Source organism: Paraburkholderia sp. MPAMCS5, from assembly GCF_036016995.1.
Classification (GTDB): Bacteria; Pseudomonadota; Gammaproteobacteria; order Burkholderiales; family Burkholderiaceae; genus Paraburkholderia.
Genome location: NZ_JAYXBK010000008.1, coordinates 1 through 56,992, shown reverse-complemented (window position 1 = coordinate 56,992; position 56,992 = coordinate 1). Strand labels below are relative to the sequence as shown.

50 protein-coding genes and 1 pseudogene (1 of these 51 cut by a window edge) are annotated in these 56,992 nt (G+C 64.3%); 20 read left to right on the top strand and 31 right to left on the bottom strand.

The features are described 5' to 3' along the window. The 3 genes and pseudogenes from VOM14_RS19380 to VOM14_RS19370 all read left to right on the top strand — a co-directional run. On the top strand, window positions 1–1,205 hold the 3' portion of the coding sequence (locus VOM14_RS19380) for a THUMP domain-containing class I SAM-dependent RNA methyltransferase (protein ID WP_327630355.1). 85 nt of this gene lie to the left of the window's left edge; only the last 1,205 of its 1,290 coding nucleotides appear in the window; the start codon falls outside the window, past its left edge; the stop codon is at window positions 1,203–1,205. Between the two features lie 218 nt (window positions 1,206–1,423). After that, window positions 1,424–1,807 (top strand): VOC family protein, encoded by a 384-nt coding sequence (locus VOM14_RS19375; RefSeq protein ID WP_327630354.1) that lies wholly within the window; start codon window positions 1,424–1,426, stop codon window positions 1,805–1,807. Between the two features lie 82 nt (window positions 1,808–1,889). Beyond that, window positions 1,890–2,629 (top strand): annotated as a pseudogene (locus VOM14_RS19370) (helix-turn-helix transcriptional regulator). Between the two features lie 45 nt (window positions 2,630–2,674). Here VOM14_RS19370 and VOM14_RS19365 read toward each other — a convergent pair. Genes VOM14_RS19365 through VOM14_RS19355 form a run of 3 tightly spaced genes read right to left on the bottom strand, consistent with a single transcriptional unit; the run spans window position 2,675 to window position 5,626 of the window. After that, window positions 2,675–4,129, bottom strand: a complete 1,455-nt coding sequence (locus tag VOM14_RS19365; RefSeq protein WP_327630353.1) for an NAD(P)(+) transhydrogenase (Re/Si-specific) subunit beta — start codon at window positions 4,127–4,129, stop codon at window positions 2,675–2,677. Continuing rightward, window positions 4,129–4,458 (bottom strand): NAD(P) transhydrogenase subunit alpha, encoded by a 330-nt coding sequence (locus VOM14_RS19360; protein WP_006047931.1) that lies wholly within the window; start codon window positions 4,456–4,458, stop codon window positions 4,129–4,131. Before VOM14_RS19360 ends, VOM14_RS19365 begins: the two co-directional genes overlap by 1 nt. A gap of 25 nt (window positions 4,459–4,483) precedes the next feature. Next, complete coding sequence (locus VOM14_RS19355; protein WP_327630352.1) at window positions 4,484–5,626, bottom strand: Re/Si-specific NAD(P)(+) transhydrogenase subunit alpha; 1,143 nt, start codon at window positions 5,624–5,626, stop codon at window positions 4,484–4,486. A 252-nt stretch (window positions 5,627–5,878) separates the two neighbouring features. Between VOM14_RS19355 and VOM14_RS19350 the strand changes: the two genes are divergently transcribed. The 7 genes from VOM14_RS19350 (at window position 5,879) to VOM14_RS19320 (ending at window position 13,237) form a co-directional block, all read left to right on the top strand. After that, complete coding sequence (locus tag VOM14_RS19350) at window positions 5,879–6,358, top strand: NUDIX hydrolase (RefSeq protein ID WP_327630351.1); 480 nt, start codon at window positions 5,879–5,881, stop codon at window positions 6,356–6,358. Between the two features lie 56 nt (window positions 6,359–6,414). Further along, on the top strand, window positions 6,415–7,560 hold the full coding sequence (gene mnmA, locus VOM14_RS19345) for a tRNA 2-thiouridine(34) synthase MnmA (protein ID WP_327630350.1): 1,146 nt from the start codon (window positions 6,415–6,417) through the stop codon (window positions 7,558–7,560). A gap of 258 nt (window positions 7,561–7,818) precedes the next feature. Next, complete coding sequence (glyQ, locus tag VOM14_RS19340; RefSeq protein ID WP_327630531.1) at window positions 7,819–8,826, top strand: glycine--tRNA ligase subunit alpha; 1,008 nt, start codon at window positions 7,819–7,821, stop codon at window positions 8,824–8,826. 15 nt (window positions 8,827–8,841) lie between these two features. Continuing rightward, the gene (glyS, locus tag VOM14_RS19335) at window positions 8,842–10,941 is read left to right on the top strand and encodes a glycine--tRNA ligase subunit beta (protein WP_327630349.1); all 2,100 of its coding nucleotides are present in this window, start codon (window positions 8,842–8,844) and stop codon (window positions 10,939–10,941) included. Between the two features lie 10 nt (window positions 10,942–10,951). After that, entirely contained in the window at window positions 10,952–11,506 is a 555-nt protein-coding gene (gene gmhB, locus VOM14_RS19330) for a D-glycero-beta-D-manno-heptose 1,7-bisphosphate 7-phosphatase (RefSeq protein ID WP_327630348.1), read from the top strand. A 40-nt stretch (window positions 11,507–11,546) separates the two neighbouring features. Beyond that, window positions 11,547–12,305, top strand: coding sequence for a lysophospholipid acyltransferase family protein (locus VOM14_RS19325; RefSeq protein WP_327630347.1), 759 nt, complete (start codon window positions 11,547–11,549; stop codon window positions 12,303–12,305). Between the two features lie 44 nt (window positions 12,306–12,349). Then, window positions 12,350–13,237 (top strand): M48 family metallopeptidase, encoded by an 888-nt coding sequence (locus VOM14_RS19320; RefSeq protein ID WP_327630346.1) that lies wholly within the window; start codon window positions 12,350–12,352, stop codon window positions 13,235–13,237. A gap of 22 nt (window positions 13,238–13,259) precedes the next feature. Here VOM14_RS19320 and VOM14_RS19315 read toward each other — a convergent pair whose 3' ends face one another. The 3 genes from VOM14_RS19315 to VOM14_RS19305 form a co-directional block, all read right to left on the bottom strand. After that, a complete protein-coding gene (locus VOM14_RS19315; protein WP_327630345.1) occupies window positions 13,260–13,658 on the bottom strand; it encodes a DUF4440 domain-containing protein in 399 nt (132 codons plus the stop codon). A 31-nt stretch (window positions 13,659–13,689) separates the two neighbouring features. After that, entirely contained in the window at window positions 13,690–14,076 is a 387-nt protein-coding gene (gloA, locus tag VOM14_RS19310) for a lactoylglutathione lyase (RefSeq protein WP_327630344.1), read from the bottom strand. Window positions 14,077–14,165: 89 nt separating this feature from the next. Further along, window positions 14,166–15,281, bottom strand: coding sequence for a porin (locus VOM14_RS19305; RefSeq protein WP_327630343.1), 1,116 nt, complete (start codon window positions 15,279–15,281; stop codon window positions 14,166–14,168). Between the two features lie 264 nt (window positions 15,282–15,545). Between VOM14_RS19305 and VOM14_RS19300 the strand changes: the two genes are divergently transcribed. Continuing rightward, window positions 15,546–16,481, top strand: a complete 936-nt coding sequence (locus VOM14_RS19300) for a DMT family transporter (protein ID WP_327630342.1) — start codon at window positions 15,546–15,548, stop codon at window positions 16,479–16,481. Window positions 16,482–16,491: 10 nt separating this feature from the next. Here VOM14_RS19300 and rsmA read toward each other — a convergent pair whose 3' ends face one another. The 4 genes from rsmA to VOM14_RS19280 form a co-directional block, all read right to left on the bottom strand. After that, complete coding sequence (rsmA, locus tag VOM14_RS19295) at window positions 16,492–17,322, bottom strand: 16S rRNA (adenine(1518)-N(6)/adenine(1519)-N(6))-dimethyltransferase RsmA (protein ID WP_327630341.1); 831 nt, start codon at window positions 17,320–17,322, stop codon at window positions 16,492–16,494. Between the two features lie 58 nt (window positions 17,323–17,380). Beyond that, window positions 17,381–18,391, bottom strand: coding sequence for a 4-hydroxythreonine-4-phosphate dehydrogenase PdxA (pdxA, locus tag VOM14_RS19290; RefSeq protein ID WP_327630340.1), 1,011 nt, complete (start codon window positions 18,389–18,391; stop codon window positions 17,381–17,383). 5 nt (window positions 18,392–18,396) lie between these two features. Next, complete coding sequence (locus VOM14_RS19285) at window positions 18,397–19,758, bottom strand: peptidylprolyl isomerase (RefSeq protein ID WP_327630339.1); 1,362 nt, start codon at window positions 19,756–19,758, stop codon at window positions 18,397–18,399. 67 nt (window positions 19,759–19,825) lie between these two features. Then, window positions 19,826–22,192, bottom strand: coding sequence for an LPS-assembly protein LptD (locus VOM14_RS19280; protein ID WP_327630338.1), 2,367 nt, complete (start codon window positions 22,190–22,192; stop codon window positions 19,826–19,828). A gap of 219 nt (window positions 22,193–22,411) precedes the next feature. On the opposite strand from VOM14_RS19280, the gene VOM14_RS19275 reads away from it, so the two are divergent. Together VOM14_RS19275 and murU are read left to right on the top strand one after the other, a co-directional pair. Next, window positions 22,412–23,524 carry an aminoglycoside phosphotransferase family protein gene (locus VOM14_RS19275; RefSeq protein ID WP_327630337.1) on the top strand — a complete coding sequence of 371 codons (1,113 nt, stop codon included), beginning with the start codon at window positions 22,412–22,414 and terminating at the stop codon, window positions 23,522–23,524. 9 nt (window positions 23,525–23,533) lie between these two features. Further along, complete coding sequence (murU, locus tag VOM14_RS19270; protein ID WP_442955562.1) at window positions 23,534–24,241, top strand: N-acetylmuramate alpha-1-phosphate uridylyltransferase MurU; 708 nt, start codon at window positions 23,534–23,536, stop codon at window positions 24,239–24,241. A gap of 63 nt (window positions 24,242–24,304) precedes the next feature. Here the strand turns inward: murU and VOM14_RS19265 are convergent, their stop codons facing one another. After that, window positions 24,305–26,227 carry an ABCB family ABC transporter ATP-binding protein/permease gene (locus VOM14_RS19265; RefSeq protein WP_327630336.1) on the bottom strand — a complete coding sequence of 641 codons (1,923 nt, stop codon included), beginning with the start codon at window positions 26,225–26,227 and terminating at the stop codon, window positions 24,305–24,307. Window positions 26,228–26,500: 273 nt separating this feature from the next. On the opposite strand from VOM14_RS19265, the gene VOM14_RS19260 reads away from it, so the two are divergent. Next, window positions 26,501–26,896, top strand: coding sequence for an acyl-CoA thioesterase (locus VOM14_RS19260; RefSeq protein ID WP_327630335.1), 396 nt, complete (start codon window positions 26,501–26,503; stop codon window positions 26,894–26,896). A gap of 91 nt (window positions 26,897–26,987) precedes the next feature. Then, window positions 26,988–27,602 (top strand): glutathione S-transferase, encoded by a 615-nt coding sequence (locus tag VOM14_RS19255; protein ID WP_327630334.1) that lies wholly within the window; start codon window positions 26,988–26,990, stop codon window positions 27,600–27,602. Between the two features lie 36 nt (window positions 27,603–27,638). On the opposite strand, the gene VOM14_RS19250 is transcribed toward VOM14_RS19255, so the two are convergent. Then, on the bottom strand, window positions 27,639–30,749 hold the full coding sequence (locus VOM14_RS19250) for an EAL domain-containing protein (protein WP_327630333.1): 3,111 nt from the start codon (window positions 30,747–30,749) through the stop codon (window positions 27,639–27,641). Window positions 30,750–30,939: 190 nt separating this feature from the next. Further along, window positions 30,940–31,416 (bottom strand): nitrate reductase associated protein, encoded by a 477-nt coding sequence (locus VOM14_RS19245; RefSeq protein WP_327630332.1) that lies wholly within the window; start codon window positions 31,414–31,416, stop codon window positions 30,940–30,942. A 120-nt stretch (window positions 31,417–31,536) separates the two neighbouring features. Between VOM14_RS19245 and fdhD the strand changes: the two genes are divergently transcribed. Then, window positions 31,537–32,367, top strand: a complete 831-nt coding sequence (gene fdhD / locus VOM14_RS19240; protein WP_327630331.1) for a formate dehydrogenase accessory sulfurtransferase FdhD — start codon at window positions 31,537–31,539, stop codon at window positions 32,365–32,367. A 25-nt stretch (window positions 32,368–32,392) separates the two neighbouring features. On the opposite strand, the gene VOM14_RS19235 is transcribed toward fdhD, so the two are convergent. The 18 genes from VOM14_RS19235 to VOM14_RS19150 all read right to left on the bottom strand — a co-directional run bounded on the left by VOM14_RS19235 (window position 32,393) and on the right by VOM14_RS19150 (window position 54,914). Continuing rightward, window positions 32,393–33,163: an enoyl-CoA hydratase gene (locus VOM14_RS19235; protein ID WP_327630330.1), complete on the bottom strand. Its 771-nt coding sequence runs from the start codon at window positions 33,161–33,163 to the stop codon at window positions 32,393–32,395. Between the two features lie 124 nt (window positions 33,164–33,287). Beyond that, window positions 33,288–34,487 carry an acetyl-CoA C-acyltransferase gene (locus VOM14_RS19230; protein WP_327630329.1) on the bottom strand — a complete coding sequence of 400 codons (1,200 nt, stop codon included), beginning with the start codon at window positions 34,485–34,487 and terminating at the stop codon, window positions 33,288–33,290. A gap of 79 nt (window positions 34,488–34,566) precedes the next feature. Next, a complete protein-coding gene (locus VOM14_RS19225; protein ID WP_327630328.1) occupies window positions 34,567–37,002 on the bottom strand; it encodes a 3-hydroxyacyl-CoA dehydrogenase/enoyl-CoA hydratase family protein in 2,436 nt (811 codons plus the stop codon). Window positions 37,003–37,111: 109 nt separating this feature from the next. Next, a complete protein-coding gene (locus VOM14_RS19220; RefSeq protein ID WP_327630327.1) occupies window positions 37,112–38,899 on the bottom strand; it encodes an acyl-CoA dehydrogenase C-terminal domain-containing protein in 1,788 nt (595 codons plus the stop codon). A gap of 94 nt (window positions 38,900–38,993) precedes the next feature. Next, window positions 38,994–39,593: a TetR/AcrR family transcriptional regulator gene (locus VOM14_RS19215; protein WP_327630326.1), complete on the bottom strand. Its 600-nt coding sequence runs from the start codon at window positions 39,591–39,593 to the stop codon at window positions 38,994–38,996. A gap of 259 nt (window positions 39,594–39,852) precedes the next feature. After that, complete coding sequence (gene clsB, locus VOM14_RS19210; RefSeq protein ID WP_327630325.1) at window positions 39,853–41,112, bottom strand: cardiolipin synthase ClsB; 1,260 nt, start codon at window positions 41,110–41,112, stop codon at window positions 39,853–39,855. Then, window positions 41,109–41,594, bottom strand: a complete 486-nt coding sequence (nudB, locus tag VOM14_RS19205; RefSeq protein ID WP_327630324.1) for a dihydroneopterin triphosphate diphosphatase — start codon at window positions 41,592–41,594, stop codon at window positions 41,109–41,111. Before nudB ends, clsB begins: the two co-directional genes overlap by 4 nt. A gap of 193 nt (window positions 41,595–41,787) precedes the next feature. Beyond that, window positions 41,788–43,587, bottom strand: coding sequence for an aspartate--tRNA ligase (gene aspS, locus VOM14_RS19200; RefSeq protein WP_327630323.1), 1,800 nt, complete (start codon window positions 43,585–43,587; stop codon window positions 41,788–41,790). A gap of 75 nt (window positions 43,588–43,662) precedes the next feature. After that, on the bottom strand, window positions 43,663–44,316 hold the full coding sequence (locus VOM14_RS19195) for a DUF502 domain-containing protein (protein WP_327630322.1): 654 nt from the start codon (window positions 44,314–44,316) through the stop codon (window positions 43,663–43,665). Window positions 44,317–44,388: 72 nt separating this feature from the next. After that, window positions 44,389–44,781 (bottom strand): FmdB family zinc ribbon protein, encoded by a 393-nt coding sequence (locus VOM14_RS19190; protein WP_327630529.1) that lies wholly within the window; start codon window positions 44,779–44,781, stop codon window positions 44,389–44,391. Between the two features lie 205 nt (window positions 44,782–44,986). Further along, complete coding sequence (locus VOM14_RS19185; protein ID WP_327630321.1) at window positions 44,987–45,610, bottom strand: methyltransferase domain-containing protein; 624 nt, start codon at window positions 45,608–45,610, stop codon at window positions 44,987–44,989. A gap of 28 nt (window positions 45,611–45,638) precedes the next feature. Then, a complete protein-coding gene (ubiB, locus tag VOM14_RS19180; protein ID WP_327630320.1) occupies window positions 45,639–47,216 on the bottom strand; it encodes a ubiquinone biosynthesis regulatory protein kinase UbiB in 1,578 nt (525 codons plus the stop codon). A gap of 15 nt (window positions 47,217–47,231) precedes the next feature. Further along, a complete protein-coding gene (locus tag VOM14_RS19175; protein WP_327630319.1) occupies window positions 47,232–47,876 on the bottom strand; it encodes a ubiquinone biosynthesis accessory factor UbiJ in 645 nt (214 codons plus the stop codon). Between the two features lie 142 nt (window positions 47,877–48,018). Beyond that, window positions 48,019–49,017 carry a Tim44 domain-containing protein gene (locus tag VOM14_RS19170; protein ID WP_327630318.1) on the bottom strand — a complete coding sequence of 333 codons (999 nt, stop codon included), beginning with the start codon at window positions 49,015–49,017 and terminating at the stop codon, window positions 48,019–48,021. 38 nt (window positions 49,018–49,055) lie between these two features. Further along, entirely contained in the window at window positions 49,056–49,787 is a 732-nt protein-coding gene (gene ubiE, locus VOM14_RS19165) for a bifunctional demethylmenaquinone methyltransferase/2-methoxy-6-polyprenyl-1,4-benzoquinol methylase UbiE (RefSeq protein WP_327630528.1), read from the bottom strand. Window positions 49,788–49,855: 68 nt separating this feature from the next. Next, window positions 49,856–50,269 carry a DUF971 domain-containing protein gene (locus VOM14_RS19160; RefSeq protein ID WP_327630317.1) on the bottom strand — a complete coding sequence of 138 codons (414 nt, stop codon included), beginning with the start codon at window positions 50,267–50,269 and terminating at the stop codon, window positions 49,856–49,858. Between the two features lie 75 nt (window positions 50,270–50,344). Beyond that, window positions 50,345–50,773 (bottom strand): HIT family protein, encoded by a 429-nt coding sequence (locus VOM14_RS19155; RefSeq protein ID WP_327630316.1) that lies wholly within the window; start codon window positions 50,771–50,773, stop codon window positions 50,345–50,347. 34 nt (window positions 50,774–50,807) lie between these two features. Then, window positions 50,808–54,914: an FAD/FMN-binding oxidoreductase gene (locus VOM14_RS19150; RefSeq protein ID WP_327630315.1), complete on the bottom strand. Its 4,107-nt coding sequence runs from the start codon at window positions 54,912–54,914 to the stop codon at window positions 50,808–50,810. 409 nt (window positions 54,915–55,323) lie between these two features. On the opposite strand from VOM14_RS19150, the gene VOM14_RS19145 reads away from it, so the two are divergent. Genes VOM14_RS19145 through VOM14_RS19130 form a run of 4 tightly spaced genes read left to right on the top strand, consistent with a single transcriptional unit; the run spans window position 55,324 to window position 56,752 of the window. Then, on the top strand, window positions 55,324–55,857 hold the full coding sequence (locus VOM14_RS19145; protein WP_327630314.1) for a hypothetical protein: 534 nt from the start codon (window positions 55,324–55,326) through the stop codon (window positions 55,855–55,857). A gap of 46 nt (window positions 55,858–55,903) precedes the next feature. Continuing rightward, window positions 55,904–56,110 carry an MARCKS-like protein gene (locus tag VOM14_RS19140; RefSeq protein WP_327630313.1) on the top strand — a complete coding sequence of 69 codons (207 nt, stop codon included), beginning with the start codon at window positions 55,904–55,906 and terminating at the stop codon, window positions 56,108–56,110. Window positions 56,111–56,146: 36 nt separating this feature from the next. Continuing rightward, a complete protein-coding gene (locus VOM14_RS19135) occupies window positions 56,147–56,359 on the top strand; it encodes a hypothetical protein (RefSeq protein WP_327630312.1) in 213 nt (70 codons plus the stop codon). Between the two features lie 21 nt (window positions 56,360–56,380). Then, window positions 56,381–56,752, top strand: coding sequence for a hypothetical protein (locus VOM14_RS19130; protein ID WP_327630311.1), 372 nt, complete (start codon window positions 56,381–56,383; stop codon window positions 56,750–56,752). Window positions 56,753–56,992: the final 240 nt, after the last annotated feature.

The window sequence follows — 56,992 nt, the reverse complement described above, 5'->3', positions numbered from 1 at the left end:
TGAACGGCGCGCAGTTCGTCGCAGGCTCGCAAGTCCCCGGCGGCGTGCATTTCCGCGGCGGCTGGGCGGCCGGCATGGCCGCCAACCTGCATTCGCGCATCGCGAGCCGCGTGCTCCTGAAAATCGCGCATCGTCCGTATCGCAGCGAACAGGACATCTACGCGCTCGCCGTCGAACAGCGTTGGGAGCAGTGGTTCTCCGCCAACGAAACGCTGCGCGTCGACGTCACCGCCATCAAGTCACCGCTGCGCAGTCTCGAATTCACGACGCTGCGCGTGAAAGACGCGATCTGCGATCGTCTGCGCGAAGTCAGCGGCGCGCGGCCGAGCATCGATACCGGCATGCCCGACGTCCGCGTGTTCGCGTTCCTCACCGCGACCGACTGCACGCTTTATCTCGACACCTCGGGCGACCCGCTCTTCAAGCGCGGCTGGCGTCTGGACAAGGGCGCGGCGCCGCTGCGCGAGAACCTCGCGGCGGGCATTCTGCGCCTGACAGGCTGGAGTGCCGGCACGCCGCTGTACGACCCGATGTGCGGCAGCGGCACGTTCCTCGCCGAAGCCGCGCAAGTCGCGCTGAACATCGCGCCTGGCGCGGAGCGCCGCTTCGGCTTCGAAAAATTCAAGCAGTACGACAGCAAAGTCTGGCAAACGCTGAAAGCCGCCGCGCTCGACGCCAAACACGCTGCCCGCAACTCGCGCGCCGATCTGCACATCTTCGGCAGCGATATTTCCGGCGACATGCTCGACAAAGCACGCGCGAATTTCCAGCGCGCGGGCCTGCCCCTGATTCCGCTCAAACAGGTCGATGCGCGCGGCATGACGCCGCCGGTTGCGGAGCCGGGCATCCTCGTCGCGAACCCGCCGTATGGCGAGCGGATCGAAGTGCGCGGGCGCAACGCGCGCGGCGAAATCCGCGAGGGACGCAATCGCGATAACCGCGACGACGACAGCTTCCGCCGCGCCCAGGAAGAAACGCCCGACAGCGAATTTTTCCAGTCGCTCGGCGACGCGCTCAAGCAGCGCTTCACCGGCTGGCATGCGTTCATTCTGACGTCGGATCGCAAGCTGCCCGGCCAACTGCGTCTGCGCGAGTCCGCCAAGACGCCGCTTTTTAACGGCGCGCTCGAATGCCGGCTGTTCCGCTTCGATCTGATTGCGGGCAGCGTGCGTCAGCGGCCACAGGGCGATACGCCGGCCGCTTGAGCATGGGCGGCAGGCGCTCGGACGTCCTGGCGTCCAACCAAACAAGCGCATCCACCACACAACCGCGGACCCCGTTCCGCGGTTTTTTTCGTCTCCGCGTGCCCCACATCGCGGCAACCCTACTGACACCACGCTGTCAGCAGCACCCCCGCACACTCCTCCTCACGCCATCCGGCGCTTTGTTCGGCTTATCAGCCCGCCATCCATAGGAGAGTGTCATGTCCGCATCGTCGAAAGTTGTTGCATGGTTCGAAATCCCGTCCGTCGATTTCGATCGCGCCGTTCGTTTTTATGAAGCCGCGCTCGACGTCAAACTGAATCGCCAGGAAGTCGGCGGCCAGCCGATCGCTGTGTTCGGCTACGAAGAACCGGCCACCGGCGGCGCGATCGTCCACAACCCGTCGGCGACACCGAAGGGCGACGGCGTGCTCGTCTATCTGAACGCGACCCCGAGCGTCGATGCCGCCCTCGCGCGCATCGAGGAAGCGGGCGGCAGAACCGACGGACCGGTGATCAAACTGCCACAGGACATCGGCTACATTGCGTTCTTCACCGACACGGAAGGCAATCGCCTCGGCCTGCATTCGCGCACCAACGGCTAAGGCGCAAGACGCGGGGAGCGCGATGTGGCCGCAATCCGCGCACAGCAACGCGCACGCGCCCGAGCCCTGACCGCAGCCCGGCATGCGGCGCTATCATCGCGGGACTGTCCCGTTCATTTCCACAAGACGCCCACGATGACGCGCCGCGCCGACCGCCTGTTCCAGATCGCCGAACTGCTGCGCGGCCGGCGTCTGACCACCGCGCAACAACTCGCCGACTGGCTCAACATCTCGCTGCGCACCGTCTATCGCGATGTGCGCGATCTGCAACTGTCGGGGGTGCCGATCGAAGGCGAGGCCGGCATCGGTTATCGGCTCAGCCGCGCGGCCAGCCTGCCGCCGCTTACCTTCACCGCCGACGAACTCGCGGCGCTCGCCGCCGGCGCGCGCATGCTCGAATCGTGGGGCGGCGCCGGCTTTGCAAGCGGCGCGCGCGGCGCGCTCGCCAAGATCGCTTCGGCGATGCCGGCCGACAAGCGCGCGTCGCTCGAAAGGCTCGCGATCTTCGCGCCGTCGTTTCATATCCGCAGTGATTTTTCGACGCAACTCGACACGCTGCATCGCGCGATCGACTCGCGTCACGTGGTGAGCTTCGCCTACACCGACGCCAACGGCGCGGCGACCGAGCGCCGCGTCTGGCCGCTCGCGCTCGCGTATTGGGGCGCGCGCTGGACGCTCGGCGCGTGGTGCGAATTGCGCGGCGATTTCCGAAATTTGGGACTGGAAAGAATCCGGAATCTCACCGTGCGCGAGATGTATCCGGATCAGGAGGGCAAGCGGCTCGCGGACTTGCTCAGACATGTGAACGCGAAGCCGAAGTGAAGCATCGCGGCGGCGCGAGGCCGACCGCGATCCTCGGACGCGTGTCTACTCGACCGCCTTGACCATGTCCTCGATCACCTTCTTGGCGTCGCCGAACACCATCATCGTCTTGTCCATGTAGAAGAGGTCGTTGTCGAGGCCGGCGTAGCCCGCCGCCATCGAACGCTTGTTGACGATCACCGTGCGCGCCTTGTACGCCTCGATGATCGGCATGCCCGCAATCGGCGACTTCGGATCGTTCTTCGCGGCCGGATTCACCACGTCGTTCGCGCCGAGCACCAGCACCACGTCGATCTGACCGAATTCGCCGTTGATGTCGTCCATCTCAAACACCATGTCATACGGCACTTCGGCTTCGGCGAGCAGCACGTTCATGTGGCCCGGCATGCGGCCGGCCACCGGGTGAATCGCGTACTTCACCTCGATGCCCTTCTCGACGAGCTTGTCGGTCAGCTCCTTCAACGCATGCTGCGCGCGCGCCACGGCCAGACCGTAGCCCGGCACGATCACCACGGTTTCGGCGTTGCCGAGCATGAAGGACGCGTCGTCGGCCGAACCGGATTTCACCGGACGCTGCTCCGCCGCCCCGCCCGCCGCCGCCGCGCCCGGCTCGTTGCCGAAGCCGCCGAGAATCACGTTGAAGAACGAGCGGTTCATCGCCCGGCACATGATGTACGACAGAATCGCGCCCGACGAGCCGACCAGCGAACCCGCGATGATCAGCATCGGATTGTTCAGCGAGAAGCCGATGCCCGCCGCCGCCCAGCCCGAGTACGAGTTCAGCATGGACACGACCACCGGCATATCCGCGCCGCCGATCGGAATGATGATCAACACGCCGAGCACGAACGCGATCGCCGTCATGATGATGAACGGCAGCCACGATTGCGTGAAAAAGAAGATCACGCCGAAGCCGAGCATTGCGAGCGCGAGCATCAGGTTGATCAGATGCTGTCCGCCGTACACGACCGGCGCGCCCTGAAACAGGCGGAACTTGTACTTGCCCGACAGCTTGCCGAACGCGATCACCGAGCCGCTAAAGGTAATCGCGCCGACGAACGTGCCGATGAACAGCTCGACGCGATTGCCGTAAGGCAGAAAGCCCGGCACCGGATTCTCCGGATCGACAAGCCCGAATGCCGCCGGCTCCGACACCACCGCATACGCGATGCAGACGGCGGCCAGACCGATCAGCGAGTGCATGGCCGCGACCAGTTCCGGCATCTTGGTCATCTCGACGCGCGCGGCGACAAACGCGCCGATCGCGCCGCCCACGATCAACGCGGCGAACAGCAACCCGAGCCCGAGCGCGAGATTCGAGCCGAGCGCGTTCGCCTGTTTCGCGATCAGCGCGATGGTCGTGAGAATGGCGATCGCCATCCCGACCATGCCGAAGGTATTGCCGATGCGCGCCGTCTTCGGATTCGACAGCCCCTTGAGCGCCTGAATGAAGCAGACCGACGCGACCAGATAAAGCAGCGTGACGACGTTCAGGCTCATTACGCGTTCTCCTTGCTTTTGTCGGCGATGAGCTTTTTCGGCTCTTTCTTGCGGAACATTTCAAGCATTCGCCGCGTGACGAGAAAGCCGCCGAACACGTTGACCGCCGCGAGCGCGACGGCGAGCGTGCCGAAAAACTTGCCCGGCGTGCCGAGCGTGAGGCCGGTTGCGAGCATCGCGCCGACAATTACGATCGCCGAAATCGCGTTGGTCACGGCCATCAGCGGCGTGTGCAGCGCGGGCGTGACGTTCCAGACCACGTGGTAGCCCACGTAAATCGCCAGCACGAAAATAATCAGGTTGATGACGGTGTGGTTGAGGACTTCCATCGCCGTTTCTCCAGGTGAATTCGCTTTATGCCTTGCGCACGACTTCGCCGTCGCGCGTGAGCAGCGTGGCCGCGACGATGTCGTCGGCGAGATCGATGTTGAGCGCGCCTTCCTTCGTGACGATCAGCTTGAGGAAGTCGAGCAGATTGCGCGCGTAGAGCGAGGACGCGTCGGCGGGCACCATCGAGGCGAGGTTCGTATAACCGACGATCGTCACGCCGTGCCTGACGACCACGTGATCGGCTTCGGTGAGCGGACAGTTGCCGCCGCGCCGGCCTTCGTACTCCGCGCCTCGGCCCGCCGCGAGATCGACCAGCACGGAGCCGGGTTTCATCGCCTGCACGGCTTCGGCGGAAAGCAGCGTGGGCGCCGCGCGGCCGGGAATCAGCGCGGTGGAGATCACCACGTCGGCCTGCTTCGCGCGCTCATGGACGAGCACGGACTGCCGCGCGAGCCACGACGGCGGCATGGGCCGCGCATAGCCGCCGACGCCTTGCGCGGCCTCGCGCTCTTCGTCGGTTTCGTAGGGCACGTCGAGAAACTTCGCGCCGAGCGATTCGATCTGCTCTTTCACAGCTGGGCGCACGTCGGAGGCTTCGATCACGGCGCCGAGGCGCTTGGCGGTCGCGATCGCCTGCAAGCCCGCCACGCCCGCGCCGAGAATCAGCACGCGCGCGGCTTTCACGGTGCCCGCGGCGGTCATCAGCATCGGCATGAAGCGCGGATAGAGCGTGGCGGCCAGCAGCACCGCCTTGTATCCGGCGATGTTCGCCTGCGACGACAGCACGTCGAGGCTCTGCGCGCGCGTGGTGCGCGGCGCGGCTTCGAGCGCGAAGGCGCTCACGCCGGCGGCCGCCAGCTTCGCCGCGTTGTCGGCGTTGAAGGGATCGAGCATGCCGACCAGAACCGCGCCGCGCTTGAGCTGCGGCAGTTCGGATTCGGTGGGGGACTGCACTTTGAGGACGAGATCGGCGCCGAAGGCGGTGGTCACGTCGACGATTTCGGCGCCCGCGGCCACGAAGGCGTCGTCGGGAAAGCTTGCGCCTGCGCCGGCGCCGCTCTGAATGGTGACCCGATGGCCTTGGGCCACATACTTCTTGACCGTCTCGGGCGTCGCGGCGACGCGGGTTTCGTGCGCGCGCGTCTCGGCTGGCACTCCGATGTGCATCGTGTTCCTCCTCGACTTACTGTTTGACGACAGATCGGCCGACGAGGGCCGCCGGCTTGCAATTGCAACGGCTAACGCCTCACTTTACCCGAAAGTCGGGGGGCGGCAGAAATCGGGGACAATCCGGGGGTGCCCGTGGATCATGCGGCCCCAGCCGGTCGCGCACAGCCGGTCGAGCGCAGCCGGTTGCCCGCAGCCCGGACGCCCGCGCTTCCCGGCAGTGAGCGGCCATAAACGGTAAAATGCGCACCCATGAAACCGGAAACCTGGCTGCCGCATGTGACCGTCGCGGCCATCGTCGAGCGTGACGGGCGCTTTCTCGTGGTCGAGGAGCATACGGCCGCAGGCTTGCGCCTGAATCAGCCGGCCGGCCATCTGGAAGCCGGCGAAACGCTGCTGGAAGCGGTGATCCGCGAGACGCTCGAGGAAACCGCGCATCCGTTCGCGCCCGAGGCGCTGGTCGGCATGTACATGACGCATTTCGAGCGGCCCGGCAGCGACGGCGTGACCTATTTGCGCTTCACGTACTGCGGCGCCGGCGGCGAGCCGCAAGCGGCACGCGCGCTTGATTCCGACATCGTGCGAACCTTGTGGATGAGCGCCGACGAACTGCGCGCCTGCCCCGAACGGCACCGCACGCCGCTCGTCATGCAATGCGTCGACGATTACCTGGCAGGCCGGCGTTTCCCGCTCGACTTCGTGCATACGCATTCGGTCGCGCCCAAAAGATAGCCGTCACGAGCGGCCATCCCGATCCATGAAGTCATGCAGTACCCAGTGAGCATCTTATGAGCAAGCAGAAAGTCGTAGTAGGCATGTCGGGCGGCGTCGATTCGTCGGTCACCGCGTGGCTGCTGAAGGAACAGGGCTACGACGTGGTCGGTCTGTTCATGAAAAACTGGGAAGACGACGACGACAGCGAATACTGCTCGACGCGCCAGGACTGGATCGACGTGGTGTCGGTGGCGGATCTGATCGGCATCGACGTGGAAGCGGTCAATTTCGCATCCGAATACAAAGACCGCGTGTTCGCCGAATTCCTGCGCGAATATTCGGCCGGCCGCACGCCGAATCCGGACGTGCTGTGCAACGCCGAAATCAAGTTCAAGGCCTTTCTCGATCATGCGATGTCGCTCGGCGCGGAAACCATCGCGACCGGCCACTACGCGCGCGTGCGCGAAAACAATGGCCGCTTCGAACTGCTGAAGGCCTTCGACCATACGAAAGACCAGTCCTACTTTCTGCATCGGCTGAATCAGGCGCAGTTGTCGAAAACGCTGTTTCCGCTCGGCGAAATTCCGAAAACTAAGGTGCGGGAAATCGCCGAACAGATTGCGCTGCCCAATGCGAAGAAAAAAGATTCGACCGGCATCTGCTTTATCGGCGAGCGGCCGTTTCGCGACTTCCTGAACCGCTATCTGCCCACTCAACCCGGTCCGATGAAAACCACCGACGGCAAAGTAGTCGGGGAACACATCGGCCTCGCGTTCTACACGTTCGGCCAACGCAAGGGCATCGGCCTCGGCGGCAGCAAGGACGGCAGCGGCGAGCCGTGGTTCGTGGCGGGCAAGGACATTCCCTCGAACACGCTGTACGTCGCGCAAGGTCACGATCACCCGTGGCTGCTGAGCCGCACGCTCGGCGCGGGCAATACGAGCTGGGTCGCGGGCGAGCCGCCGGCGGAAGATTTCGCGTGCGGCGCGAAGACCCGCTACCGGCAGGCGGACGCGCGCTGCACGTTCAGGACGGCAGATCAGCGCGAAGGCCTCTTCGAACTCGCTTTCACCGACGCCCAATGGGCTGTCACACCGGGGCAATCGGCCGTGCTCTACGATGGCGACGTGTGCCTCGGCGGCGGCATCATCGAACACGCGGCGACCGGGCAGCCGGCCGCCCGCGAGCCGCAAAAAGCGGCGCTGCTGAGCGCGCGTTGAGCGGTTCGCGATTTTCTGGCGGAACTCGGCTGCGTCGTCTGCAAGGCTGCCGGGTCATGCCGGGAAAGAGCCGCGCGTTGCCGGCACATCGATGAGCAAGGAAGCCGCGTTGGACAGAAGCGGCGCCCAACCCGGCTCCTCCCCAAAACGGACACCCCCCCGCCTTTCCGTTAAAATCTCCGGTTTAGCACTTCGCTCCACGGCTCGTCGCGCGCGCTGATGCGCTCGCGGCGCGGCCTCATGCCCGAAAGGCACTTCATGCTCACGTTTCAGCAAATCATCCTGACACTGCAATCCTATTGGGATAAGCAGGGTTGCGCGTTGCTCCAGCCGATCGACATGGAAGTCGGCGCAGGCACCTCGCACGTCCACACGTTCCTGCGCGCAATCGGGCCCGAGCCGTGGCGCGCCGCCTATGTGCAGCCGTCGCGCCGCCCGAAAGACGGCCGCTATGGCGCCAACCCGAACCGTCTGCAGCACTACTATCAGTACCAGGTGGTGCTGAAGCCCGCGCCGGAAAATATCCTCGATCTGTATCTCGGCTCGCTCGAAGCGCTCGGTTTCGACCTGAAGCAGAACGACGTGCGCTTCGTCGAAGACGACTGGGAAAATCCCACGCTCGGCGCGTGGGGCCTCGGCTGGGAAGTGTGGCTGAACGGCATGGAAGTGACCCAGTTCACCTATTTCCAGCAGGTCGGCGGTCTGGACTGCAAGCCGGTGCTCGGCGAGATCACGTACGGCCTCGAACGTCTTGCCATGTATTTGCAGAAGGTCGAAAACGTCTACGACCTCGTCTGGACCGAGTGGGAAGAGCAAGGCCCGAACGGCCCCGAAATGCGCCGCCTCACCTACGGCGACGTGTATCACCAGAACGAAGTCGAACAGTCCACGTACAACTTCGAACACGCGAACGTCGATCTGCTGTTCACGTTCTTCAACAGCTACGAAGCCGAAGCGAAGCGCATGATCGAAGCGCAGATCGCGCTGCCCGCCTATGAACTCGTGCTGAAGGCCGGCCACACGTTCAACCTGCTCGACGCGCGCGGCGCGATCTCGGTCACGGAACGCGCGGCGTATATCGGCCGGATTCGCGCGCTCTCGCGTCTGGTCGCACAGGCTTACTACGACTCACGCGAGAAACTCGGCTTCCCGATGCTCGGCAATCCGGTGCACGGCGTGCCCGGCCTCACCACCGACGAGCAGGACGCCGCCATGCCCGCGTGGGCGCCGCCGCTGAAAGTCGAACGCAAGATCGACCAGGACTGACGAGAACATCAAGAAATGACTCAACCCCATCAAGCTACGCTGCTGGTCGAACTGCTGACCGAGGAACTGCCGCCGAAAGCGCTCGCCCGTCTCGGCGACGCCTTCGCTGAAGGCATTGCGGAGCGCCTCGCGGCGCGCGATCTGATCGAAGGCGAATTGTCGTTCGAGCGTTATGCCACGCCGCGCCGTCTCGCCGTCATGGTGAAGAACGTGCGGGCGGTCGCGCCGGAAAAACAGGTGCGCGAAAAAGTGCTGCCGGTTTCCGTCGCGCTCGACAAAGACGGCCAGCCCACCGCGCCGCTCGCCAAGAAACTCGCGGCGCTCGGCTTCCCCGATTTCTCGGTGAGCGACCTGGAGCGCGCGCAGGACGGCAAGGCCGAAGCCTTCTTCCTGCGTTACGCGGCGCCGGGCGCCACGCTCGCGGAAGGCCTGCAAAGCGCGCTCGACGAAACGCTCACCAGGCTGCCCATCCCGAAGGTGATGACCTATCAGCGTCCGGACGGCTCAAACGTGCAGTTCGTGCGTCCCGTGCAACGGCTCACCGCGCTGCATGGCGAGCGGATCGTGCCGGTCAGCGCGCTCGGCATCGACGCCGACGACACCACGCTCGGCCACCGCTTCCTGTCCGAAGGTTTCGTGCAGATCCAGCACGCCGATACGTATGCGGACACGCTGATGCACAAAGGCCGCGTCGTCCCGAACTTCGCCGATCGCAAGGAAACCATCCGCACGCATCTGCTCGCGCACGCAGACGGCGACCAGGTCGTGATGCCGGAATCGCTGCTCGACGAAGTGACGTCGCTCGTCGAATGGCCGGTGGTCTACGCGTGCCGTTTCGAGGACGAATTCCTGCAAGTTCCGCAGGAATGTCTGATCCTCACCATGCAGACGAACCAGAAATACTTCGCGCTGACCGATGCGAACGGCAAGCTGCGCTCGCGTTTCCTGATCGTGTCGAACATCGAAACGTCCACGCCGGGCGACATCGTCGAAGGCAATGAACGTGTGGTGCGCCCGCGTCTCGCGGACGCCAAGTTCTTCTTCGAGCAGGACAAGAAGAAGCCGCTCGCGGAGCGCGTGCCGCTGCTCGCGAACGTCGTTTATCACAACAAGCTCGGTTCGGCGCTGCAACGCGTGGAACGTGTCGAGGCGCTCGCCGGCGCGATCGCCGCGTTGATCGGCGCGGATGTCGCGCTCGCGAAGCGCGCCGCGCGTCTCGCGAAGGCGGATCTGATCACCGACATGGTCGGCGAATTCCCCGAGCTGCAAGGCACGATGGGCACGTACTACGCGCGCCACGACGGCGAGCCGGAAGAAGTCGCGCTCGCGTGCTCGGAACATTATCAGCCGCGCTTCTCGGGCGACGCGTTGCCGGCCACGGCAACCGGCACCGTCGTCGCGCTGGCCGACAAGCTCGAAACACTGGTCGGCATCTGGGGCATCGGCCTGCAGCCCACCGGCGAGAAAGACCCGTTCGCGCTGCGCCGTCACGCGCTCGGCGTGCTGCGCATTCTGGTCGAGAAGCAGCTCGCGGTCGATTTCATCGAACTGCTGCGCACCGCTTACGCGCAATTCGCCGCAGTGCCGAACGTCGCGGATTCGACGCAAGCCATTTACGAATTCAGCATGGACCGTCTGCGCGGTTTGCTGCGCGAACGCGGCCACGCGCCGGGCGAAATCGACGCGGTGCTGGCGCTCAATCCCACGCGTCTTGACGACATCGTCGCGCGTCTCGATGCCGTGCGCGAGTTCGCGGCGCTGCCGGAAGCGGCATCGCTCGCGGCGGCCAACAAGCGCATCTCGAACATTCTGAAGAAGTCGGAAGGCGCGGCAACCGGCGGCGTGCAGGTCACGCTGCTCGTCGAGTCGGCGGAAAAGGCGTTGCATGCGCAGCTCGAACAGGTCGCGCCGCGCGTGCAGTCGCAACTCGCCGCGCGCGACTACACCGGCGCGCTCACCGCGCTCGCCGCGTTGCGCGAACCGGTCGACACGTTCTTCAACGACGTCATGGTGAACGCGGAAGATCCGGCGTTGCGCGCGAACCGTCTCGCCTTGCTCGGCGCGCTGCATCAGCAGATGAATTGCGTCGCGGACATTTCGCGACTCGCCGCCTGAGCGCTCCGCCATGCCGATCAAAAAAGTGGTGATTCTCGACCGCGACGGCGTGATCAACGCCGACTCCGACGCGTTCATCAAATCGCCGGACGAATGGGTCGCGTTGCCGGGTTCGCTCGAGGCGATCGCGCGTCTGAGTCAGGCAGGCTATCGCGTCGCGGTCGCGACGAACCAGTCGGGCATCGGCCGCGGTCTGTTCGACATGAACGCGCTGAACGCGATGCATCTGAAGATGCATCGCTTGGCGGCGGCGGTCGGCGGCCGCATCGACGCCGTGTTTTTCTGCCCGCACACGGCTGAAGATCACTGCGAATGCCGCAAGCCGAAGCCCGGCATGCTGAAGATGATCAACGAGCGTTTCGAGGTCGATCCGGAAAACACGCCGGTTGTCGGCGACGCCATGCGCGATCTGCAAGCGGGCGCGGCGCTCGGCCATCCGGTTCATCTGGTGCTGACCGGCAAGGGCCGCAAAACCCTCGCGGCCGGCGGCCTGCCGGAAGGCACGGTTGTCCACGACGACCTGCGGGCGTTCGCGCTCGACTTCCTCGCCGGAATTCAGGAGTGACGCGCGCCGCGCGCATCCCCAACCTTCACTGACCACGACGATGCGCTTCATTCGTTCCCTGCTGCTGTTGATCTATTTTGTCGTGTTCACGGTGCCGTACGCCATCGCGTGCTTCATCGCGTTTCCGTTCATGCGCGCCGACAAGCGCTACTGGATGGCGGCCGGCTGGTGCCGCGCCACGCTGATGGTGGCGCGCGGACTCAACGGCATCGGCTACACGATTCAGGGCATGGAGAATCTGCCCAATGGTCCGGCCGTGCTGTTGTCAAAGCATCAGTCGGCCTGGGAGACGCTCGCGTTTCCCGCGTTGATGCCGCGGCCGCTGTGCTATGTATTCAAGCGCGAACTGCTGTATGTGCCGTTTTTCGGCTGGGCGCTCGGCCTGCTGAAGATGGTTCATATCGACCGCAAGGAAGGCAAGTACGCGTTCGCGTCGGTCATCAGGCAAGGCAAGGCGCGCATGGCGGAAGGCGCGTGGGTGATCATGTTTCCGGAAGGCACTCGCACGCCGACCGGCAAGCAGGGCAAGTACAAGACCGGCGGCGCGCGCTTTGCGATTGCCTCGGGTGCGCCCGTGGTGCCGATTGCGCACAACGCCGGGCGCGTGTGGCCTCGCAACTCGTTTCTCAAATATGCGGGTATAGTCACAGTGTCGATCGGCAAGCCGATTGAGACGACGGGGCTCACGCCCGATGAAGTGAACACGCGCGTCGAACAGTGGATCGAAGCTGAAATGCGTCGCATCGATCCTACTGCGTATAGCGCGGCGGAAAACGACTCCGCCGCCGCACCCATCTGACGCGCCAACGCCCTCGAAGGCGTATTTGCGCGAAGCCGAATCCGATGCAGAAGTCTCCTACGCCGCAGCCCGCTGCGGCGCTCGATAACCGGCAACTCGATCTCCCGCTCTTTGCCGAGCCGGGGTCCACGTCGTCGTCCCCTTCACCGTCCGCGCCTTCGGCAACGTCTGCCGGACAACCGCCCGCCGTGTTGCTCGCCCCTGACGGCACGAAGCTGCGCAGTCTCGCGATCGGCTCGCGCACGCTGCATTACGTGCTCAAACGTTCGGCGCGCCGCTCGATTGGTTTTGCAATCGACAGCACCGGGCTCACGATCACTGCGCCGCGCTGGGTCACGCTCGCCGATATCGAAACCGCGATCACCGAAAAGCAGCGCTGGATTTTCACGAAGCTGATCGAGTGGCAAACGCGCGTCGAACAGCGCGCGCTGCCGAAGGTCGACTGGAAAGACGGCGCCGAGGTGCCCTATCTCGGTCAACCCGTGCGCGTGACGCTCGGCGCGCCGCAAGGCACGCTCGCGTTCAGCGAAAACGACTCGGCGCTGCAAGTGCCGCTGCCTTTGCAAGCGGACCCGCAGCAGATCAAAGACCGCGTGCAAGGCTGGCTGCAAAGCGAAGCGAAGCGTCTCTTCGGCGAACGCCTCGCGATTTACGCGGAGAAACTCGGCGTCAACTATCGCGCATATGCGCTTTCGTCAGCGGCGACACGCTGGGGCAGTTGTTCGAGCGACGGCAAGATTCGCCTGAACTGGAGGCTGATTCACTTCCCGCTTTCCATTATCGATTACGTCGTCGCGCACGAACTCGCGCATCTGCGGGAAATGAACCACAGCCCGCGCTTCTGGCAAACGGTCGAATCGATTTTTCCTGAATTCCGCGAGGCGCGGCAGACGCTCAAGTCGCATCCGCCCGAATTGCTACCCACGCTCTAGCGCGCGCGTCACCGCGCGCGGCCTACTCCGCGCAGAACGTTTCGTGCAGATGACGCCAGGTCACGTTGCCTTGCGCGTTCACGTCCATCACCGCGGTCGAGCGGCGCACGTTCGCATTGCCCGCATCGTCTTGCTGATACTCGCGATATTTGACGACCGCGCCCGACGGATAGTGCGCGACGATCGCCCTGTCGCGAAGCTCGATCCGCGAGCCCGGCCGCGTGCCGCGCAGCTTCGTGAACGTCTCGCGCAACGCGGCATGATCGAGCACGGCGCCAGACGGCATGATCAACGTGAACTGCGGCGCGAAGCGCGCCATGATCCGTTCGAGCGCGAGGTCATCCGCCGAGCCGTCGAACCATGCCGCGATTTCAACGTGGATCGCGTCGAGTTCCGTGAAGTAGGGATTGCTGTCGTTCATGTCGTGATGTGACCGCGGCTCGGCGCCGACGTTATTTCTTCTTCTGGATAAATTCGATCTTGTAGCCGTCCGGGTCGGTCACGAAGGCGATCACCGTGGTGCCGTGTTTCATCGGGCCGGCTTCGCGCACGACCGTGCCGCCTTGCGCCTTGATCTTCGCGCACGCGGCGTAGGCGTCGTCCACTTCGACTGCAAGATGCCCGAAGCCGCTGCCGGGATCATACGAAGGCGTGTCCCAGTTATGCGTCAATTCGATGACGGTGCCGTCGCGCTCGTCCGTGTAGCCGACAAATGCGAGCGTGAACTTGCCGTCGGGATAATCTTCGCGGCGCAGCAACTTCATGCCGAGGAGTTCGGTGTAGAAAGCGATGGAGCGGTCCAGGTCGCCGACCCGGAGCATGGTGTGAAGCAGGCGCATCGTGTACTCCTTTGTTGCTGGATGTCGAGAGCGTAAATGTACCCGGAATCGCCCGCCATTGCAGGCTGCGACGCGCGCGCCAAGCCGCTTCAGAACTGATGCCGCAGCCCCGCCATCACACCGGTTTGCGAGCCCTTCTGCGCGAGCCCCACGCTATTCACGCCTTGCAGTTGCGCGCCGATCAGATCGCCGCGATACAGCGAATAATCGCCTTCGAGATAGACGTCGGTGCGCCTCGACAGGTTGTAATCGGCGACGAGCTGGTATTGCCACGCCGAGCCGTCTTTCGCAGCGGTCTTGCCGTCCTGTAGCGTGCGCCAGACATTCGCCGCGAAGTGCCACGCGTTGCCCACCTGCTGCGTGATGCCGCCCATGAACATGCGTCTGCGCAAGAAGTCCGTGTATTTGAGCGCGTTCAGCGCGGCCGCCGTGAACGGGCCGTTGGCGAAAGTCGCAAACCCGGCGTCGGCCCGGTTGACGATATAACCCATCGAAAAGCGCGTCTTGTCCCACGTGTACGAGCCGCCTAACGTCCACGCCTTCGCCGCCGCGCCGTTGATCGAATCCTTCGACTCCTCATACGCGCCGCCGATGCTGAATGGTCCGCCCGGCGGCGCATAAGCGGCCGCCGCGCCGATCTGGCTGCCGTACGAATTGCCGGCATTGCCGCCGAACGCGTAGCCGGCCGCGAAGCTGAAGCCGTTGTACTTCGCCTGATACTGCACCTGGTTGCTGGTCCAGATGCCGCCTGTCATCGTCACTTCAGGCTGGAAGCTGAAATCGTATGGAATCCACGGGTTGCTGCCATAGCCGCCGACAGTAATGCCCTCGATCATCACGTTGTACTGACGGCCTAAAATCACCTGACCGTAGGAATTCGAGCGCACGCCGACTTGCGCTTCGTTGAAGAAAGGCAAGGTCGGATCGCTTTGTCCACTGTTGATGTACAGCCGGTTTTCGAGCTTGAAGAAAGTGGACCAGCCGCCGCCCAGGTCTTCGACGCCCTTCAACCCCCAGCGGCTTTGTGTCATGCCGCCGGTGCCAAGCCCGAGCGACGAATCGCCGGCTTTGTTCGCATGGGTCAGATAGCGCACGCTTTCGTCGACAACGCCATAGAGCGTCACGCTCGACTGCGCCTCGACATCCTGGCAACCGAAAGACGCCAGGGTGACAGCTGCCGCCGCGCATCTGCTGAGGATGTTCATGTCGTCTCCTTGTACAGGCGTTTGTACTGACAAAACATGTCGTCGAACCTTAGCGCGAAATAAAAATGGTAAGAAGTTTGTGTTGCGCGGCAGTCGCGACGGCGTCGTTAAATCAGCAAATGACTTGCGACTTCTCTGAAGCACGCGTAGGCGGTGGGGTCATCGGCGGGCGCCGCGAGCGGGTTTGGTATCGTACGACCTGCTCCGGCTGTCCATCACGCGTGCCGGCCCACCCTGCCCTGCCTGATCGCCACGACACTGCCCATGAGCACGACTGCCCTGCCCACGCGCCGCGCGCCCGATAGTCTCGCCATCCTGCTGATGGTCGGCCTGTGCGCGATCTGGGGATTCCAGCAAGTGGCGATCAAGAGCACCAACGCCGCACTGCCGCCGATCTTCCAGGCGGGCTTGCGCTCGGCCATCGCGGCGCTGCTGGTGTGGGGCTGGGCGCGCTCGCGCGGCACGCCGCTGTTTCGCGGCGACGGCACGCTCGGCGCCGGGCTGCTCGCGGGCATGCTGTTCGCGGCCGAGTTCGTGTGTATTTTTCTGGGACTCACGCTGACCAGCGCGTCGCGCATGGCCGTGTTTCTGTACACGGCGCCTTGCTTCACGGCGCTCGGTCTGCACTGGTTCGTCGAAGGCGAGCGGATGCGGCGGATTCAGTGGCTGGGCATTGTGGTGGCGTTTGCCGGCATGACGCTCGCTTTCGCGGATGGCTTTCTGCACGGCGCCAGCGCGCGCGGTTCCGCGCTGGCCGGTGTGGCCGGCGACGCGCTCGGCGTGCTGGCGGGCGTCGCCTGGGCCGCGACGACCGTCGTGGTTCGCGCCACGCGGCTCGCGCACTCGAGCGCGAGCAAGACGCTCTTCTATCAGCTGGCCGTGTCGGCGTTGGTGTTGCTCGCGCTGGCGGTCGGGCTCGGCGAAGCGCATGTCGAAACAGTGACGCCGCTCGCAGCGGCGAGCCTCGCGTATCAGGCGGTGGTCGTCGCGTTCGTCAGCTATCTGGTGTGGTTCTGGCTGCTGACACGCTATATCGCGTCGCGTCTGTCGGTGTTTTCGTTTCTCACGCCGCTCTTTGGCGTGACGTTCGGCGTGCTGCTGCTCGGCGAATCGTTCAACCTGCGTTTCCTGATGGCGGCCGTGCTGGTGTTGACGGGCATCGCGCTCGTCAATGCGCCGGCCGCGCGGCGCACCGCCTGACGATTTGCGCTCAGGCTTTGGCCGCCACGATCTGCGCGACACGCACGTATTCGGCCACCGGCACGTCTTCGGCGCGACGCTGCAAGTCGAAGCCGATGGCCTCGAAGTCCACCGTGTCGCGCAACGCGGCCAGCGTGTTGCGCAACATCTTGCGCCGCTGCGAGAAGGCCGCCGTGACCACTTCGCCGAGCACGCGCTCGTCCACCGGCACGAGTTCGTGCGGCGCATACGGGATCATGCGCACGATCGCGGAATCGACCTTGGGCGGCGGCTGGAACGATTCCGGCGGCACGTCGAGCTGCTTGTCGATCACGTAGCGGTATTGCAGCATCACCGAGAGGCGGCTGAACGCCTTGCTGCCCGGCTCGGCGACCATCCGCTCCACCACCTCGTTTTGCAGCATGAAGTGCTGATCGATCACGCGATGCGCGAACGACGCCAGGTGGAACAGCAGCGGGCTCGAAATGTTGTACGGCAGATTGCCGACGATGCGCAGCGACGGCTTGTCGCCGGGCGCGGCCAGCGTGCCGAAGTCGAACGCGAGCGCGTCACCCGCGTGCAGTTCGAGCAGATCGCCGAACTTGTTTTTCAGACGCCCGATCAGATCGCGATCCAGCTCGACCGCGTGCAACGGCGTCTCGGGCGTGGCGAGGCGCTCGATCAGCGGCTCGGTCAGCGCGCCGAGCCCCGGCCCGATTTCGACCATGCGCTCGCCGCGCTGCGGCCGGATCACATCGACGATGGAATCGATCACGCCCATGTCGACCAGAAAGTTCTGCCCGAAACGCTTGCGCGCGATATGACCTTGGTGCCGGCCCTGTTGCTGTCTGCTGGTGGACATCGAAGAAACGCTAAAGAAAGTGAACTGCTTTAAAAACGGATTCGCGCGAAGCGCCGGATCAACCCGCGCGGCGATGTTGCGCCATGGTAACCGCCGTGTCGATGGCGGCGATCAGGCTGCCCGCGTCGGCGCGGCCGGTGCCGGCCAGGTCGAGCGCCGTGCCGTGATCGACCGACGTGCGGATGATCGGCAAGCCAAGCGTGACGTTGATGCCTTCGCCGAACGTCGCGTATTTCAGCACCGGCAAGCCCTGATCGTGGAACATGGCCAGCACGCAGTCGGCTTCGTCCAGATAGCGCGGCTGAAACAGCGTGTCAGCCGGATACGGACCGCGCGCGTCGATGCCTTGATCGTTCGCGAGCTTGAGCGCGGGCGTGATGACGTCGATTTCCTCGCGGCCCAGATAGCCGTTTTCGCCCGCATGCGGGTTCAGGCCCGTCACGAGGATGCGCGGCGCGGGCAAGCCGAAGTGATGGCGCAAGTCGTGATCGACAATGCGCAGCGTGTCGACGAGCCCTTCGATGGACAGCGCCGCCGAGACGTCTTTCAGCGGCAGATGCGTGGTGGCGAGCGCCACGCGCAGCGGACGCTTGCCGGTGCCCGCGAGCATCATCACCACGCGCGGCGTGTGCGTGCGTTCGGCGAGATATTCGGTGTGACCGGTGAACGGCACGCCTGCGTCGTTGATCGTGCTCTTTTGCAGCGGCGCGGTGACGATCGCTTCGAACGTGCCGGCCACGGCGCCGTCGATTGCGCTATCGAGCAGATCGAGCACGTAGCGCCCATTGGCCGCGTTCAGCTGGCCGGCGACCGCGGGCGCACCGAGCGGGCGATGCTGCACACGGATGCGCGATGCGTCCGCCAGCAGCGCAGTCCAGTCGACGCCGACTGCGCGCGCGCGATCCGCGAGAAGCGCCGCGTCGCCCAGCACGGTGAATTGCGCGCCGGGCCAGTGCGCCGCCGCGCCCGCCAGCGCCTGCGCCGTCAACTCGGGTCCGACGCCGGCTGGCTCGCCGGTCGTGATCGCGACGTGCAACGGCAAGCTGGCAGATTGGGCGGCGGTGCTCATGATGGTTACTGAACGCTCGACAGGTCGGGCTTCACTTCGACATAAGCGGTGTCGCGCAATTCGCGCAGCCAGTCGGCGTAAGCCTGTTCCGCCTTGCGCTGGCCAATGGCCTGGCGCGCGAGATCCATTTGCTGCGAGATCGAGCCTTCGGCTTCGCGACGCTCCAGCACCTGAATCAGGTGATAGCCGTATTCGCTGCGCACCGGGTCGCTGATCTGGCCGTCCTGCAGCGTGTTCATCGCGCGTTCGAATTCAGGCACGGTCTCGCCGGGGCTGATCCAGCCGAGATCGCCGCCTTGCGACGACGAACCGTCTTGCGAGTAGGTGTGGGCGAACTTCGCGAAGTCGCCGCCCGCGGCGATTTCCTTCTTGATTTCGAGCAGTTTCTGGCGCGCTTGCGGCTCGGACATGCCGTCGCCCACGCGCAGCAGGATGTGGCGCACGTGCGTTTGCACGAGCTTCGGCGCGTCGGAAGCGGAGCCTTGCCCCGCGCGGCGATCGACGAGACGCACGATCTCGAAGCCGTCGTTGGTACGGATCAGTTCGGGATTGACCTCGCCCGGACGCAATGCCGAGGCCGCCTTGGCGAATTCCGGCGGCAGCTTCGACGGCGCGGCGTAACCCGTGTCGCCGCCCTTCGACGCATCGGGCGCCTGCGAATTCGACTTCGCGAGCTTCTCGAAGCTGGCGCCGCCTTTCGCTTCGGCGAGCAATGCGTCGGCCTTTTTCTGGGCCGCTTCGATATCGGTTTGCGGCGCGTTCAGCGGCGCCTTCAGGAAAATGTGCTGCATGTGCAGGTCGCTCGTCGCGCCGGCGTTCGGGCCGCGCTGGCTGGCGATGTAGTTGGCGACTTCCGCGTCCGACACCGTGACCTTGCTGTCCACTTCCTTTTCACGCAGGCGCGAGAGCGTGAGCTCGGTGCGCGCGTCGCTCGTGAAGGTGCTCCAGGGCACGCCTTGCGCCTCGATACGCGAACGGTACACGTCGAGCGACAGGTTGTTCGCCTGCGCGAGCCGTTCGAGCGTTTTCTGCACGGCGGCGTCGTCGATCTTGATGCCGTCTTCTTTCGCCTTCTGCAATTGAATGCGTTCCAGCACCATCTGGTTGAGCACCTGCTGACGCAACTGGCTCGCCGGCGGAATCGGCGCGTTCTGCTGATTCAGGCGGTGGCTGATCAGGTTCACGCGCTCGTCGAGTTCACGCCGCGTGATGACACCGTTGTTGACGACTGCGGCGATCGTATCGACCGTCTGGCCGCGGTTGCCGCCCAGCGCCTGCGCCTGTACCGGCGCAACCGACAGGAAAGACGCCACGGCGGCGAGACCTGCCGCGAGCGTTGCCAAGCGAAGCTTTTTCATGATTGCCACAGATACTCCAATGATGTCGGGCACGCCTGGCCCGTCTTTTCGCATGCGATGAACGACCGGGCAAGCGTCATTCGTAATTGATGAAACGCGATTCCGGCGGCGGCGGCGGCGGCAGCGGCGTATAGCCCGCCACGCTGTTGCGGAACGCGGCCATCAGCCCGTTGTCGACGCTCGACAAGCCCTTGAACGTCAACTGCGCGAGAAAGCGCGTGCTCGACTGATGCTGCCCCGACGTATTCAGGCCGTTTGCATAGCGCTGAATCCCTGCGCCGAGCGTCCAGCAGTCGGCGTCGTATTGCAGACCCACGAGCCCGTCGACGATCCGGTGCCCACTCAGATCGTAGTTGAACCGTCCCACCCCGAACACGCGATGCGTGAGCGGCCATTGCCCCGAGACCAGCACCTGATTGATCGGCTGGTTGTCGAGCGTGGTGTTCGCGCGCGTGTAGCGATATGCGACGTTGACCACCTTGCCGGTCGCCGGGCTGAACCCGAAACCGACGCTCGTCTTGACCAGCTTGTTGCTGTCGGCATTATATTGGAACGCAGTTTCCGACGCGAAACCGGCCCCGAGCTTGATCGACCCGCCCACGATCAGATCGGAGTGCGTGGCCTGGCTGCTCGACTGGGTCTGCGACAGCGTAACGCGCTGATCCTGGAAATAGTACTGCTGCGCGATCACGAAGCGCGCGCGTTCGTCGCCCGTTGCCGGGTTGATGAAGCGCGTGGTGATGGCCGCGGTCAGACGGTTCGCGTCCGCGATGCGGTCGTTGCCGACGAACGTATTCGGCGTGAAGATTTCCGCGAGCCCGAAGTCGGACTCGGCGGTATCGAACAGCGGCGCGGACAACTGGTTGCGATACGGCGTGTACACGTAGTACAGGCGCGGCTCCAGCGTCTGGATGTAGTCCTCGCCGAAGAGCCGGACCGAGCGGTCGAAAATGAGCCCGGTGTCGAAGCTCAGCGTCGGAATCGATTCGGTGAAATTCTTCGGCGTGCCGGACGGCACGTCGGTGCCGATATTGCGCAGGTTGTACGACGCGAAGTGCCACTGCACCTTCGGCGTGATGAAGTAGCCGGGACCGACAACCGAGTACGAAATGTACGGGTTGAACATCAGCCGCTGACCGTCGGTCATGTCAGAGGTGGTGATGCGGAAATTCGTGTAGTCGGCTTCCGCGCCGAAGTCGAAGCCGCCGACGTTGTACTTCGCGTACTTCACGTTCAACTGCGGCTCGCGGCCGTAAGGCGCGACGGACGGCGTGAGCGTCTGCCAGTGCTGCTCGCGCGCGAGCACCGACCACGGCCCGTTGTTATAGGTCAACCCCGCTTCCTGCTGATACAGGAGCTGGGTGCCGTTCATGAACTGATTGGCCGACGACGACAGGTCTTCCGGATACGTGTTGTCCGAAACCTTGTTGTAGTAGATGTAGCCGCCGAACCCGTTGCCGAAGTTCTGATTGTGCTGGATGTACAGCGCGTAGCGGTTGGTTTTCGTCAGCCGGTCGTTCGGCAGGAACTCGCCGGTGATCGAGCCGGAATATGTGGGCGACAGATAGCGGAACACGCCCTGCAACTGCACGCCGCGCTTGGAGATCAGACGCGGCGTGAGCGTCAGATCGCGATTCGGCGCGATGTTGAAGTAATACGGTACCGACAGTTCGAAGCCGTTCGACGAACTGAGCGAGAACGTGGGCGGCAACACACCGCTGCGCCGTTCGCCCGACAGCGGAAACGACAGCCACGGCGAGGCGAACACCGGCAGGCCCTGGAAGAACAGCACGCTGTTGTAGGCCACGCCTTCGTCGGCGCCGGTATCGAAATCGAACTCGCTGCCCTTGATGTACCACGCCGGATTGTCCGCGCACGCGCACGCCGTGTACGTGCCCTTCGAAAACACCGAGCGCTCGTTGTCGAGCAGATCGACGCGCTCCGCGCTGCCCGAGCCGCCCGTCAGGTTGAAGTGATACTTCGGCGCGGTCATGAAGCCTTCGCTCGAATCCACGCGCAAGTGCGCTTCGGGTCCGGCGAATGTCGTGCCGTTGTTGTTCACGTGAACCTGGCCGTATGCGTCGGCCATGTCCGTGTCCTGATCGTAATGCAGCGCGTCGGCCTTGATCACGACCGCGTTGCGGCGGATTTCGGCCGAGCCCTTCGCGGCCACGTCCTGATCCGTCGTGCCGCTCGTCGAGTCGCCGAGCACGAACGTGGCCGGCTTCTGGCCTTGTTGCAGCAGATGGTCTTCGAGTTGCGGGGCGAGCTGCATGCCCCAAGGCGGGTCGATCGGCTGTGGCTGCGCGGCCTCCCCGACCAGCTGGGCGTGAGCAAGCGCGGGCATCAGGCCCGGAACGGCGATCAACGCCGCGACGAGCCGTCTTTTGCGCGGCGCCGCGGCACAAGAGGGAATCGTTTGGGAAAGCTGTCTAGGCGGCATGTATCGTTTGGCGAATCGGCCCGTCCGTCAGCTTCTGCAGTCACGATCCACCGCCTGCACACCACGACCGTGACAGCCGGGTGCATCAATATTGACAACCTTCGAACGATGAGGCGGGCGGTAAAGCGGAATACGCGAAAGCTGGCGTGAGTCGCGTCAAAAAAGTCGTGGGGTATTATATGGCAAGACGTTGCCCCTCTGAATTTGCCGCCGGTTTTCATGACGCTGCCTCCTTCCCAAGACTTCACCCGTACTTCCCCCGACACCCGCCTCGAACTGCTCGAGGCCTGGCTGCACGGCCACGCGGCGCGCTATGCGCTCGATCTCCCCACGCTCGCGCCGGCTTCGTCCGACGCCAGTTTTCGCCGCTATTTCCGGCTCGCCGGTAAGGCGGCGGAAGACGAAAACGCGGGCACGCTGATCGCCGTCGACGCCCCGCCGCCCGAAAAGTGCCGCGAGTTCGTGCAGATCGCGCAGTTGCTCGACGCCGCCGGCGTGCATGTGCCGCGCGTGCTCGAAGCGGACTTCGACGCCGGCTTCATGCTCGTCACCGATCTCGGCACCGCGTCGTACCTCGGCGCGCTGAGCGCCGCGCAAACCGACAACGACGCGCGCCGCGCCCGCACGCTGATGCGCGACGCGTTCGACGCGCTGATCCGCTGGCAGCTCGCCTCGCGCGAGAACGTGCTGCCGCCGTTCGACGAAGCGTTCCTGCGTCGCGAGATGGAGTTGATGCCCGAGTGGTTCATCGGCCGGCATCTTGGCCGCGAGGTGGACGACAACACGCGCGGCGTGCTCGACCGCACGTTCGCGCTGCTGATCGCGAGCGCGCGGGCGCAGCCGCAAGTGTTCATGCTGCGCGATTTCATGCCGCGCAACCTGATGGTCGCCGCCCAGCCGAACGCCGCCAGCGAAGCAAGCCGCGCCGCGAACCCCGGCGTGCTCGACTTCCAGGACGCCGTGCACGGCCCGATCACGTACGACGTCGCCTCGCTGTTGCGCGACGCGTTCCTGAGCTGGGACGAGGAGTTCGAACTGGATTCCTTCGTGTACTACTGGGAGCGCGCGAAGAAAGCGGGCCTGCCCGTCGATCCCGATTTCGGCGAGTTCTACCGCCAGATCGAATGGATGGGACTGCAACGGCATATCAAGGTGCTCGGCCTCTTCTGCCGCATCCATTACCGCGACAACAAAGCGCATTACATGAACGATCTGCCGCGTTTCATCGGCTATGCGCGCAAGGTGGCCGAACGTTATGCGCCGCTGCGTCCGTTCGCGAAGCTGCTCGACGATCTCGAAGGCCGCGCCAACGAAGTCGGCTACACGTTCTGAACCATCACAATGTCCCTGAAGAAAGCGATGATTTTCGCCGCGGGCCGCGGCGAGCGCATGCGTCCGCTGACCGACGCGTGCCCCAAGCCTTTGCTCGAAGCGGGCGGCAAGCCGCTGATCGTCTGGCAGATCGAACGGCTCGCGCGCGCCGGCATTCAGACCATCGTGATCAATCACGCGTGGCTGGGCGAGCAGATCGAAGCCGCGCTCGGCGACGGTTCGCGCTGGCACGTGCAACTGCGCTATTCCGCCGAGCATGAAGCGCTGGAGACGGCGGGCGGCATCGTGCAGGCATTGCCGCTTCTCGAAGACGACGGCGCGAGCGACGTGTTCGTCGCGGTCAGCGGCGACGTGTACGCGAATTTCGACTACGCCGCCTTGAACGCGCGCGCCGCAGCGCTCGCGGCCTTGCCTGAGCCGGGCATGCATCTGGTGATGGTGCCGAATCCGGCGTTTCATCCGAGCGGCGACTTTGCGCTCGCGGGCGGCATGCTGGCGCTCGATAAAGAACCGCCCTTCACGTTCGGCAATATCGGCCTCTACGACACGCGCATGTTCCGCGATCTGCCGCGCGGCACGCGGCGCGCCCTCACGCCGTTTTACCGCGAGACCATCGCGCGCGGTCTCGCGAGCGGCGAGCTATACGAAGGCTTGTGGGAAAACGTCGGCACGCCCGCGCAGCTTCGGGAACTGGATCGGCGTCTGCGTGAGCGCTGAAATGCGCTGAAGTGCGCTGAGATCGGCCGGTCTTCAAAAACGTGGAGCAAACGCACGGCGCAATCATCGCGCCGTCGCCTGCTCGCCGTCGTGCACGCCCGCTGCCGCCGCTGCCGCCGCTGTCTCGGCCGGCTCCGGCGCGCTTTCCGCCGCGCGTTGCTGCTGCAACGCCCACATTTGCGCGAACAGGCCATTCGCGCGCAACAGCTCGGCGTGCGTGCCGCGCTCGACAATGCGCCCCTTGTCCATCACGATGATCTGCTGCGCGTGCACGACCGTCGAAAGCCGGTGCGCGATGATCAGCGTCGTGCGTTCGCGCGCGATCTGATCCAGCTCGTGCTGGATCGCGCGCTCGGAACGCGAATCGAGCGCCGAAGTGGCTTCGTCGAATAGCAGAATCGGCGGATTCTTCAGGATGGTCCGCGCAATCGCGACGCGCTGCTTCTCGCCGCCCGACAGCTTCAACCCGCGCTCGCCGACCGGCGTGTCATATCCTTTCGGCAGCCCTTCGATGAACTCGTGGATATGCGCCGCGCGCGCCGCCGCGATCACTTCCTCGCGCGTCGCGGAAGGCTGTCCATACGCAATGTTGTAGTAGATCGAGTCGTTGAACAGCACCGTGTCCTGCGGCACGATGCCGATCGACGCGCGCAGCGTGGCCTGCGACACGTCGCGAATATCCTGAGCGTCGATGGTGATCGCGCCGCCCGTCGCGCGGTCCAGATCGTAGAAGCGGAACAGGAGCCGCGCGAGCGTCGACTTGCCCGAGCCGCTATGGCCGACCACCGCCGTCGTGGTGCCCGCGTCGATCGTGAAGCTCACGTCGTGCAGAATCTGGCGCGCCGGTTCGTACGCGAAGTTCACGTGTTCGAAGCGCACCTCGCCGCCGCTCACGCGCAGCGCGGGCGCATCCGGCAGATCGGGCACTTCCTGCGCGGCGCCGAGCAGCGTGAACATGCGGTCCATGTCGGTGAGGCTTTGCTTCAACTCGCGGTACACCACGCCGAGAAAATTCAGCGGAATGTAGAGCTGCAACATGAACGTGTTGATCAGCACGAGATCGCCCAGCGTGAGGCGCCCCGCCATCACGCCTTGCGTCGCGCGCCACAGAATGAACACCAACCCCGTTCCGATAATCGCCTGCTGCCCGAAATTCAGCGCCGACAGCGAGCGCTGCGACTTGATCGCCGCCGTGCGATAGCGCTTGAGATTGTCGTCGTAGCGGCTCGCTTCCCACTCTTCATTACCGAAGTATTTGACGGTCTCGTAGTTCAGCAGCGAATCGATGGCGCGCGAGTTCGCCCGCGAGTCGAGTTCGTTCATCGTGCGGCGAAAATGCGTGCGCCACTCGGTCACTTTCACCGTGAACGCGATGTACACGGCCAACGCCACGAACGTGACGACCGCGTAATACGCCTCGTATTTGACGACGAAAAAGCCGAGCACGAGGCCGACTTCCACGAGCGTCGGCAGAATGCTGTAGAGCGAATAGGAAATGAGCTGCGTGATGCCGCGCGTGCCGCGCTCGATGTCACGCGACATGCCGCCCGTTTGCCGCTCCAGATGAAAGCGCAACGACAGGCCGTGCAGATGCCGGAACACTTTCAGCGCGAGTTGCCGCACGGCGCTTTCGGTGACTTTGGAAAACAGGATCTCGCGCAATTCCGTGAAGAGCGACGTGGAGAGCCGCACCACCGCATAGGCGACCACCAGCAGGCCGACGCCACCGAGCAGCACGATGCCCGGCGAATCGTGCGCGCGGCCGAGCGCGGTCAGATGCTGCACGGACGCGAGGCTGTCGACGATTCGCTTCATCACGACCGGCACGCCCAGATTGGCGACCTTCGCGCCGATCAGGCAGGAGAGCGCGAAGATCACGCGCCATTTATAGGTCGCGAGATAAGGCAGCAGCGACAGGATGGTCTGCCAGTCGTTGCGCGGCTGGGTGGAAATCGGCGAGGGTTCGGAAGGAAGCGATCGGCGCATGAGTTCGGCTGGGGACGTGTTGGAATTAACGGAGTTCTGAGCGGCGCGCGAGATGCGGCGTGCGCACCGGCACACCGCTGGGTCGCGCAACCTCGCTGGGCGCTTTCCCGTACAATTCCTGATCTTTCGTATTGTCGCAGAAGCCGGCTGGCGCCGCTTTTCATGGGCTATCCGGGGGCAGCGTGGCGCTGCCGCGCCGCCGTGGTGTCAGTCCCCGCCTTGCCGGTCGAGCGGACAAAACCGATCAAACCAACACGCGTTTCCAGGTGCCTCATGACCACTATTCTGCAACTCCCACAAAAGCCTTGCGCGCTGCGCGTCATGCCGCAACCGTCGGATGCGAATATCCACGGCGATGTGTTCGGCGGCTGGATCATGGCGCAAGTGGACATTGCCGGCTCGATCCCGGCAAGCCGCCGCGCGAATGGGCGCGTCGCGACCATCGCGGTCAATTCGTTTCTGTTCAAACAGCCGGTGTTCGTCGGCGATCTGCTCAGCTTTTACGCCGACATCGTGAAGACCGGCAATACGTCGGTCACGGTTTCCGTCGAGGTCTACGCACAACGTATGAGCCTCACCGAAGACCTCGTCAAAGTGACCGAGGCGACCCTGACCTACGTGGCCACCGACAGCGACCGTCGTCCGCGCGCGCTGCCCGTGCTCGATTAAGCGGCGGGCTGAGCCGCCGCGCCAGCGTTTCATGAATCGCCATTGCGCCACGAATGTGGCGCGCCATCCTTGAACTTCCAACGGGAATGAGATGAAACTGATCGGAATGCTCGACTCGCCTTACGTGCGCCGCGTGGCCATCTGCATGAAGATGCTGAAGCTCGACTTCGAGCACGCGTCCCTCTCCGTGTTCCGCACCTACGATCAGTTCGCAGCCATCAACCCGGTCGTCAAGGCGCCGACGCTCGTCGCCGACAACGGCAAGACGGTGATGGATTCGACGGTGATCCTTCAGTACCTCGCGTCGCTCGCGGACCCCGACGCGCGGCTCTTTCCATCGAATCCCGACGACGCCCTGCGCGCCGCCCGCCTGAGCGGGCTCGCGCTCGCCGCATGCGAAAAGAGCGTGCAGATCGTCTACGAACGCAATTTGCGGCCGGAAGACAAACAGCATGAACCGTGGATCGAGCGTGTGCGCGGCCAGTTGCTCGCCGCCTATGCCGAACTCGAACAGGAAGTTGCGGCGTCGCCGCTGCCCACCGACGAAGCGCGTTTCGGCGCGGCGGAAGTGACCGTGGCGGTCGCCTGGCACTTCACGCAGATGATGCTGCCGGAGATCGTCAGCGCGGCCGGACATCCGCATTTGCAGGCGTTTTCGGCGGCGGCCGAGCAGTTGCCGGTGTTCGCGAGCACGCCGGCGGCGTGAGCATGGCGCGCGAATGCGCGCGCGCCCACTTCACATTCAGACCATTTCCGGTTCGCGCGCCGCTCCGCCTTGCATCAGTTCGGAGATTGCATCGGTGGAGAGCGGCTTCGCGAAATAAAAGCCCTGCATCTCGTCGCACGCGCGCTCCTTCAGGAAGTCGAGTTGCGCCGATGTCTCCACGCCCTCGGCAATGACTTGCAGCTTGAGCGAATGCGCGAGCGCGATGATCGCCGAGGTGATGGTTTCATCGTCGCCCGACACGCCGATGTCGGACACGAACGAGCGGTCGATCTTCAGCCGGTCCACCGGAAAGCGCTTCAGATAGCTGAGGCTCGAATAGCCGGTGCCGAAATCGTCGATGGCAAGGCCGATGCCGAGCGCGCTCAGTTCGTTGAGCATCAGGACAGCCTCTTCCGCGTTGCGCATGATCGCGCTCTCGGTCAGTTCGAGTTCGAGGTACTTCGGCTCCAGACCGGTTTCGGCGAGCACCTGCATGACCAGCTTCGCGATATCGCGCTGCTGGAACACGCGCGCCGACAGATTCACCGATACGCGCGCCGGCGGCAAGCCCAGTTCCTGCCACGCCTTGTTCTGACGGCACGCCTCGCGCAGCACCCATTCGGATAGCGGCCCGATCAGCCCGCACTCCTCGGCGATCGGAATGAACGACGACGGCGGCACGAGCCCGACTTCCGGATCGCGCCAGCGCACCAGCGCCTCGGTGCCGACAATCTGTCCGGTGTGAAGATCGACTTGCGGCTGATAGTGCAGCAGGAACTGGTTGTCGCGCAGCGCGCGGCGCAAGCGCCGTTCGAGATTCAATCGCGCGCCCGCGTTCGCATTCATCTCCGGCTGGTAGAACTGGAACGTGTTGCGGCCCATGTCCTTCGCGCGGTACATCGCGAGGTCGGCCTTTTTCATCAGCGTTTCGGTGTCGTCGCCGTCTTGCGGGAACAGGCTCGCGCCGAGGCTGCAGCCCACGTACAGCTCGGTGCCGTCGAGCCAGACCGGTTCCGCGATCGACGCGCGCACGCGCTCCATCCACGCAATCAGCGATTGTTCGTCGACGGTATCCGTCATCACGATCACGAACTCGTCGCCGCCGTGCCGCGCGACGGTGTCGCTCGTGCGGGTGCAACGCGCGAGCCGCTCCGCCACGACGCGCAGCAGCCGGTCGCCGACGCTGTGGCCGAGGCTGTCGTTGACGTTCTTGAAACCGTCGAGGTCCATGAACACGACCGCGACACCTTTATGCTGCCGCTGCGCGACGATCAGCGCATGTTGCAGGCGGTCGCGCAGCAGGTTGCGGTTGGGCAGGCGCGTGAGGCTGTCGTAGTTGGCCTGATATTCGAGCTGTTCCTGATAGCGCATCAGGTCGGTCACGTCGTTGATCACGCCGATGTGATGCGTGATCACGCCTTCTGCGTCCGGCACGGGCGCAATGAACAACTGATTCCAGAACAGCGCGCCGTCCTTGCGATAGTTGCGCACCACCGCGCTCACTTCGCGATTGGCGGCGAGCGCCTGGCGAATCAGCGCGACGCCTTCCTGTTCGCGGTCGTCGCGTTGCAGGACGCGGCAATCGTGGCCGATCACCTCGGTCGCATCGTAGCCGGTGATCCGCATGAAGGCCGGATTCACGTATTCGATCAGATTGCCCGCCGGCGACGGCGCGGTGATCAGAATCGCGTTGACGCTCGCATCGAGCGCGCGGCTCTGCAGACGCAACGCGAGGTCGGCGCGCTTGCGCTCGGTGATGTCGGTGTAGGAACCCAGCACGCCGATCACGCGGCCATCGCCGTCGGTGAAGGGCAGCTTGCTCGTCACCGTGGTGCGATGCACGCCGTCGATCACCATGTCGACTTCGAAGTTCATCTTCGGCACGCCGGTGTCGATCACTTCCTTGTCGTGCCGGCCCAACAGTTCGGCGAACGCGCGCCACGGCATCTCGGCGTCGCTCTTGCCGACCACCTGCTCGGGATACGAAAGCCCGGCGTCGCGCGCGAACGCCATGTTGCAGCCCAGATAGCGCGACTCCAGATCCTTCCAGAAAATGCGCTGTGGGATGTTGTCGATCACCGCCTCGAGCATCTGATTCGAGCGCTGCGCCTCGGCTTCGGCGTTGATCTGCTCGGTGACGTCATCGGCGAGGACGAAAAACGCGGCGCGGCCCATGAAACTGAGCGCGTGATAGGAGATGTCCGCGCTGATCGTCGAGCCGTCCTTGCGCCGGTGATGCCAGATGCCCGCCATCGTGCGGCCGTGCCGCATCGCGTCGGCGCGCTGCAGATGCGATTCGAGGCGCGCGAGTTCCGTGCCCGGCCGGATCGCGCGAATCGTCATGTCGAGAAACTCGGCCTCCGAATAGCCGTACTGCTGGATCGCGGCGGAATTGACGGCGAGAAAGCGCAACGTCTCGCGATCGAAGATATACATCGGCACCGGATGATCGTCGAACAGGCTGCGAAAGCGCTCGTCATTGCGGCCTAGCGCGCGCATGCTGCGCAGCTTCTTGCGCGCGCTGCTTTCACGCGCGCCGAACGTGAAGATCAGCAACGCGGCGCCCGCGAGCATGGTCACGACCAGCGTGAACATCGCGTGCTTCGCCTCTTTCGACGAAATCGCGAGCGACGCCTGCAGCGCGCGGTTCTCCGCGGTGCGCAGGGTCGCGAGACCCGCTTCGACACGTTGCAGCGCGAGCCCGACATGCATATACGAGGCCGCAGCCCACGCCGTCGAGGCGGCCGGGTCGGCGTCGTCGGGCGTCACCAGCACATCGTCGATGTCGCGTCGCAGCGCGTGGCTGTCCGCGCTCAGCCGCGTAAGCGTGTCGAGCATGGCGGGCTCGTCGGCGAGTTCCTTGCGCAACTCGCTTTCGAGACCGGCGAGCGTCGCGCTCATGTCGGCGGCCACGTTGACCGGCGCGTCGTTTCCCGACGCTTCGAAGCGGGCAAGCGCGGCGAGGCCGCCGTCGAGCGCCGTCTGATAGGCGTCGAGATTCTGGCGCACGCGCGTCGAATGCAGCATGCGCGCGTCGGCCTCGCGCTGGCCGGCGATCTGCATGTACGCGACGAACACGTTTGCGCCGAGCGCGGCGGCCACGACCGCCATGTTGATCAGCAGTCGCTTCGAAATGAAAGGAGTCATGGGTTCCGAACGTCGATCGTTCTTCGGCGGGAGCGCGAGGCGCGTCGTTGCAGCTCTTTTACGCGCCAACCCATGGATAACGGCAGCGTTCGGAACAGGTTGAGGGTGAAGGTGAAAAAAAAATTTGGCGGCGGGTGGTGGGAGGCGCGTGGACCGCCGCGCGTGGCCGGTGGCGCGTGGCCGGCCGCGCCTAGCCGGCCGCGCCAAATTCCTTCATTGCGGGGATGAAGTCGTGGTTGACCTCCTGCTTGCGCGACAGCTTGGCGATCACGTAGCGCTTGAACGGGCCAAGCTCCGCCCAGTCCGCGACGCTCAGCACCGGCAAGCCGGCCAGTTTCGCCTGACGCGCGACGCCGTCCGGCACGCTATCCGTGTCGCGCCACGCGGGCGCTTCTTCCGGCGTGAACCACTCCGGCTCGACGTTCGCGTGCGTGCGCAGCATCTCGAACAGCGCGTGATCGAAGTTCGGCTCGATGTCCGCGTCTTCCTCGATGGGAAAGCGCGCGAGCAGCTTGCGGTCTTCGAGCGGCAGCATTTGCCATTGTTCGAGCGTGATGCGCAGCCCGAAGCGGTCCAGATTGAAGCGGACCGACATCGGGATAAAAGTGAAATTCTCCGACGACGCAACCTCGAAATTGAACAGCAGCGGTGCTTCGTTGAGTCCCATGACAGTGTTCCTCTTTGATGACGGGCAACGCGTCAGCCCAGCTTGAGGTATTTTAGAACCTTATTCGCGCGTCGTCGGCCCGGCACGGCCCACGCGCGCGGCATCGACGGAGCAATCAGCTTGAACGAACTGGAAAGAACCGGCCCGCGCGGCGCGGTGGAGCGTCAGGTGCATCGCCATCGCGACGCGGCGGTGGAAACGGTCACCGATCACATCGGTCAGGAATGGCCGGTCGCGCTGGTTTTCAACGGCATTTCGCACGCGGTGATGATGTGCACGCCGCGCGATCTGGAAGCGTTCGCGGTCGGGTTCGCGATTTCGGAAGGGATTGTCGAGCGCGGCAGCGACATTCAGGACATCGAGGTCGAATTGCACGACGACGCCGACTTGCCGCACGCCGAAGTGCAATTGCAAGTCGTGCAGCAGGCGTTCGTCGAACTGAAGGAAAAGCGCCGCGCGCTGGCGGGCCGCACGGGCTGCGGAGTGTGCGGCATCGAAAGTATCGATTTGCTCGATCTGAAACCGGAGCGGGTGCCCGACACCGGCTTCCTGCAACGGCTCGCGCCCGACGCAATTGCGCGCGCGGCCCGCGAATTGCCGGCGCATCAGGCGCTCACGCGGCTCACGGGCGGACTGCACGCCGCCGCATGGTGCGACGCCGCGGGCGCGATTCGCTACGCGTTCGAGGACGTCGGCCGCCACAACGCGCTCGACAAACTGATCGGCCAGCTCGTGCTCGATCGCGCGGACACCAAAGAAGGCTTCGTGTTCCTGTCGAGCCGCGCGAGTTACGAACTGGTGCGCAAAGCCGCGCGCGTCGACGTGCCGATGGTCGCGACCATTTCCGCGCCGTCATCGCTCGCGATCGCGATTGCCCGCAAAGCGGGCGTGCGGCTCGTCAGCTTCTGCCGCGAAACGAGCTACGTCGATTACGACACGGCGCAGCCTTAACGCACCGCCGCGCGCCCCGGCCTGCTCAGTCGAATTGCCGGAAATCCGGCTTGCGCTTCTCGAAGAACGCCTTGAACGCCTCGCGCGCTTCGGGCGCGATCAGCATCTTGCCGAAATGCACGGCTTCTTCCGTCATTTGCGTCTGGAGTTCCTGGTGGCTCGCGTGCTTCATCAGGCTCTTCGTCACGCGCAATGACGACGCCGGCAGCGCGGCGAGCTTCGCGGCTTGCGATGCGGCGAACGCGTCGACTTCCGCGGCCGGCAACACGCGGTTCACGAAGCCCATGCGCTGCGCTTCCGCGGCATCGAATGCCTCGCCGAGCAGCAGCTTTTCCGCCGCCGCCTGATAGCCCGCGATCCGCTGCAACAGCAGACTCGACGCCGCTTCCGGGCACAGCCCGAGTTGCGCGAACGGCAGCGAGAAACTCGCGGTGTCCGCCGCATAAACGAGATCGCAGTGCAGCAGCAGCGTCGTGCCGATGCCCACGGCCGGCCCCGCCACCGACGCCACCACCGGCTTCTCCGCCGAACTGATCGCGCGCAGGAACTGGAACACGGGCGAATTCTCGCCCATCGGCGGCGACTTCATGAAATCTTCGAGGTCGTTGCCGGCGCTGAAAATATGCGCGCTGCCGCGAATCAGGATGACGCGCGCCGACGCGTCGCCGTGCGCCTCCACCAGTGCGTCGGCCATCGCCTGGTACATCGCGGCCGTGATCGCGTTCTTCTTGCCGGGCCGGTTGAAGGCAATCGTCAGCACGCCGTCCGCGCGCTCGATCAGGATATCCATCGTCATCTTCATCTCCTCCCACTGCTGATGACACTGCTGCGGAAAATGTAAAAACGGTCCGCAAGCCAGGCGGCCTGCGAACCGTTCTGCGGACCTCAACGGCTGGCCGCGAACACCGGAGCGCGCCGAATCACAGCCGCTCGATAATGCCCGCCGCGCCCATGCCCGTCCCGACGCACATGGTCACCATGCCGTACTTGTAGTTGCGGCGGCGCAAGCCGTGCACCACCGTCGACGCACGAATCGCGCCCGTCGCGCCGAGCGGGTGGCCGAGCGCGATCGCGCCGCCGAGCGGGTTGATCTTCGACGGGTCCAGACCGAGGTCCTGAATCACCGCGAGCGATTGCGCGGCGAACGCTTCGTTCAGCTCGATCCAGTCGAGGTCGTCCTGCTTGAGGCCTGCGGCCTTCAGTGCGGCCGGAATCGCCTCCTTTGGCCCGATGCCCATGATTTCCGGCGGCACGCCGCGCACGGCGAAGCTGACGAAGCGCGCGAGCGGCGTCAGGTTGAACTGCTTCAGGATCTTTTCCGACACGACGATCAGGGCGCCCGCGCCGTCCGAGGTCTGCGAACTGTTGCCCGCCGTCACCGAACCCTTGTTCGCGAACACGGCGCGCAGTTTGGCGAGACCTTCGAGCGACGTCTCGGCGCGCGGGCCTTCGTCGAGAGACACTTCGCGCGTTTGCACGCGCACTTCGCCACTGCCGAGGTCGGGAAAGCGCTCGGTGATGGTGTACGCGGCAATTTCGTCGTTGAACTCGCCGGCTTGCTGCGCAGCAATCGCGCGGCGATGCGATTCGACCGAGAACGCGTCTTGCGCTTCGCGGCTGATCTTCCAGCGCTCGGCGACTTTCTCCGCGGTCAGACCCATGCCGTACGCGATGCCGATGTCCTCGTTGCGGTCGAAGATATGCGGCGACAGCGACGGCTTGTTGCCCATCATCGGCACCATGCTCATCGACTCGCAGCCGCCCGCGATCATCGCGTCCGATTCGCCGACGCGGATGCGGTCGGCGGCCATGGCGAGCGCGGTCAGGCCCGACGCGCAGAAGCGGTTCACCGTGACGCCGCCGACCGTGTTCGGCAAGCCGGCGAGCAACGCGCCGATGCGCGCGACGTTCAGCCCCTGTTCGGCCTCGGGAATCGCGCAGCCGACGATGGCGTCTTCGATCACGCTGGTATCGAGGCCCGGCACTTGCGCCACGGCCGATCTGATCGCGTGCACCAGCAGCTCGTCGGGGCGCGTGTTCCTGAACATGCCGCGCGGCGCCTTGCCGATCGGCGTCCGGCTCGCCGCGACGATGTATGCGTCTTGCAATTGCTTAGTCATTTGGAGTTCCTCTGTGTCGGCTGGCATGAGCGCTTCAGCGCTTGCCAGCCCCATGCAGGTTTATTTGCGCGCACGTCGCTCAGTTGCGCACCGGCTTGCCGGTCTGCAGCATGCCCATGATCCGTTCCTGCGTCTTCTGCGTGCCGAGCAGCTCGACGAACGCGCGACGCTCCAGTTGCAGCAACCATTCTTCATCGACGAGACTGCCCGCTTCCACGTCGCCGCCGCACACGGCTTCGGCGATACGGCTCGCGATCAGGAAATCGTGCTCGCTGATGAAGCGGCCATCGCGCATGTTCACGAGCGAGGCCTTGATGGTCGAGATCGCCGAACGGCCCGCGACCGGCACTTGCGTGACACGCAGCGGCGGACGATAACCGGCGCCCGCGAGCGCGCGCGCTTCCTTCTTCGCGACGTCGAGCAACTCGAACACGTTGAAGACGATCGTGTCGGACGGCTTCAGGTAGCCCATCGCGCGGGCGTCGAGCGCGGAGGCCGAGACCTTCGCCATCGCCGCGTTTTCAAACGACTTCTGCACGAACTTCAACAGGTCGTTCGTCGCGCCGGCCTGGGTCGCGGCTTCCGCCGCGCGCAGCGCCGCTTCCTTCAGGCCGCCGCCCGCGGGCACGAGACCCACGCCAACCTCCACCAGACCGATATAGCTTTCGATGTGCGCGACACGCTTCGCGCTATGCAGCGCCAGCTCGCAGCCGCCGCCGAGCGCAATGCCGGACATCGCCGACACGACCGGCACGCTCGCGTACTTCACGCGCAACATGCCCTGCTGGAACTTCTTCACGAACGGCTCGATGCCCTTCGCGCCGCCCATCATGAACGCGGGCATCGCCTCTTCGAGATTCGCGCCCGCGGAGAACGGGCCGCCCGGCGTGCCGAGCTTGAGCGAAGTCGGCTGCCACACGACGAGACCCTTGTAGTCCTTCTCGGCCAGTTCGATGGCCTGCGTCAGGCCGTCGATCACCGACGGTCCGATCGTGTTCATCTTGCTCTTGAACGACACGATCAGCACGTCGTTCTCGCCGGCGCGGTCGTCGACCCATGCGCGCACCGCGTCGGTCTCGAACAGCGTCTTGCCGTAGGTTTTCGGGTCCGCAGCGGTTTCGCCGACGAGCGGCGCGCGGAACACCTGCCGCTCGTACACGCCGAGCGACGAGCGCGGCACGAACGTTTTCGATGCCGGCGACCACGAGCCTTCATTCGTATGCACGCCGCCCTTGTCGGCGACCGGTCCTTCGAGCACCCACGACGGCAGCGGCACGGTCGAGAGCGCCTTGCCCGCCGCGATATCTTCCTGCACCCACTCGGCAACCTGCTTCCAGCCGGCCGTCTGCCAGCCCTCGAACGGACCTTCGTTCCAGCCGAAGCCCCAGCGGATCGCGAGATCGACGTCGCGCGCGTTGTCGGCAATGAATTGCAGATGCACGCCGATGTAGTGATACACGTCGCGGAAAATGGACCACAGGAACTGAGCCTGCGGATGCTGCGATTCGCGCAGCAGCTTCAGGCGTTCAGCCGCCGGACGCTTCAGAATGCGGCCGACGAGTTCGTCCGCCTTCGCGCCGCCCTCCACGTATTCGCCCGTCTTCGGGTCGAGCACCTTGATCGTCTTGCCTTCCTTCTTGTAAAAGCCGCCGCCGGTCTTCTGACCGAGCGCGCCCTTCTTCACGAGTTCGGCCAGCACAGCCGGCGTTTCGTAGACCGGGAAGAACGGATCGTCCTTCAGGTTGTCCTGCATCGTCTTGATGACGTGCGCCATGGTGTCGAGACCGACCACGTCGGCGGTGCGGAACGTGGCTGATTTCGCGCGGCCGAGACGCGCGCCCGTCAGGTCGTCCACTTCGTCGAAACGCAGGCCGAATTTCGCGGCTTCCGTCATGACGGCGAGAATCGAGAAAATGCCGACACGGTTCGCGATGAAGTTCGGCGTGTCTTTCGCGCGCACGACACCCTTGCCGACCACGCTCGTCAGGAAGCTTTCGAGCTGATCGAGAATGTCCGGGCGCGTGGTCGCGGTCGGAATCAGTTCGACCAGATGCATGTAGCGCGGCGGATTGAAGAAGTGCACGCCGCAAAAGCGCGCCTTCAGTTCATCCGAAAAACCTTGCGACAGCTCGGTGATCGACAGGCCCGACGTGTTCGTCGCGAAGATCGCGTTCGGCGCGATGTGCGGCGAAACCTTCTTGTACAGATCGTGCTTCCAGTCCATCCGCTCGGCGATGGCTTCGATCACGAGGTCGCATTCGGCGAGCTTCGCGATGTCGTCGTCGTAATTGGCGGGCTGGAGATATTGCGCGTCGTCCTTCACGCCGAACGGCGCGGGCGACAGCTTCTTCAGATTCTCGATCGCCTTCAGGGCGATCGCGTTCTTCGGACCTTCTTTTGCGGGCAGATCGAACAGCAGCACGGGCACCTTGGCGTTGATCAGGTGCGCGGCGATCTGCGCGCCCATCACGCCGGCGCCGAGCACGGCCACCTTGCGAATGATCAGATTGCTCACGTCGTTCCTCCGGGGAGTTATGCGGTGTCGCGCAGATTGCGCGATAGAGAGGGTGCTGGCGACAGCGCCGCGCGGTTTCAGCCGTGCGCGGCGCTGTCGCGGGAGAGGCTTAGAACAGCGCTTCTTCGACGTCCATCAGCGGCCTGGAACCGGCGCGCGCCTGGCGGATCGTCATGGCCGTTTCCGGCAGCAGCTTCGCGAAGTAGAAGCGCGCGGTGGCGAGCTTCGCCTTGTAGAACGGATCGCCCGACGCTTCCTTGTCGAGCGCGACGCGCGCCATGCGCGCCCAGAAGTACGAGAACACCAGATGGCCGACGGTGCGCAGATACGGCACGGCGGCGGCGCCGACTTCGTCCGGATTCTGCATCGCCTTCATGCCGATTTCCATGGTGAGCTTCTGCACCTTTTCGCCGATGTCCGCGAGCGGATTGACGAACCCCTGCATCTCCGGCTTGATGCCTTCGGCCTCGACGAACTCGGTGACGAGCTTGCCGAACTTCTTCATCTTCGCGCCCATGTCGCCGAGAATCTTGCGGCCGAGCAGGTCGAGCGCCTGAATCGCATTGGTGCCTTCGTAGATCATGTTGATGCGCGCGTCGCGCACGTACTGCTCCATGCCCCACTCGGCGATGAAGCCGTGGCCGCCGTAAATCTGCATCGCGTGATTCGTGCCTTCGAACGCGTTGTCCGACAGGAACGCTTTCAGGATCGGCGTGAGCAGCGCGACGAGGTCGGCGGCTTCCTTGCGCACCGCTTCGTCGCCGTGCGAGAGTTCCTTGTCGATATGCAGCGCGGACCAGTACGAGAACGCGCGCGCGCCTTCCGCGTACGCTTTCTGCGTGAGCAGCATGCGGCGCACGTCGGGATGCACGATGATCGGGTCGGCGGCTTTTTCCGGCGCCTTCGGGCCGGTCAGCGAACGCATTTGCAGACGCTCTTTCGCGTACGTGAGCGAGTTCTGATACGCGACTTCGGTGAGACCGAGGCTCTGCATGCCGACGCCCAGACGCGCCGCGTTCATCATCACGAACATCGCGTTCAAGCCTTTGTTCGGCTCGCCGACGAGCCAGCCCTTCGCGTTGTCGAGATTGATCACGCAGGTCGCGTTGCCGTGAATGCCCATCTTGTGTTCGATGGAGCCGCATTTCACGCCGTTGCGCTCGCCCGGTTCGCCCGCTTCGTTCGGCACGAACTTCGGCACGATGAACAGCGAAATGCCCTTGGTGCCCTTCGGCGCATCCGGCAGACGCGCGAGCACGAGGTGCACGATGTTCCCGGCGAGATCGTGTTCGCCGCTGGAGATGAAAATCTTCGTGCCGCTGATTGCATACGAACCGTCGCTATTCGGCTCCGCCTTCGTGCGCAGAATGCCGAGATCGGTGCCGCAATGCGGTTCGGTCAGACACATGGTGCCGGTCCACACGCCCGCCACCAGCTTCGGCAGATACGTCTTCTGAAGTTCCGGCGTGCCGTGTGCGTGCAGACATTCGTAGGCGCCGTGCGAGAGGCCGGGGTACATGGTCCACGCCTGATTCGCCGAGTTCAGCATTTCGTACAACGCGTTGTTGACGAACGCGGGCAGCCCCTGGCCGCCGTATTCGGGATCGCAGCCCAACGCCGGCCAGCCGGCTTCCACATACTGTCGATACGCTTCCTTGAAGCCCTTCGGCGTGGTCACGACGCCGTCGCCGGCGTACGTGCAGCCTTCCTGGTCGCCGCTGTGATTGAGCGGGAACAACACTTCGGAACAGAACTTGCCGGCTTCTTCGAGCACGGCGTTGATCGTCTCGGCGTCGAGATCCGCGTGCTTCGGCATTTGCCTGATTTCGGCTTCGACGTTAAGCAGTTCGTGCAACACGAATTGCATGTCGCGCAGCGGCGCGGCGTACTGTCCCATGACTCTCTCCAAAGTTTGACAAGAAGCCAGGCCGTGAGCCGAGTCCGTGGACCGGACTTTCTGCGCCGCTGAATCTTTCGGTTCGGCGGCGTTGCTAACGGCTTTCGCTTTGATACGAAACAATCAGTTTTTCCAGCGCGGCCCACGTAAGACGCACGGCATCCGGCAGATGCAGAAAACGCGCGTCGTGATGCAGGCCGAGCGTGAAGCTGTACAGTTCGAAGAGCATCAACTGCGGATCGGTATCGGCACGCAGATGCCCTTCTTCCACCGCCTGCGAAATCGCGCGCGTGAGCGCAGCACGCCACATCGTCACGCTCGACACCAGTTGCTCGCGCACCGGGTTGTCCGCGCGGTCGTCGTACTCGACGGCGCCGCTGATGTAGATGCACCCCGTCGTGACTTCCTGGATGCGCTTCTCGATCCAGCGGGAAATCATCGCGCGCAAACGTGGCAGGCCGCGAGGCTCGCGCACGCTCGGGAAAAACACCTCGTCTTCGAAACGACGGTGATATTCGCGCACGACTTCCACCTGCAGATCCTCGCGCGACCCGAAATGTGCAAACACACCGCTTTTGCTCATTTGCATGCGCTCGGCCAGGAGGCCAATCGTCAGACCTTCGAGTCCGTCGCGGCTTGCAAGATCCAGTGCTGCGTCGAGAATTGCGGCTCGCGTTTGTTCGCCTTTTCGCATAGCTTTTACCGTTCTAATGTGACCGAAAGAAAATCGAACGGCCGTACTATTATTGAGTGGCGCCGTCCGCGAAACAAGGACTTTATTAGAAACCGGTTTCTAACCTGATTTCAATTCTGGAGCATCCGACAATCAGAGAAATCTGATTTTTTAGAGGGGTTTGCCTTGAAGGCCGACATGATGCCGCAGAAGTGCCGCCCTGAAGAAGGGGCTTGACGCCGCGAGGCTGAGACGTGGCGAATTCCGCCGACGCAACCATTCAGTCATACCCGCCGACCGTCAGCAATTTCATGACCGCCCGGTAGGTCGTGTAGGCGAGCCAGTTGAGCAGCCGCTCGGCCGCCGGGCGCGCGTGGTAGCGCGCTTCGTCGATGCGCTGCGCGTCCTTGAAAGCCACGAGAATCGCTTGCCGCAGCGCGTCGATCGACGGGTCGTTCACCAGCACGACGTTGGCTTCGTTGTTGAGCATCAAGCTCAGCGCGTCGAGATTCGACGAGCCGACCGTCGCCCAGTTCGAGTCGACCACCGCGACCTTGCCGTGCAGCAGGGTTTTCTCGTACTCCGCGATCTGCACGCCGGCTCTCAGCAGCGCGCGATACAGGAACGGCACCGCATAATCGAGCGCCTTGAACTCCTTGCGCCCGACGATCAGCTTCACCGTCACGCCGCGCCGCGCCGCATACACGAGCGCGCGCCGCAGCTTGCGGCCGGGCATGAAGTACGGATTCGCCAGCAGCACCTCGCTGCGCGACTGGCCGATCGCGGTCAGATAAGCCTTTTCGATCGCGCGCCGATTGATCAGGTTGTCGCGCGCGACGAACGCCACGCACGGCTCGCCGCCCGCCCACAACGCTTCGTTGCGGCGCCGGCGGCGGCGGCGCAAGGTGCCGAGCGACGCGGTCCTATCCGGGCTGAGATCGGGTTCCAGCAAGTCCAGCGGCCGATGCCCGACGCGAATCCGCCGCCATTGCACCTCGAAGGCCTGGCGGACGTCGTTGACCACCGGGCCATGCAGTTCGACCGCGAAATCCCAGCGCCGGAAGGGCAGCGTTTCGCCGTTGTTCTCGTAATCGTCGACGATGTTGATGCCGCCGCAGTACGCGAACTGGTCGTCGATCACGGCGAGCTTGCGGTGCGTGCGCGAAAACCCGAAGCGCCCGAAGATATGCGGGTTGTAAATGCGATGCTCGATGCGCGCGTTCGCCCACTCGTCGAACATGGGCAGACGCGCGGTGCCGATGCCGTCGGTAATCACACGCACGCGCACGCCGCGCGCCGCCGCGCGCAGCAGCGCCGCGCCGACCGTCTGCCCGGCCTCGTCGTAGCAAAAGATATAGGTTTCGAGAACGACGTCGCGCTGCGCGGCATCGACACGCTCGATGAGCGCGCTGAAGAATTCACCGCCGGAGCGCAGCAGCTTGATGTCGTTGCCGCTCGTGAAGCGGTAGCGCTGCCAATAGCGGCGGCCGAGCAGCGATTGCCGCAGACGGGCGAAACGGCGCGCGCCGCCGACGCTCATCGGCGAAACTCCGGCCGCTCGCGCAGCCTCGTGGGCAATTGCAGGATCGCATCCGCATTCGACGACGAGAAGCAGCGCGACGCCGCCGCTTCATACGGCAGCCACAGAAACGCCGTGTGCTCGCGCGGCGCGAGCGTCACTTCGAGCTGCTCGGGCACTTGCACGCTGAACCAATGCTCGGTGTTGTGGATGACGCCTTCGGCATAGCGATGCAGGAAGCGCGGATAGATCTCGTATTCGATCGAATAGCGCCAATCGAACAATGCGCTGAGCGGCACCTGCGCGCTGCCGACCACAATGCCCGTTTCTTCGGCCACTTCACGCGCCGCCGTTTCGGCGAGCGGCTCGTCGAGGTGATCTTTGGAACCCGTCACCGATTGCCAGAACCCCGGCGTGTCGGCGCGTTCGATTAACAGCACATCGAGCGCGGGCGTATGAATGACGACGAGTACGGACTGCGGGATTTTCGGCGGTTTCGGCATGGCTTGAAAACGGGGCGCTACGCTTGCGCGATACAGGTCGGCGAGTGACCGATGAGCGGTCGAAAGCTGCTGCATCGACTGTAACGCAAAAAACGAAAAAGGCGCCGGGAGTTTCCTCCTGCGCCTTTTCCGTGTGCTTCCACTGTCGTTTTCAGACAGCATTCATTCGATTCAAGCGGATCGCCTCAAGCCATTACGCCTTCGGTTCCGGCGTGCGCAGACGGATGTGCAGCTCGCGCAACTGGCGCTCGTCCACTTCGCTCGGCGCCTGCGTGAGCAGACACTGCGCGCGTTGCGTCTTCGGGAACGCGATCACGTCGCGGATCGAGTCGGCGCCGGCCATCATCGTGACGATGCGGTCGAGACCAAACGCGATACCGCCGTGCGGCGGCGCGCCGTACTGCAACGCGTCGAGCAGGAAGCCGAACTTGGCTTGCGCTTCTTCCGCGTTGATCTTCAGCGCGCGGAACACCTTGCTCTGCACTTCTTCGCGATGGATACGCACCGAGCCGCCGCCGATTTCCCAGCCGTTCAGCACCATGTCGTATGCCTTCGCGAGGCAGCGCGCCGGGTCCGTTTCGAGATACTCCAGGTGCTCGTCCTTCGGGCTCGTGAACGGGTGATGCGCGGCCACGTAGCGGTTGTCTTCCTCGTCGTATTCGAACATCGGGAAGTCGACCACCCAAAGCGGCTTCCAGCCCGACTCGACAAGACCGTTGGCCTTGCCGAATTCCGAATGACCGATCTTCAGACGCAGTGCGCCCAGGCTGTCGTTCACGACTTTCGCGCGATCCGCCGCGAAGAAAATGATGTCGCCGTCTTGTGCGCCGGTGCGCTCGATGATCGCCTTGACCGCTTCGTCGTGCAGGTTCTTGACGATCGGGCTTTGCAGACCGTCACGGCCCTTCGCCACTTCATTGACCTTGATCCACGCGAGGCCCTTCGCGCCGTAGATGCGCACGAATTCCGTGTAGCTGTCGATGTCGCCACGCGAAAGCTCGCCGCCCTTCGGCACGCGGATCGCCGCGACGCGGCCGTCTTTCGTGTTGGCCGGCGCGCTGAACACCTTGAAATCGACGTCTTTGACGGCGTCGGTCAGATCGGTGAATTCGAGCTTCACGCGCAGGTCCGGCTTGTCCGAACCGAAACGGCGCATGGCTTCCGAATACTCCATGACCGGGAATTTCTCGTCCAGCTCGACGCCGATCGTCTCCTTGAAGACGTGACGGATCATGGCTTCGAACAGATCGCGGATTTCCTGTTCCGACAGGAACGAGGTTTCGCAGTCGATCTGGGTGAATTCCGGCTGACGGTCGGCGCGCAGGTCTTCGTCGCGGAAACACTTGACGATCTGGTAGTAGCGATCGAAGTTCGCCACCATCAGAAGCTGCTTGAAGAGCTGCGGCGACTGCGGCAGCGCGAAAAACTGACCGGGGTTCGTACGCGACGGCACGAGATAGTCGCGCGCGCCTTCCGGCGTGCTCTTGGTGAGCATCGGCGTTTCGATGTCGATAAAGCCTTGCGCGTCCAGATACTTGCGCACTTCGATCGCGACGCGATAGCGCAAGCGCAGGTTGTGCTGCATCTGCGGGCGGCGCAGATCGAGCACGCGATGCGTGAGGCGCGTGGTTTCCGAGAGGTTGTCGTCGTCGAGATGGAACGGCGGCGTGACCGACGCGTTCAGCACGACCAGCTCGTGGCACAGCACTTCGATCTTGCCGCTCTTCAGCGCGGCGTTCGTCGTGCCTTCCGGGCGGCTGCGCACCACGCCCTTGATTTGCAGACAGAATTCGTTGCGCACGCCTTCGGCGGCCTTGAACATCTCCGCGCGATCCGGGTCGCAGACGACCTGCACGAGGCCTTCGCGGTCACGCAGGTCGATGAAGATAACGCCGCCATGGTCGCGGCGGCGGCTTACCCAGCCGCACAGCGAGACGGATTGGCCCAGCAGTTCTTCGGTCACCAGACCGCAATATTCAGATCTCATCGACATGATGTTTGACTTTCGTTTTGCATTGGTTGAACGGCGCGCGGCAGTTGTCACTGCGTGAAACCTTGCGCACCGGCATTACAGCGGAGGCTCGACTGCCGTGCGGCGCACCGGCGCCGGGGGCGCGGACGGCGCCACGACGCCCATCGAGACGATGTACTTGAGCGCGGCGTCGACCGTCATGTCGAGTTCGACCACTTCGCTCTTGGGCACCATCAGGAAGAAGCCGGACGTTGGGTTCGGCGTAGTCGGCACATACACGCTGACGTGATCTTCTTTCAGGTGATTGATCACGTCGCCGCCCGGAATGCCGGTCAGAAACGCAATCGTATAGCAGCCGCGGCGCGGGTATTCGATCAGCAGCGCCTTGCGGAATGCGTTGCCGCTACTCGACAGCAAGGTGTCGGACACTTGCTTGACGCTCGTGTAGATCGGGCCGACCACGGGAATATGGGCGACCACGACTTCCCACCATTTCACGAGCTTCTGGCCCACGAAGTTCTGGGTCAACAGGCCAACGACAAAGACGAACGCCAGCGTCAGCACCGCGCCGATGCCCGGCAGGCGGAACCCGAACAGGCGCTCGGGCTGCCATGAGCGCGGCAGCAGCAACAGCGTCTGATCCATTGTGCCGATGATGAGACCGAGCACCCACAGCGTGATGGCCAAAGGCACCAGCACCAGGAGGCCAGTCAGGAACACCGATTTGAGCGTCGTTTTTTTCGTCGTCATGTGTACCGCCAGAAGGCCGCGCGGCCGAAGCGACGCGCGGCGTGTACGCCGCCCGCGTGGGCGACAGTGCTACTAGACGCCGCCGGAACCGCTCGGGGCTGCCGCAGGCGCCGGCGTCGCCGCAGGCGTGGCCGGCGCGGCCGCTGCGCTGCTGGCCGTGTCGGATTTTGCGACGCCGTTGCCGGCCGCCGAGGCATTGTCACCCGAACCCGCGTTGGAGCCGCCGTTCGGGCCGCCGTTGGCCGGCGCGGTGGCGCTGCCATTGCCGTTATTGCCATTGTTGCCGCCGCGGAAGTCGGTGACGTACCAGCCCGAGCCTTTCAGCTGAAAGCCAGCGGCGGTGAGTTGTTTCCTGAAGGTGTCATTCCCGCACTCGGGACATTGCGTCAACTGGGCGTCGCTCATCTTCTGAAGCACGTCCTTCCCGAAGCCGCATGACTCGCAACGATAAGCGTAAATCGGCATGACCTTTTTCCCTACTGAAATCTGGTAAACGCTTGCAAAGCCTTGAATTATAGCCGCAAACGGCAACACGCCCCCGCATTTTGGGGATAAGCGCCCGGCGCGGCCGCCATCGCGTCAAATCAGGGCTGCCGCAGGCAAAATCAAGGGCCGCGCGGGCGTGCGCCGCGGCAGGCTTCCGATCCGGCGCGGCCGCGAGCGGCGGCGCTCAGGCGCGGCGGCGCCAGGTGAGCCAGCGCTCACGCCCGGCAAAGACCGGAATCGAGTCGCTCACCGGCTCGTCTTCGATCAAATCGAAAGACGGCGTGAACAGCGCCTCGAGTTCCGCGCGCTCCATGCCGAACGGCGGACCTTTCTGCGTCGCGCCGATAAAAAAGAACCCCGCGAGCAGCGCGCCCTCCGGCAATAGCTGCGCCATTCGCTGCGCATAATCGGCGCGGCGCGTCGGCGGCAATGCGCAAAGAAACGCGCGTTCGTAGATCCACGCAGGCGTAAAGGGCGGCTCGTAAGTGAAAAAATCCGCCTCTTCGACAAGTTGCGCCTGCTGCTCGCCCAGTTGCGCGCGCGCCACGGCCACGGCAGCGTGCGAAAAATCGATCGCCCGAACCGGGCTGCCATGCGCGGCGAGCCATGTGGCCTCATGCGCGCTGCCGCAGCCTGGAATCAACACAGCCTCGCCGACGTGACGGCCCGCAAACGACTGGAACGCCGACGGCACGCCCGCCTGATCCCACGGCGTGAAATGACGCTCGAAACGCTCGTCCCAGAACGCGGCCGAGTTCGGATCGCGGTTCTCGAAATCGGGTACCGGAGTTTGAGTGGGATCGCTCATCGCATACCTCGTATTCGGATCACGCGGATCACGCGCCGTAAGCCAGCGCGAGGAACATCCGCGCCAGCGCCGCGCCGACACCGACCGCCACGCCGAACAGCAACAAGCCTTGCAGCAGACGGTTGGTGCGTTTCTGTTCGAGCAGTATCCGCCGGATCATGTCGTCGTTGCCGACGCGCCCATGGTCGTGCCGCTCGGCCAGCACATGATGAATCAGGCGCGGCAACTGCGGCAGCGTCTTGCTCCACTGCGGCGCTTCGATCTTCAGGCGCTCGTACCAGCCGCGCAAGCCGATCTGCTCGTTCATCCAGCGCTCGAGATAAGGCTTCGCGGTCTTCCACAAGTCCAGTTCCGGATCGAGCGAGCGGCCGAGCCCTTCCACATTGAGCATGGTTTTTTGCAGCAGCACGAGTTGCGGCTGAATCTCGACGTTGAAGCGGCGCGACGTCGAAAAAAGGCGCATCAGCACCTGACCGAGCGAGATGTCCTTCAGCGCGCGGTCGAAATACGGCTCGCACACCGCGCGAATCGCGCTTTCGAGTTCCTCGACGCGCGTGGTGGGCGGCACCCAGCCCGACTCCAGATGCAGCGTGGCCACGCGATGGTAGTCGCGCTTGAAAAACGCCAGGAAATTCTGCGCGAGGTAGTTTTTGTCGAAGTCCGACAGCGCGCCGATGATGCCGAAGTCCAAAGCGATATAGCGGCCGAAATGCATCGGATCGAGGCTTACCTGGATGTTGCCCGGATGCATGTCGGCGTGGAAAAAGCCGTCGCGAAACACCTGCGTGAAGAAGATTTCGACGCCTTCGCGCGCGAGCTTCGGAATATCCACGCCTGCCGCGCGCAGCGTGTCCACCTGACTGATCGGCACGCCGACCATGCGCTCCATGACGAGCACCGTGGGCGTGCAGAACTCCCAGTACATTTCCGGCACGAGCAGCAGGTCGAGCCCGGCAAAGTTGCGGCGCAACTGGCTGCCGTTGGCCGCCTCGCGCATCAGGTCGAGTTCGTCGTGCAGATATTTGTCGAATTCGGCGACCACCTCGCGCGGCTTCAGGCGCTTGCCGTCCGCCCACAAGCGCTCGGCCCAGACGGCCAGATCGCGCAGCAACGCGAGGTCCGAATCGATCACGGGCAGCATGTTCGGACGCAGCACCTTCACGGCGACGGCCTTGCCCGCATGCTGCCCCGCCTTGACCGTGGCGAAGTGGACCTGCGCAATCGACGCGCTCGCCACCGGCACGCGTTCGAAGTCGTCGAAGAGAACGTCGACCGGCGCGCCGAGCGACTTCTCGACGAGCCCGATCGCCACCTCGGAGTCGAACGGCGGCACCTGATCCTGGAGCTTCGCGAGTTCGTTCGCAATATCGACCGGCAACAGGTCGCGCCGCGTGGACAGCACCTGCCCGAATTTGACGAAGATCGGCCCGAGGCTTTCCAACGCGAGCCGCAAACGCACGCCGGGCGGCGCGTCGAACTTCCGGCCGATGGTGGTGATACGCAGCAGCAGACGCACGCGCCGGTCGTTGACGCGGCCGAGCATCATCTCGTCAAGACCGAAACGGATAACCGTGAAGAAAATCTTGAGGAAACGCAGAAAACGCATAGTTGTGCCCAGTGACTAGCGCGTGCCGCGCAACGTGGCGGCGGCGCCCGACGTACCCACGCCACGGGCTTCGGCCTTCTGTTCGAGACGCTGGATGCGTTTTTCCACGCGCGCCAGGGCGTCGCGTGCGCGCGCGAGTTCGGCGTTGAAGTCTTCGAGCGCGCTGCGGCGCACGAGTTGGGGATTCTCGTCGAGCAGATATTCGGCGGCCGTGTCGAGCAGATTGCGCCCAGTGCGCTGCACGTGTTCGCCGACCGTGCGCACGATCGACGCGACGCGCCACGCGGGACCGTCGCCGATCAGCTTCGCCAGATCCTCTTCCGGCTCCCAGCGCAGATGCTCGGCAAGCTTCGCGATGACCGTGGCGAACTCCGCATCGCCCTCGATCTTCACGTGCTTCATGACGGCCGCCTGGCCGCCCTGCACGAAAGCGGGCAACGCGTCGGACGGCACGGAAATGGTCACGTCGAACTGCTGCGCGTCACTTTCGCCGACCGTGCCGAGATAGCCGTCCGGCTGCACCAGCAGCGTCAACACGACCGGCGGCGACGCCAGCCTGGCGGTCTTGCCCGCATACGGGGCGAGGCGCTCACGAGCCCACGATTCGCGGGCGAGCAGATGATTGACAGCAGCAGCGAAGGGCTTGGCGGCGAGGGTCATTGAAAGTGGCAAGAAAAAACCCGTGCGAGCGAGTGCTTGCGCGGGTTCCTATTGTAACGTCCGTTCGCTTCGCGGCCTGCTCAGCCGAACGGCTAACGTTGCACACTCATTCGGGACGGATGGCGCTGCGTCCTTCCACGTCTCAGTGCTGCGCGAGTTGCTGGATGCCGGCCAGCAACCAGCCCTCGCCGGCGCGATTCGCTTTGGACAGGTTCCACACTTCGGCGAACGGCTCGGCCGCCGCGCCCGGCGCCTCGCGGATCAGGCCGGAAAAGCGAACGCTCGCGAAGTATTCGCTCGCGCGTTCCTCGACGCCCAGCAGGTCGGCGTTCAACTGCACCACGTCTGTTTGATTCGTTTCGGCGCCGCGCGAAGCCAGATCGACGCGAACCTCGGCGAACATTTCCGGCGTGGTGAATTCGCGGATGTCCTCGATATTGCCCACGTCCCACGCAGCTTGCAGACGCACGAAGTACACCTTGGCGTTGCGCAGGAACGCTTCGGAATCGAAGCCCGCCGGCACGCTTGGCGTGATGTTGACCGACGGCGTGGCGAGCGGGTTGCCCTGCGGTTCGGGATAGGAGCCGGCGGGCGGCGGCGTATAGCGCGGCTCCTGCGTGTAGCCGGTAGCGCCCGAATTGAGCGACGGCGACTGGCCCGCGTAAGCCGGTTGCGACGCATCGCGCTTGCGGCCCATGAAGCGGCGGATCAGCCAGATGCCGATCATGGCAAGGACCGCGATCACGATGATGTTGGCCATGGCGCCCGCGAACGCGCCGCCCAGTCCGAAGTGCGACAGCAACGCGGCGATACCGAGACCGGCCGCCAGACCGGCGATCGGCCCGAGCCAGCGCGAGCGGTTAGGCTGTGCGGCCGGAGTCGGCGCGGGGGCCGGCGCCGGTTGCGCGCGCTGCTGCATGGCCTGATTGCTTTGCGAAGGTTGGTACGGCGTCGCTTGATGCTGCTGCTGAACGGTGTTCGACTGACGGCCGATACTACGGCCACCGCCCATGCGGCGAGCTTCCGCATCGAGCGAGGCGACGGAGCCGGCCATGATCAGACCGACCATCGCGATCAGTCCGATTCTTCTCACCAGCGACCGCCTAACCTTACGGGGAGATAACAACGCTGAATCGGACATTTTGGCACTTTCCTTTAAGAAACGATGGGTTAGGAACCCTAGTATTTGGTCCCCACATGTAAAGCTACCACGCCAGCTGACAAATTGTAATATTTGACGCCATCAAGGCCAGCTTGTTCCATCATTGTTTTTAAAGTTTCCTGGTCCGGATGCATCCGGATCGATTCCGCCAGGTAGCGGTAGCTGTCGGCGTCTTTCGCAAAGCGCTCGCCAAGCCACGGCAGCACCTTGAACGAATAGACGTCGTACGCTTTTTTCAGCGGGTCCCACACCTTCGAGAATTCCAGCACCAGCAGACGCCCCGCCGGTTTCAGCACGCGACGCATTTCCGCCAGCGCGACGTCCTTATGCGTCATGTTGCGCAAGCCGAATGCCACGGTTACGACGTCGAAGTAATTGTCCGGAAAGGGAATTTTCTCGGCGTCGCAGAGCAGCGCCGGGGTGATGACACCCTTGTCGAGCAGACGGTCGCGGCCCACGCGCAGCATCGATTCGTTGATGTCCGTATGCCAGACCTCGCCGGTTTCGCCCGCCTGTTTCGCGAATGCCTTTGACAGATCGCCCGTGCCGCCCGCGATGTCGAGCACTTTATAGCCCGGCCGCACGTTGGCCTGGGCGATCGTGAACATCTTCCACGCCCGGTGCAACCCGCCCGACATCAGGTCGTTCATCAAGTCGTAGTTGGCGGCAACCGAGTGGAACACGCCCGCCACCTTCTGCGCCTTGTCCTGTTCGTCGACCGATTGAAAGCCGAAGTGGGTTTTGCTCATCGCGCTTGTCCTTTCCGCGTATTCTGAAATGTTGCGCCGCATCAGTGCGGCGGGTCAGGCGAATCGTATCAGTGACAGTGCCCATGCGCAGCGCCGGGCGACACCATCGGCGCATCGCGCTCGACGCCCGCCGCAGCCAGTTTGTCGAGATACGCGCGCCAGAGTTCATCCTGGCGCCGCGCCAGGTCGTAGAGCAGGTCCCACGAATAGATGCCGGTGGCGTGGCCGTCCGAGAAAGTCGGCTGGATCGCGTAATTGCCGACGCCTTCGAGCATCGTGATCGTGACGTCGCGCTTGCCGGTTTGCAGCGTTTCCTGGCCGGGCCCGTGGCCTTGCACTTCCGCCGACGGCGAATACACGCGCAGCAGCTCGAACGACAGCCGATACGATTCGCCGCTCGCGTACTGCAATTCGAGCACGCGCGACTTCGAATGCAGGACGATGCCGCTCGGCACCGGAGTCTCGGGAGTCAGTCCGCTCATGATGGCCTCATAGGAAGCGCCGCCGCGCTGGAACTCGCCCGTGTGGGCATGGCGCGCAGCGGCGGGTGTTTGCGCTCAGCTGGGAGCCTGTTCGATTTCATGCCGCACGGCTTCGCGCAGCAAGGTAGCTTGCGCGCGGCGCGACGACAGCATGGCTTCGGACACCGTGCGCTGGCGCGGCGCCCAGATGGGCAGCGGGAAGTGAGCGTCGTTCGAAAAACGCGGAATCACGTGCCAGTGCACATGCGGCACCTGATTGCCGAGGCTCGCGAGATTCACCTTGGCCGGTTGCATGACGCGCCGGATCGCGCGCTCGACCGCGTACACGGCGTGCATCACCCGATCGCGCTCGCCGGCGGCGAGATCGGAAAACTCGGCCACGTGCTGGTTCCAGATCACGCGGCAAAAGCCCGGGTAATCGTGTTCGTCGGCGAGGACAACACGCAAGGTGTCGTCCTGCCACAGCACGTCGCCGCCATCTTCACGGCAAAAAACGCAGTCCATCGTCGTCCTCAGGGAGAAATCGTCGGTCGTGCCATTAAACCAGCACGCGCTCGATTCCGCCATTGTTCGCCCGTTGCACGTAATCGACCATCCAGTCTTCTCCGAGTACGTGGCGCGCCATTTCGACGACGATGTAATCCGCCTCGATGCCCGCGTCTTCGTTGTAACGCGAGAGACCTTGCAGGCAGGACGGGCAGCTCGTGAGGATCTTCACGTCGGTCGCGCCCGCAGTGCCAGGATTGGGCTGCGGGCCGTCGCCGGCTTTCAGCACGGAGCCGCTGGGCGCGCCCGCCGCGCCCGCCGACGCATTGGCCGGATTGATCGCGTTCGCGCCCGCTTCGGCAACCAGCGGAATGCCGCGCAGCTTCGCGGCGCCCTTACGGATTTCCTCTTCCTTGCGGAAGCGCACCTGCGTCGATATATCCGGACGCGTGACCGCGAGCGTGCCCGACTCGCCGCAGCAGCGGTCGTTCTTCTCGATCTTGTAGCCGTCTTTCTCGGCGCCCATCAGCGAGTTGACGAGCTTGACCGGGTCCATGGTCTTGATCGGCGTGTGACACGGGTCGTGATACATGTAGCGCACGCCGTTCACGCCGTCGAGCTTCATGCCCTTTTCGAGCAGGAACTCGTGAATGTCGATGATCCGGCAGCCGGGGAAGATCTTGTCGAATTCATAACCGGCGAGCTGGTCGTAACACGTGCCGCACGACACCACCACCGTCTTGATGTCGAGGTAATTGAGCGTGTTCGCGACGCGGTGGAACAGCACGCGATTGTCCGTGACGATCTGCTCGGCCTTGTCGTACTGGCCCGAGCCGCGCTGCGGATAGCCGCAACACAGATAGCCCGGCGGCAATACCGTTTGCACGCCCGCTTCCCACAACATGGCCTGCGTCGCGAGGCCGACTTGCGAGAAGAGCCGCTCGGAGCCGCAACCGGGGAAATAGAACACCGCTTCCGTGTCGGCGGTGGTCGTCTTCGGATTGCGGATGATCGGGACAATCTTGTTGTCCTCGATATCGAGCAGCGCGCGCGCGGTTTTCTTCGGCAGATTGCCCGGCATCTTCTTGTTCATGAAGTGGATCACCTGCTGCGTGACCGGCGGCTTGCCGACCGTTGCCGGCGGGTGCGCCGTCTGCTTCTTCACGAGCTTCTTCAGCACGTCGTTGCCGAGTCGTTGCGCCTTGTAGCCGATGCCCATCATCGCGGTGCGCGCGAGGTTGATGGTCTGCGGGTTCGTCGCGTTGAGGAAGAACATGCCGGCCGCATTGCCCGGATTAAACTTCTTCTTGCCCATTTTGCGCAGCAGGTTGCGCATGTTCATGGTCACGTCGCCGAAGTCGATCTTCACCGGGCACGGCGTCACGCATTTGTGACAGACGGTGCAGTGATCAGCGACGTCGTTGAACTCGTCCCAGTGCTTGATCGACACGCCGCGGCGCGTCTGCTCTTCGTACAGGAACGCCTCGACCAGCAGCGACGTGGCGAGAATCTTGTTGCGCGGGCTGTACAGCAGGTTCGCGCGCGGCACGTGGGTCGCGCACACCGGCTTGCATTTGCCGCAGCGCAGGCAGTCCTTGATCGACTCAGAAATCGCGCCGATGTCGGACTGCTGCATGATCAGCGATTCATAGCCCATCAGGCCGAAGCTCGGCGTGTAGGCGTTGCGCAAGTCGGCGCCTTCGAGCAGCTTGCCCGCGTTGAAGCGGCCATGCGGATCGACGCGCTGCTTGTACGCGCGGAATTCGCCGATCTCGTCGTCGGTGAGGAATTCCAGCTTGGTGATGCCGATGCCGTGCTCGCCGGAGATCACGCCGTCGAGCGAACGCGCGAGCTTCATGATGCGCGCGACCGCGGTATGCGCGTCCTGCAGCATCTCGTAGTTGTCGGAGTTGACCGGCAGGTTCGTGTGCACGTTGCCGTCGCCCGCGTGCATGTGCAGCGCGACGAACACGCGGCCGCGCAGCACCTGCTTGTGGATCGCCTGCGCTTCGTCGAGGATCGGCTTGAATTCGCCGCCGTTGAAAATCTGCCGCAATTCCGCGCGGATTTCCTGCTTCCACGACACGCGGATCGTACGGTCCTGCGTGACATGGAACACGTTCGCGTCGGGCTGCGCGTCCACGCGGTCGGCGAATTTTTCGGCGAGCGCCTCGTAGCCGAGTCCGACCAGATAGTGCTGCGCCTCGCGCAACGACAGGTCGAGCTTGTCGCGCAGGAACTCCCAGCGCGTGCGCACGCGCTTGAGCAGATCGAGCGCCTGCTGCACGCGGTCTTCGAGCAGCTCCGCGCTCGGGATTTCATTGGCGTCGTCGCTCTTGCCGAGCGGCAGCTTGCCGCCCTTGAAGAACGCTTCGAGCGCGTCGACCAGTTGCAGCTTGTTCTTGATCGACAGCTCGATGTTGATGCGCTCGATGCCGTCCGTGTACTCGCCCATGCGGTCGAGCGGGATCACCACGTCTTCGTTGATCTTGAACGCGTTGGTGTGCTTTGCGATCGCGGCGGTGCGGCTGCGGTCGAGCCAGAAGCGCTTGCGCGCCTCGGCGCTGACCGCGACGAAGCCCTCGCCGCTCTTGCCGTTGGCCATGCGCACGACTTCCGACGTGGCCTGCGCGACCGCGTCCGCATCGTTGCCGACGATGTCGCCGATCAGCACCATCTTCGGAAACGCGTTGCGCTTGCTCTTGGTCGCGTAACCGACCGCGCGCAGATAGCGCTCGTCGAGGTGTTCGAGGCCGGCGAGAATCGCGCCGCCCTGCTTCGACGTTTCGAACAGGTAATCCTTGATTTCGACGATGCTCGGAATCGCCTCGCGCGCCTGGCCGAAGAATTCGAGGCACACCGTGCGCGTATGCGCGGGCATCTTGTGCAGCACCCAGCGCGCGGACGTGATGAGCCCGTCGCAGCCCTCTTTCTGCACGCCCGGCAGGCCGGCGAGGAATTTATCCGTGACGTCCTTGCCGAGGCCTTCCTTACGGAATACGCGGCCTTTGATGTCGAGCGACTCCGTGCGCAGGAGCTTCTCGCCCGGCGCGGAGTTGCCGTCAAACCATTTCAGCTCGAAACGCGCGACTTCGATGTCGTGAATCTTGCCGAGGTTGTGTTCCAGACGCGTGACTTCGAGCCAGTTCCCTTCCGGGTCGACCATGCGCCACCAGGCGAGGTTGTCGAGCGCCGTGCCCCACAGCACGGCCTTCTTGCCGCCCGCGTTCATCGCGACGTTGCCGCCGACACACGACGCGTCGAGCGAAGTGGGATCGACGGCGAACACGAAGCCCGCCTGCTCGGCGGCCTCGGTCACGCGGCGCGTGACCACGCCCGCGCCGGAGAAAATGGTCGGCACTTTACGATCGACACCCGGCAGTTCGGTCATTTCCACCGCGCCCAGCTGTTCGAGCTTTTCGGTGTTGATGACGGCCGAGAACGGCGTGAGCGGCACCGCGCCGCCCGTGTAGCCGGTGCCGCCGCCACGCGGAATCACGGTCAGCCCGAGTTCGAAACACGCCTTGATCATGCCGGCGATTTCGGCCTCGGTATCCGGCGTCAACACGACGAACGGATATTCCACGCGCCAGTCGGTCGCGTCGGTCACATGCGACACGCGGGACAAACCGTCGAACTTGATGTTGTCCTTTTCCGTGACGCGGCCCAGCACCTTGGTCGCGCGGCGGCGCAAATCGTAAGTTTTCTGGAACTCGCTTTCGAATTCGTCGACGGCGCGGCGCGCCGCCTGCACCAGCGTTTCGACGCGGGCGGCGCGGTCGACACCCGCTTCGTCGCCATGCTCGGTCAGATCGGCGCGGCGGCGCTTCTCGATTTCCGACAGACGGTGATGCAGCGCCTCGATCAGCATGGCGCGGCGCTTCGGGTTGTCGAGCAGGTCGTCCTGCAAATACGGATTGCGGCGCACCACCCAGATGTCGCCCAGCACTTCATAGAGCATGCGCGCCGAGCGGCCTGTGCGGCGCTCCGCGCGCAGTTCGGCGAGCGCCGCCCACGCGTCGTCGCCTAGCAGGCGGATGACGATCTCGCGGTCGGAAAACGACGTGTAGTTGTAGGGAATTTCGCGCAGGCGCGCTTCGGGATCGGCGGCCCCCGCAGCGGCGGCGCCGTGCGGATCGAAAACTTGAGGTGCGTTCATGTGTGGACGACTCGGTGGATCAGCCCGACGCGCTCATGGCGAGGCGCCGGCTGACGGTGCGCGTGGGGCGCAATGCTTGGAAATCTTCTTGGGGAGCGAAGCACCACCGACGGTCTGCCCACGTCGGTCGCTTCACGGCGCTCAGATACTGCTACACGATCGTGCGTGGCGAACGTGACGCTCCGCCGCGGGACACGACTCACGCGGGACAGGCATCAAGTGGGCGATCCGAGGCTGCCAGTGCATCTTCCGATCCTTATTCCAAAATGGAATTCTACCGCATCGGCCGTTGCGGCGTTGATGGCTGAATCGGAGCCGGGGCGGGATTTGCGGCGGCGCAGCATCGCCGGCGTCCGCGCCGCGCGCATTCGCGCCGATCATACGGATAACGCTCGTAAAAAAAGTCACCATGGCTCCGGAAATCAGACCATTGAAAGACATCGTGCTGCCCGGGATTGTCGCCGGCGTGCTTTCCACGGTGGCGCTCGGCGCCTGCGCGCGCCTTGCCGGCAAGCGTTCGGCCGCGCCGATCAGCGCCGTGAGCCACTGGGTCTGGCCGGAAGAAGTGAACCAGACGGCGCATCCGTGCGCGCGTCACATCGTGACGGGGCTCTCGATTCATCATCTGATGTCGCTCGGCTGGGCCGCCGTCAATGCGTACGCGCTGGCGGCCATCCAGGAAGCCGTGGCGCCGTGCCGCGATTCACGCGCGGAGCACCGACAACGCGTTGCGCTGGCGAGCGGCCTGACGCTCTTCGCCGCGTTCAGCGACTACGTGATCGTGCCGAAGCGCTTCACGCCGGGCTTCGAGTTTCATTTGCGGGTGCCGCAAATCGCCGTCGCCTATGTGGCTTTCGGCACGGGACTGGTGACGCCGTTCGTCGTGAAAGAGTGGTGCCGGCGGCGCCGGCGGTCGCGGCGCGGCACGCCGGATGCTGGTTGACTACGACGAAACCATAAGACGACCCAGCCATTGACGGAGGCGCAGCATGTCGGACCCCGAACTCGAAGACGCCGGGCATATCGAGCAGCAGCCGGTGCCCGGCCACACGGAAAACATTCCAGCCGACGGCTCCGACGCGCGGCCCGACGGGCAACGCCTCGAAGACGCCGCGCCCACCGCCAGCCCCGGCACGAAGCCCGGCACGCCGCCGGGCACGCAAAGCGAGGCCGAGCGCACGCGCTCGCCGGACTGAGCCGCTCACCTTCACCGCATCGACAAGGAATTCACCATGACAAGCGAACCTGACGAAACCGGCAAATCCGGCGAATCCAGCGAATCCGCCCGCCCGACGCCGCCGCGTCAAAACCCGAACGATCCGACCGCCGGCGACCGGCAACTGTCGGATGAGCAGAAACAGTCGGCGAAGAACGAACCCGCGCCGCCTCAACCTGGGCGCGGCGAGAATCTGCCCGACCCGAAGGAAGTCGGCGAAGCCGGCTGAACGCTGTCAAGGAGAATCGCGATGGTAAGCAAAGACCCCGCCGCGTCCGCGGCGCTTCAGGCCACGTTCAGGCTGTTCGCCCATGGCGATCGTGTCCTTGCGCAGAACATCGACGGCAAGCTGATCGACCTCGGCGCGCTCGAAACCAAAGGCGACCGGCACGCGGTTCGGCTCGACGTCGATCCGCTCGATCTGCAACCGTCGCACTCCGTCGAAGCGGCGCTGCGAGCCGTCGCGTCGCAGTTGACCTTCGATTATCTCGACGGACTGTTCACGAGCGAGCGCCCCGTCGAATTTCATGGCCAGTTGAATGCACTGCCGCATGTCGAATGGCGGCTCGACGAGCCGCTGCCGCGCGAACTCACCGACGGCCGGCCGCCGCATATTTTCTAGCCCGCGCGCCCGGGCCGCGCGTGGCCCGAGATTCCGAAGGCCAGCGCGGCCATGGTTGGCGCTATCATTGACGGTTTCCGCCTTCCATCGCGCATCGCGCCACTCGCATGGCTTCCCACGACTACCTGAAGAAAACCCTCACCGCGCGCGTCTACGATGTGGCCCGCGAGACCGAGCTTGAGCACGCGCCGCATCTGTCGGCGCGTCTGCGCAATCCGGTTTATCTGAAGCGCGAGGACA

Coding starts and splice junctions, on each gene's coding strand:
- VOM14_RS19375 (WP_327630354.1), top strand. CDS start 1,424: ATGTCCGCATCGTCGAAAGTTGTTGCATGGTTCGAAATCCCGTCCGTC.
- VOM14_RS19365 (WP_327630353.1), bottom strand. CDS start 4,129: ATGAGCCTGAACGTCGTCACGCTGCTTTATCTGGTCGCGTCGGTCTGC.
- VOM14_RS19360 (WP_006047931.1), bottom strand. CDS start 4,458: ATGGAAGTCCTCAACCACACCGTCATCAACCTGATTATTTTCGTGCTG.
- VOM14_RS19355 (WP_327630352.1), bottom strand. CDS start 5,626: ATGCACATCGGAGTGCCAGCCGAGACGCGCGCGCACGAAACCCGCGTC.
- VOM14_RS19350 (WP_327630351.1), top strand. CDS start 5,879: ATGAAACCGGAAACCTGGCTGCCGCATGTGACCGTCGCGGCCATCGTC.
- mnmA (WP_327630350.1), top strand. CDS start 6,415: ATGAGCAAGCAGAAAGTCGTAGTAGGCATGTCGGGCGGCGTCGATTCG.
- glyQ (WP_327630531.1), top strand. CDS start 7,819: ATGCTCACGTTTCAGCAAATCATCCTGACACTGCAATCCTATTGGGAT.
- glyS (WP_327630349.1), top strand. CDS start 8,842: ATGACTCAACCCCATCAAGCTACGCTGCTGGTCGAACTGCTGACCGAG.
- gmhB (WP_327630348.1), top strand. CDS start 10,952: ATGCCGATCAAAAAAGTGGTGATTCTCGACCGCGACGGCGTGATCAAC.
- VOM14_RS19325 (WP_327630347.1), top strand. CDS start 11,547: ATGCGCTTCATTCGTTCCCTGCTGCTGTTGATCTATTTTGTCGTGTTC.
- VOM14_RS19320 (WP_327630346.1), top strand. CDS start 12,350: ATGCAGAAGTCTCCTACGCCGCAGCCCGCTGCGGCGCTCGATAACCGG.
- VOM14_RS19315 (WP_327630345.1), bottom strand. CDS start 13,658: ATGAACGACAGCAATCCCTACTTCACGGAACTCGACGCGATCCACGTT.
- gloA (WP_327630344.1), bottom strand. CDS start 14,076: ATGCGCCTGCTTCACACCATGCTCCGGGTCGGCGACCTGGACCGCTCC.
- VOM14_RS19305 (WP_327630343.1), bottom strand. CDS start 15,281: ATGAACATCCTCAGCAGATGCGCGGCGGCAGCTGTCACCCTGGCGTCT.
- VOM14_RS19300 (WP_327630342.1), top strand. CDS start 15,546: ATGAGCACGACTGCCCTGCCCACGCGCCGCGCGCCCGATAGTCTCGCC.
- rsmA (WP_327630341.1), bottom strand. CDS start 17,322: ATGTCCACCAGCAGACAGCAACAGGGCCGGCACCAAGGTCATATCGCG.
- pdxA (WP_327630340.1), bottom strand. CDS start 18,391: ATGAGCACCGCCGCCCAATCTGCCAGCTTGCCGTTGCACGTCGCGATC.
- VOM14_RS19280 (WP_327630338.1), bottom strand. CDS start 22,192: ATGCCGCCTAGACAGCTTTCCCAAACGATTCCCTCTTGTGCCGCGGCG.
- VOM14_RS19275 (WP_327630337.1), top strand. CDS start 22,412: ATGACGCTGCCTCCTTCCCAAGACTTCACCCGTACTTCCCCCGACACC.
- murU (WP_442955562.1), top strand. CDS start 23,534: ATGTCCCTGAAGAAAGCGATGATTTTCGCCGCGGGCCGCGGCGAGCGC.
- VOM14_RS19265 (WP_327630336.1), bottom strand. CDS start 26,227: ATGCGCCGATCGCTTCCTTCCGAACCCTCGCCGATTTCCACCCAGCCG.
- VOM14_RS19260 (WP_327630335.1), top strand. CDS start 26,501: ATGACCACTATTCTGCAACTCCCACAAAAGCCTTGCGCGCTGCGCGTC.
- VOM14_RS19255 (WP_327630334.1), top strand. CDS start 26,988: ATGAAACTGATCGGAATGCTCGACTCGCCTTACGTGCGCCGCGTGGCC.
- VOM14_RS19250 (WP_327630333.1), bottom strand. CDS start 30,749: ATGACTCCTTTCATTTCGAAGCGACTGCTGATCAACATGGCGGTCGTG.
- VOM14_RS19245 (WP_327630332.1), bottom strand. CDS start 31,416: ATGGGACTCAACGAAGCACCGCTGCTGTTCAATTTCGAGGTTGCGTCG.
- VOM14_RS19235 (WP_327630330.1), bottom strand. CDS start 33,163: ATGACGATGGATATCCTGATCGAGCGCGCGGACGGCGTGCTGACGATT.
- VOM14_RS19230 (WP_327630329.1), bottom strand. CDS start 34,487: ATGACTAAGCAATTGCAAGACGCATACATCGTCGCGGCGAGCCGGACG.
- VOM14_RS19220 (WP_327630327.1), bottom strand. CDS start 38,899: ATGGGACAGTACGCCGCGCCGCTGCGCGACATGCAATTCGTGTTGCAC.
- VOM14_RS19215 (WP_327630326.1), bottom strand. CDS start 39,593: ATGCGAAAAGGCGAACAAACGCGAGCCGCAATTCTCGACGCAGCACTG.
- clsB (WP_327630325.1), bottom strand. CDS start 41,112: ATGAGCGTCGGCGGCGCGCGCCGTTTCGCCCGTCTGCGGCAATCGCTG.
- nudB (WP_327630324.1), bottom strand. CDS start 41,594: ATGCCGAAACCGCCGAAAATCCCGCAGTCCGTACTCGTCGTCATTCAT.
- aspS (WP_327630323.1), bottom strand. CDS start 43,587: ATGTCGATGAGATCTGAATATTGCGGTCTGGTGACCGAAGAACTGCTG.
- VOM14_RS19195 (WP_327630322.1), bottom strand. CDS start 44,316: ATGACGACGAAAAAAACGACGCTCAAATCGGTGTTCCTGACTGGCCTC.
- VOM14_RS19190 (WP_327630529.1), bottom strand. CDS start 44,781: ATGCCGATTTACGCTTATCGTTGCGAGTCATGCGGCTTCGGGAAGGAC.
- VOM14_RS19185 (WP_327630321.1), bottom strand. CDS start 45,610: ATGAGCGATCCCACTCAAACTCCGGTACCCGATTTCGAGAACCGCGAT.
- ubiB (WP_327630320.1), bottom strand. CDS start 47,216: ATGCGTTTTCTGCGTTTCCTCAAGATTTTCTTCACGGTTATCCGTTTC.
- VOM14_RS19175 (WP_327630319.1), bottom strand. CDS start 47,876: ATGACCCTCGCCGCCAAGCCCTTCGCTGCTGCTGTCAATCATCTGCTC.
- VOM14_RS19170 (WP_327630318.1), bottom strand. CDS start 49,017: ATGTCCGATTCAGCGTTGTTATCTCCCCGTAAGGTTAGGCGGTCGCTG.
- ubiE (WP_327630528.1), bottom strand. CDS start 49,787: ATGAGCAAAACCCACTTCGGCTTTCAATCGGTCGACGAACAGGACAAG.
- VOM14_RS19160 (WP_327630317.1), bottom strand. CDS start 50,269: ATGAGCGGACTGACTCCCGAGACTCCGGTGCCGAGCGGCATCGTCCTG.
- VOM14_RS19155 (WP_327630316.1), bottom strand. CDS start 50,773: ATGGACTGCGTTTTTTGCCGTGAAGATGGCGGCGACGTGCTGTGGCAG.
- VOM14_RS19150 (WP_327630315.1), bottom strand. CDS start 54,914: ATGAACGCACCTCAAGTTTTCGATCCGCACGGCGCCGCCGCTGCGGGG.
- VOM14_RS19145 (WP_327630314.1), top strand. CDS start 55,324: ATGGCTCCGGAAATCAGACCATTGAAAGACATCGTGCTGCCCGGGATT.
- VOM14_RS19140 (WP_327630313.1), top strand. CDS start 55,904: ATGTCGGACCCCGAACTCGAAGACGCCGGGCATATCGAGCAGCAGCCG.
- VOM14_RS19135 (WP_327630312.1), top strand. CDS start 56,147: ATGACAAGCGAACCTGACGAAACCGGCAAATCCGGCGAATCCAGCGAA.
- VOM14_RS19130 (WP_327630311.1), top strand. CDS start 56,381: ATGGTAAGCAAAGACCCCGCCGCGTCCGCGGCGCTTCAGGCCACGTTC.